The sequence below is a fragment of the Superficieibacter electus genome, assembly GCF_002915575.1.
Lineage (GTDB): Bacteria > Pseudomonadota > Gammaproteobacteria > Enterobacterales > Enterobacteriaceae > Superficieibacter > Superficieibacter electus.
The window spans coordinates 287,957-340,264 of sequence record NZ_PQGD01000002.1 but is presented as its reverse complement, the minus strand read 5'-3'; the positions used below and the strand labels follow the sequence as shown (position 1 = coordinate 340,264).

Annotated in this window: 79 protein-coding genes and 2 pseudogenes (2 of these 81 only partly in view); 63 read left to right on the top strand and 18 right to left on the bottom strand. The window is 50.2% G+C overall.

Annotation, left to right across the window (positions count from 1 at the left end; genetic code table 11):
* Window positions 1-16 carry the final stretch of an NADP-dependent isocitrate dehydrogenase gene (gene icd / locus CHU32_RS03825; protein ID WP_103677841.1) on the top strand. The gene continues 1,235 nt to the left of window position 1, outside the view, so 16 of the gene's 1,251 nt are visible here — the last part of the coding sequence; the start codon falls outside the window, past its left edge; the stop codon is at window positions 14-16.
* Window positions 17-126: 110 nt separating this feature from the next.
* On the opposite strand, the gene CHU32_RS03820 is transcribed toward icd, so the two are convergent.
* The 9 genes from CHU32_RS03820 to CHU32_RS03785 all read right to left on the bottom strand — a co-directional run bounded on the left by CHU32_RS03820 (window position 127) and on the right by CHU32_RS03785 (window position 6,601).
* Window positions 127-1,260, bottom strand: a complete 1,134-nt coding sequence (locus CHU32_RS03820; protein ID WP_103677840.1) for a phage integrase Arm DNA-binding domain-containing protein — start codon at window positions 1,258-1,260, stop codon at window positions 127-129.
* Window positions 1,235-1,486 (bottom strand): excisionase, encoded by a 252-nt coding sequence (locus CHU32_RS03815; RefSeq protein WP_103677839.1) that lies wholly within the window; start codon window positions 1,484-1,486, stop codon window positions 1,235-1,237. Before CHU32_RS03815 ends, CHU32_RS03820 begins: the two co-directional genes overlap by 26 nt.
* 62 nt (window positions 1,487-1,548) lie before the next feature.
* Window positions 1,549-1,770, bottom strand: coding sequence for a hypothetical protein (locus CHU32_RS28000; protein WP_133159277.1), 222 nt, complete (start codon window positions 1,768-1,770; stop codon window positions 1,549-1,551).
* Window positions 1,767-2,183: a hypothetical protein gene (locus tag CHU32_RS03810; protein WP_103677838.1), complete on the bottom strand. Its 417-nt coding sequence runs from the start codon at window positions 2,181-2,183 to the stop codon at window positions 1,767-1,769. The genes CHU32_RS28000 and CHU32_RS03810 overlap by 4 nt, the downstream gene beginning before the upstream one ends.
* Before the next feature lie 30 nt (window positions 2,184-2,213).
* Complete coding sequence (locus CHU32_RS03805; protein WP_245880177.1) at window positions 2,214-2,717, bottom strand: siphovirus Gp157 family protein; 504 nt, start codon at window positions 2,715-2,717, stop codon at window positions 2,214-2,216.
* Window positions 2,714-4,999, bottom strand: a complete 2,286-nt coding sequence (locus CHU32_RS03800) for an exonuclease family protein (protein WP_103677837.1) — start codon at window positions 4,997-4,999, stop codon at window positions 2,714-2,716. The genes CHU32_RS03805 and CHU32_RS03800 overlap by 4 nt, the downstream gene beginning before the upstream one ends.
* 50 nt (window positions 5,000-5,049) lie before the next feature.
* Window positions 5,050-5,382: a hypothetical protein gene (locus tag CHU32_RS03795; protein ID WP_103677836.1), complete on the bottom strand. Its 333-nt coding sequence runs from the start codon at window positions 5,380-5,382 to the stop codon at window positions 5,050-5,052.
* Between the two features lie 298 nt (window positions 5,383-5,680).
* On the bottom strand, window positions 5,681-5,911 hold the full coding sequence (locus CHU32_RS03790; protein WP_103677835.1) for a hypothetical protein: 231 nt from the start codon (window positions 5,909-5,911) through the stop codon (window positions 5,681-5,683).
* 282 nt (window positions 5,912-6,193) lie between these two features.
* Window positions 6,194-6,601, bottom strand: coding sequence for a helix-turn-helix domain-containing protein (locus CHU32_RS03785; RefSeq protein WP_103677834.1), 408 nt, complete (start codon window positions 6,599-6,601; stop codon window positions 6,194-6,196).
* An 82-nt stretch (window positions 6,602-6,683) separates the two neighbouring features.
* On the opposite strand from CHU32_RS03785, the gene CHU32_RS03780 reads away from it, so the two are divergent.
* The 20 genes from CHU32_RS03780 to CHU32_RS03685 all read left to right on the top strand — a co-directional run bounded on the left by CHU32_RS03780 (window position 6,684) and on the right by CHU32_RS03685 (window position 16,512).
* Entirely contained in the window at window positions 6,684-6,914 is a 231-nt protein-coding gene (locus tag CHU32_RS03780) for a Cro/CI family transcriptional regulator (protein WP_103677833.1), read from the top strand.
* On the top strand, window positions 6,892-7,368 hold the full coding sequence (locus CHU32_RS03775; protein WP_103677832.1) for a toxin YdaT domain-containing protein: 477 nt from the start codon (window positions 6,892-6,894) through the stop codon (window positions 7,366-7,368). The genes CHU32_RS03780 and CHU32_RS03775 overlap by 23 nt, the downstream gene beginning before the upstream one ends.
* Window positions 7,361-8,152, top strand: a complete 792-nt coding sequence (locus CHU32_RS28885) for a hypothetical protein (RefSeq protein ID WP_425444876.1) — start codon at window positions 7,361-7,363, stop codon at window positions 8,150-8,152. Before CHU32_RS03775 ends, CHU32_RS28885 begins: the two co-directional genes overlap by 8 nt.
* Before the next feature lie 5 nt (window positions 8,153-8,157).
* Window positions 8,158-8,982, top strand: coding sequence for a chromosome partitioning protein ParB (locus CHU32_RS03765; RefSeq protein ID WP_103677831.1), 825 nt, complete (start codon window positions 8,158-8,160; stop codon window positions 8,980-8,982).
* Window positions 8,979-9,194 carry a hypothetical protein gene (locus CHU32_RS03760; RefSeq protein ID WP_103677830.1) on the top strand — a complete coding sequence of 72 codons (216 nt, stop codon included), beginning with the start codon at window positions 8,979-8,981 and terminating at the stop codon, window positions 9,192-9,194. The genes CHU32_RS03765 and CHU32_RS03760 overlap by 4 nt, the downstream gene beginning before the upstream one ends.
* Window positions 9,191-9,511 (top strand): hypothetical protein, encoded by a 321-nt coding sequence (locus CHU32_RS03755; protein ID WP_103677829.1) that lies wholly within the window; start codon window positions 9,191-9,193, stop codon window positions 9,509-9,511. The genes CHU32_RS03760 and CHU32_RS03755 overlap by 4 nt, the downstream gene beginning before the upstream one ends.
* A complete protein-coding gene (locus tag CHU32_RS03750; protein WP_103677828.1) occupies window positions 9,508-9,930 on the top strand; it encodes a hypothetical protein in 423 nt (140 codons plus the stop codon). Before CHU32_RS03755 ends, CHU32_RS03750 begins: the two co-directional genes overlap by 4 nt.
* Window positions 9,927-10,124: a hypothetical protein gene (locus CHU32_RS03745; RefSeq protein ID WP_103677827.1), complete on the top strand. Its 198-nt coding sequence runs from the start codon at window positions 9,927-9,929 to the stop codon at window positions 10,122-10,124. The genes CHU32_RS03750 and CHU32_RS03745 overlap by 4 nt, the downstream gene beginning before the upstream one ends.
* Complete coding sequence (locus CHU32_RS03740) at window positions 10,121-10,354, top strand: hypothetical protein (RefSeq protein WP_103677826.1); 234 nt, start codon at window positions 10,121-10,123, stop codon at window positions 10,352-10,354. Before CHU32_RS03745 ends, CHU32_RS03740 begins: the two co-directional genes overlap by 4 nt.
* The gene (locus CHU32_RS03735; RefSeq protein ID WP_103677825.1) at window positions 10,351-10,551 is read left to right on the top strand and encodes a hypothetical protein; all 201 of its coding nucleotides are present in this window, start codon (window positions 10,351-10,353) and stop codon (window positions 10,549-10,551) included. The genes CHU32_RS03740 and CHU32_RS03735 overlap by 4 nt, the downstream gene beginning before the upstream one ends.
* Window positions 10,552-10,565: 14 nt before the next feature.
* Window positions 10,566-10,826 carry a hypothetical protein gene (locus tag CHU32_RS03730; protein ID WP_103677824.1) on the top strand — a complete coding sequence of 87 codons (261 nt, stop codon included), beginning with the start codon at window positions 10,566-10,568 and terminating at the stop codon, window positions 10,824-10,826.
* Complete coding sequence (locus CHU32_RS03725) at window positions 10,823-12,697, top strand: DNA cytosine methyltransferase (RefSeq protein ID WP_103677823.1); 1,875 nt, start codon at window positions 10,823-10,825, stop codon at window positions 12,695-12,697. Before CHU32_RS03730 ends, CHU32_RS03725 begins: the two co-directional genes overlap by 4 nt.
* Window positions 12,698-12,905: 208 nt before the next feature.
* Window positions 12,906-13,157: a lF-82 gene (locus tag CHU32_RS03720; protein WP_103677822.1), complete on the top strand. Its 252-nt coding sequence runs from the start codon at window positions 12,906-12,908 to the stop codon at window positions 13,155-13,157.
* Between the two features lie 462 nt (window positions 13,158-13,619).
* Complete coding sequence (locus tag CHU32_RS03715) at window positions 13,620-13,820, top strand: hypothetical protein (protein WP_103677821.1); 201 nt, start codon at window positions 13,620-13,622, stop codon at window positions 13,818-13,820.
* A gap of 62 nt (window positions 13,821-13,882) precedes the next feature.
* Complete coding sequence (locus tag CHU32_RS03710; protein WP_103677820.1) at window positions 13,883-14,476, top strand: DUF1367 family protein; 594 nt, start codon at window positions 13,883-13,885, stop codon at window positions 14,474-14,476.
* Complete coding sequence (locus CHU32_RS03705; protein WP_103677819.1) at window positions 14,473-14,673, top strand: hypothetical protein; 201 nt, start codon at window positions 14,473-14,475, stop codon at window positions 14,671-14,673. The genes CHU32_RS03710 and CHU32_RS03705 overlap by 4 nt, the downstream gene beginning before the upstream one ends.
* A 2-nt stretch (window positions 14,674-14,675) precedes the next feature.
* Entirely contained in the window at window positions 14,676-14,960 is a 285-nt protein-coding gene (locus tag CHU32_RS03700; protein WP_103677818.1) for a DUF1364 family protein, read from the top strand.
* Window positions 14,957-15,559: a hypothetical protein gene (locus tag CHU32_RS03695; protein ID WP_103750781.1), complete on the top strand. Its 603-nt coding sequence runs from the start codon at window positions 14,957-14,959 to the stop codon at window positions 15,557-15,559. Before CHU32_RS03700 ends, CHU32_RS03695 begins: the two co-directional genes overlap by 4 nt.
* A 312-nt stretch (window positions 15,560-15,871) precedes the next feature.
* Window positions 15,872-16,048, top strand: a complete 177-nt coding sequence (locus CHU32_RS03690) for a type II toxin-antitoxin system HicA family toxin (protein WP_103677857.1) — start codon at window positions 15,872-15,874, stop codon at window positions 16,046-16,048.
* A 47-nt stretch (window positions 16,049-16,095) separates the two neighbouring features.
* Window positions 16,096-16,512: a type II toxin-antitoxin system HicB family antitoxin gene (locus CHU32_RS03685; protein ID WP_103750780.1), complete on the top strand. Its 417-nt coding sequence runs from the start codon at window positions 16,096-16,098 to the stop codon at window positions 16,510-16,512.
* A gap of 121 nt (window positions 16,513-16,633) precedes the next feature.
* On the opposite strand, the gene CHU32_RS03680 is transcribed toward CHU32_RS03685, so the two are convergent.
* Window positions 16,634-17,044, bottom strand: a complete 411-nt coding sequence (locus CHU32_RS03680) for a hypothetical protein (protein ID WP_103677816.1) — start codon at window positions 17,042-17,044, stop codon at window positions 16,634-16,636.
* Between the two features lie 239 nt (window positions 17,045-17,283).
* On the opposite strand from CHU32_RS03680, the gene CHU32_RS03675 reads away from it, so the two are divergent.
* The 3 genes from CHU32_RS03675 to CHU32_RS03665 are packed head-to-tail and all read left to right on the top strand — an operon-like array spanning window position 17,284 to window position 18,240.
* The gene (locus CHU32_RS03675) at window positions 17,284-17,661 is read left to right on the top strand and encodes a hypothetical protein (RefSeq protein ID WP_133159276.1); all 378 of its coding nucleotides are present in this window, start codon (window positions 17,284-17,286) and stop codon (window positions 17,659-17,661) included.
* Window positions 17,651-18,028: a M15 family metallopeptidase gene (locus tag CHU32_RS03670; RefSeq protein ID WP_103677814.1), complete on the top strand. Its 378-nt coding sequence runs from the start codon at window positions 17,651-17,653 to the stop codon at window positions 18,026-18,028. Before CHU32_RS03675 ends, CHU32_RS03670 begins: the two co-directional genes overlap by 11 nt.
* A 20-nt stretch (window positions 18,029-18,048) precedes the next feature.
* Complete coding sequence (locus CHU32_RS03665) at window positions 18,049-18,240, top strand: hypothetical protein (RefSeq protein ID WP_103677813.1); 192 nt, start codon at window positions 18,049-18,051, stop codon at window positions 18,238-18,240.
* A gap of 40 nt (window positions 18,241-18,280) precedes the next feature.
* Here CHU32_RS03665 and CHU32_RS03660 read toward each other — a convergent pair whose 3' ends face one another.
* A complete protein-coding gene (locus CHU32_RS03660) occupies window positions 18,281-18,616 on the bottom strand; it encodes a hypothetical protein (protein WP_103677812.1) in 336 nt (111 codons plus the stop codon).
* Between the two features lie 192 nt (window positions 18,617-18,808).
* On the opposite strand from CHU32_RS03660, the gene CHU32_RS03655 reads away from it, so the two are divergent.
* The 36 genes and pseudogenes from CHU32_RS03655 to ymcF all read left to right on the top strand — a co-directional run bounded on the left by CHU32_RS03655 (window position 18,809) and on the right by ymcF (window position 45,995).
* On the top strand, window positions 18,809-19,603 hold the full coding sequence (locus CHU32_RS03655; RefSeq protein ID WP_103677811.1) for a ParB/Srx family N-terminal domain-containing protein: 795 nt from the start codon (window positions 18,809-18,811) through the stop codon (window positions 19,601-19,603).
* On the top strand, window positions 19,593-20,462 hold the full coding sequence (locus tag CHU32_RS03650; protein ID WP_103677810.1) for a GREB1-related protein: 870 nt from the start codon (window positions 19,593-19,595) through the stop codon (window positions 20,460-20,462). Before CHU32_RS03655 ends, CHU32_RS03650 begins: the two co-directional genes overlap by 11 nt.
* Window positions 20,459-20,698, top strand: a complete 240-nt coding sequence (locus CHU32_RS03645) for a hypothetical protein (protein ID WP_425444875.1) — start codon at window positions 20,459-20,461, stop codon at window positions 20,696-20,698. Before CHU32_RS03650 ends, CHU32_RS03645 begins: the two co-directional genes overlap by 4 nt.
* A 66-nt stretch (window positions 20,699-20,764) precedes the next feature.
* Window positions 20,765-21,427 (top strand): DUF4145 domain-containing protein, encoded by a 663-nt coding sequence (locus CHU32_RS28530; protein ID WP_103677809.1) that lies wholly within the window; start codon window positions 20,765-20,767, stop codon window positions 21,425-21,427.
* 57 nt (window positions 21,428-21,484) lie between these two features.
* Window positions 21,485-22,495 (top strand): terminase small subunit, encoded by a 1,011-nt coding sequence (locus tag CHU32_RS03635; RefSeq protein ID WP_103750779.1) that lies wholly within the window; start codon window positions 21,485-21,487, stop codon window positions 22,493-22,495.
* A complete protein-coding gene (terL, locus tag CHU32_RS03630) occupies window positions 22,492-24,129 on the top strand; it encodes a phage terminase large subunit (protein ID WP_103677807.1) in 1,638 nt (545 codons plus the stop codon). Before CHU32_RS03635 ends, terL begins: the two co-directional genes overlap by 4 nt.
* Window positions 24,129-24,527, top strand: coding sequence for a DUF1073 domain-containing protein (locus tag CHU32_RS28435; RefSeq protein ID WP_218113699.1), 399 nt, complete (start codon window positions 24,129-24,131; stop codon window positions 24,525-24,527). The genes terL and CHU32_RS28435 overlap by 1 nt, the downstream gene beginning before the upstream one ends.
* Before the next feature lie 12 nt (window positions 24,528-24,539).
* Window positions 24,540-25,661: a phage portal protein gene (locus tag CHU32_RS03625; protein ID WP_218113698.1), complete on the top strand. Its 1,122-nt coding sequence runs from the start codon at window positions 24,540-24,542 to the stop codon at window positions 25,659-25,661.
* A complete protein-coding gene (locus CHU32_RS03620; RefSeq protein WP_103677805.1) occupies window positions 25,576-26,448 on the top strand; it encodes a phage minor head protein in 873 nt (290 codons plus the stop codon). Before CHU32_RS03625 ends, CHU32_RS03620 begins: the two co-directional genes overlap by 86 nt.
* Complete coding sequence (locus tag CHU32_RS03615; RefSeq protein ID WP_176691693.1) at window positions 26,445-27,626, top strand: DUF2213 domain-containing protein; 1,182 nt, start codon at window positions 26,445-26,447, stop codon at window positions 27,624-27,626. The genes CHU32_RS03620 and CHU32_RS03615 overlap by 4 nt, the downstream gene beginning before the upstream one ends.
* A complete protein-coding gene (locus CHU32_RS03610; protein WP_103677803.1) occupies window positions 27,626-28,120 on the top strand; it encodes a structural cement protein Gp24 in 495 nt (164 codons plus the stop codon). The genes CHU32_RS03615 and CHU32_RS03610 overlap by 1 nt, the downstream gene beginning before the upstream one ends.
* Window positions 28,121-28,130: 10 nt before the next feature.
* On the top strand, window positions 28,131-29,246 hold the full coding sequence (locus tag CHU32_RS03605; RefSeq protein WP_103677802.1) for a major capsid family protein: 1,116 nt from the start codon (window positions 28,131-28,133) through the stop codon (window positions 29,244-29,246).
* 10 nt (window positions 29,247-29,256) lie between these two features.
* Window positions 29,257-29,637 carry a hypothetical protein gene (locus CHU32_RS03600; protein ID WP_103677801.1) on the top strand — a complete coding sequence of 127 codons (381 nt, stop codon included), beginning with the start codon at window positions 29,257-29,259 and terminating at the stop codon, window positions 29,635-29,637.
* Window positions 29,638-29,639: 2 nt separating this feature from the next.
* Window positions 29,640-30,095: a DUF4054 domain-containing protein gene (locus tag CHU32_RS03595; RefSeq protein WP_103750778.1), complete on the top strand. Its 456-nt coding sequence runs from the start codon at window positions 29,640-29,642 to the stop codon at window positions 30,093-30,095.
* A 29-nt stretch (window positions 30,096-30,124) separates the two neighbouring features.
* A complete protein-coding gene (locus tag CHU32_RS03590; RefSeq protein WP_103677799.1) occupies window positions 30,125-30,571 on the top strand; it encodes a hypothetical protein in 447 nt (148 codons plus the stop codon).
* The gene (locus CHU32_RS03585) at window positions 30,571-30,939 is read left to right on the top strand and encodes a phage collar protein (RefSeq protein ID WP_103677798.1); all 369 of its coding nucleotides are present in this window, start codon (window positions 30,571-30,573) and stop codon (window positions 30,937-30,939) included. The genes CHU32_RS03590 and CHU32_RS03585 overlap by 1 nt, the downstream gene beginning before the upstream one ends.
* Window positions 30,932-31,471 carry a phage gateway protein gene (locus tag CHU32_RS03580; RefSeq protein WP_103677797.1) on the top strand — a complete coding sequence of 180 codons (540 nt, stop codon included), beginning with the start codon at window positions 30,932-30,934 and terminating at the stop codon, window positions 31,469-31,471. The genes CHU32_RS03585 and CHU32_RS03580 overlap by 8 nt, the downstream gene beginning before the upstream one ends.
* 2 nt (window positions 31,472-31,473) lie before the next feature.
* Entirely contained in the window at window positions 31,474-33,024 is a 1,551-nt protein-coding gene (locus tag CHU32_RS03575; RefSeq protein WP_103677796.1) for a DUF3383 domain-containing protein, read from the top strand.
* A gap of 16 nt (window positions 33,025-33,040) precedes the next feature.
* Entirely contained in the window at window positions 33,041-33,484 is a 444-nt protein-coding gene (locus tag CHU32_RS03570) for a phage tail fiber protein (RefSeq protein ID WP_103677795.1), read from the top strand.
* The gene (locus CHU32_RS03565) at window positions 33,484-33,927 is read left to right on the top strand and encodes a hypothetical protein (protein ID WP_103677794.1); all 444 of its coding nucleotides are present in this window, start codon (window positions 33,484-33,486) and stop codon (window positions 33,925-33,927) included. Before CHU32_RS03570 ends, CHU32_RS03565 begins: the two co-directional genes overlap by 1 nt.
* Before the next feature lie 150 nt (window positions 33,928-34,077).
* A complete protein-coding gene (locus tag CHU32_RS03555; RefSeq protein WP_103677792.1) occupies window positions 34,078-35,820 on the top strand; it encodes a phage tail tape measure protein in 1,743 nt (580 codons plus the stop codon).
* Window positions 35,821-35,822: 2 nt separating this feature from the next.
* A complete protein-coding gene (locus tag CHU32_RS03550) occupies window positions 35,823-36,365 on the top strand; it encodes a phage baseplate protein (RefSeq protein WP_103677791.1) in 543 nt (180 codons plus the stop codon).
* Complete coding sequence (locus CHU32_RS29015; protein WP_103677790.1) at window positions 36,362-36,673, top strand: phage baseplate plug family protein; 312 nt, start codon at window positions 36,362-36,364, stop codon at window positions 36,671-36,673. The genes CHU32_RS03550 and CHU32_RS29015 overlap by 4 nt, the downstream gene beginning before the upstream one ends.
* Window positions 36,663-37,490: a baseplate hub protein gene (locus CHU32_RS03540; RefSeq protein WP_103677789.1), complete on the top strand. Its 828-nt coding sequence runs from the start codon at window positions 36,663-36,665 to the stop codon at window positions 37,488-37,490. The genes CHU32_RS29015 and CHU32_RS03540 overlap by 11 nt, the downstream gene beginning before the upstream one ends.
* The gene (locus tag CHU32_RS03535; RefSeq protein WP_103677788.1) at window positions 37,483-38,178 is read left to right on the top strand and encodes a Gp138 family membrane-puncturing spike protein; all 696 of its coding nucleotides are present in this window, start codon (window positions 37,483-37,485) and stop codon (window positions 38,176-38,178) included. The genes CHU32_RS03540 and CHU32_RS03535 overlap by 8 nt, the downstream gene beginning before the upstream one ends.
* Before the next feature lie 8 nt (window positions 38,179-38,186).
* Entirely contained in the window at window positions 38,187-38,531 is a 345-nt protein-coding gene (locus tag CHU32_RS03530) for a hypothetical protein (RefSeq protein WP_103677787.1), read from the top strand.
* A complete protein-coding gene (locus CHU32_RS03525) occupies window positions 38,524-39,720 on the top strand; it encodes a baseplate J/gp47 family protein (RefSeq protein ID WP_103677786.1) in 1,197 nt (398 codons plus the stop codon). Before CHU32_RS03530 ends, CHU32_RS03525 begins: the two co-directional genes overlap by 8 nt.
* Complete coding sequence (locus CHU32_RS03520; protein ID WP_103677785.1) at window positions 39,717-40,400, top strand: baseplate wedge 1 family protein; 684 nt, start codon at window positions 39,717-39,719, stop codon at window positions 40,398-40,400. Before CHU32_RS03525 ends, CHU32_RS03520 begins: the two co-directional genes overlap by 4 nt.
* Complete coding sequence (locus CHU32_RS03515) at window positions 40,397-41,653, top strand: hypothetical protein (protein ID WP_103677784.1); 1,257 nt, start codon at window positions 40,397-40,399, stop codon at window positions 41,651-41,653. Before CHU32_RS03520 ends, CHU32_RS03515 begins: the two co-directional genes overlap by 4 nt.
* Before the next feature lie 6 nt (window positions 41,654-41,659).
* Entirely contained in the window at window positions 41,660-41,872 is a 213-nt protein-coding gene (locus CHU32_RS27995) for a hypothetical protein (RefSeq protein WP_133159275.1), read from the top strand.
* 159 nt (window positions 41,873-42,031) lie between these two features.
* Window positions 42,032-43,057: a hypothetical protein gene (locus CHU32_RS03510; protein ID WP_103677783.1), complete on the top strand. Its 1,026-nt coding sequence runs from the start codon at window positions 42,032-42,034 to the stop codon at window positions 43,055-43,057.
* A 300-nt stretch (window positions 43,058-43,357) separates the two neighbouring features.
* Window positions 43,358-43,525, top strand: a pseudogene (locus tag CHU32_RS03505) (NADP-dependent isocitrate dehydrogenase); the annotation flags it as partial.
* Between the two features lie 203 nt (window positions 43,526-43,728).
* Window positions 43,729-44,410 (top strand): annotated as a pseudogene (locus CHU32_RS03500) (O-methyltransferase).
* Window positions 44,411-44,454: 44 nt separating this feature from the next.
* Window positions 44,455-44,937, top strand: coding sequence for a tetratricopeptide repeat protein (locus tag CHU32_RS03495; protein ID WP_103677781.1), 483 nt, complete (start codon window positions 44,455-44,457; stop codon window positions 44,935-44,937).
* Between the two features lie 214 nt (window positions 44,938-45,151).
* Window positions 45,152-45,478 carry a four-helix bundle copper-binding protein gene (locus tag CHU32_RS03490; RefSeq protein WP_103677780.1) on the top strand — a complete coding sequence of 109 codons (327 nt, stop codon included), beginning with the start codon at window positions 45,152-45,154 and terminating at the stop codon, window positions 45,476-45,478.
* Window positions 45,479-45,803: 325 nt separating this feature from the next.
* On the top strand, window positions 45,804-45,995 hold the full coding sequence (ymcF, locus tag CHU32_RS03485) for a cold shock small protein YmcF (protein ID WP_103677855.1): 192 nt from the start codon (window positions 45,804-45,806) through the stop codon (window positions 45,993-45,995).
* Between the two features lie 50 nt (window positions 45,996-46,045).
* On the opposite strand, the gene iraM is transcribed toward ymcF, so the two are convergent.
* Complete coding sequence (iraM, locus tag CHU32_RS03480; protein WP_103677779.1) at window positions 46,046-46,384, bottom strand: anti-adapter protein IraM; 339 nt, start codon at window positions 46,382-46,384, stop codon at window positions 46,046-46,048.
* 245 nt (window positions 46,385-46,629) lie between these two features.
* On the bottom strand, window positions 46,630-46,704 hold the full coding sequence (yoaJ, locus tag CHU32_RS28880; RefSeq protein WP_103677854.1) for a protein YoaJ: 75 nt from the start codon (window positions 46,702-46,704) through the stop codon (window positions 46,630-46,632).
* 306 nt (window positions 46,705-47,010) lie between these two features.
* Between yoaJ and CHU32_RS03470 the strand changes: the two genes are divergently transcribed.
* Window positions 47,011-47,244, top strand: a complete 234-nt coding sequence (locus CHU32_RS03470) for a putative hemolysin (protein ID WP_103677853.1) — start codon at window positions 47,011-47,013, stop codon at window positions 47,242-47,244.
* Here CHU32_RS03470 and CHU32_RS03465 read toward each other — a convergent pair.
* Complete coding sequence (locus CHU32_RS03465; RefSeq protein WP_103677778.1) at window positions 47,241-47,588, bottom strand: DUF488 domain-containing protein; 348 nt, start codon at window positions 47,586-47,588, stop codon at window positions 47,241-47,243. The two genes, CHU32_RS03470 and CHU32_RS03465, sit on opposite strands and share 4 nt — an antisense overlap.
* A 1-nt stretch (window position 47,589) precedes the next feature.
* Window positions 47,590-48,084, bottom strand: a complete 495-nt coding sequence (locus tag CHU32_RS03460) for a 2-thiouracil desulfurase family protein (protein ID WP_103677777.1) — start codon at window positions 48,082-48,084, stop codon at window positions 47,590-47,592.
* Between the two features lie 174 nt (window positions 48,085-48,258).
* Here CHU32_RS03460 and CHU32_RS03455 point away from each other — a divergent pair, with 174 nt between their 5' ends.
* The gene (locus CHU32_RS03455; RefSeq protein ID WP_103677776.1) at window positions 48,259-48,963 is read left to right on the top strand and encodes a CTP synthase C-terminal region-related (seleno)protein; all 705 of its coding nucleotides are present in this window, start codon (window positions 48,259-48,261) and stop codon (window positions 48,961-48,963) included.
* A gap of 1 nt (window position 48,964) precedes the next feature.
* On the opposite strand, the gene CHU32_RS03450 is transcribed toward CHU32_RS03455, so the two are convergent.
* Both CHU32_RS03450 and CHU32_RS03445 read right to left on the bottom strand, forming a co-directional pair.
* Window positions 48,965-50,146, bottom strand: a complete 1,182-nt coding sequence (locus CHU32_RS03450; RefSeq protein ID WP_103677775.1) for a CynX/NimT family MFS transporter — start codon at window positions 50,144-50,146, stop codon at window positions 48,965-48,967.
* Window positions 50,147-50,215: 69 nt separating this feature from the next.
* A complete protein-coding gene (locus CHU32_RS03445) occupies window positions 50,216-50,662 on the bottom strand; it encodes a DUF441 domain-containing protein (RefSeq protein ID WP_103677774.1) in 447 nt (148 codons plus the stop codon).
* Window positions 50,663-50,863: 201 nt separating this feature from the next.
* Between CHU32_RS03445 and CHU32_RS03440 the strand changes: the two genes are divergently transcribed.
* Complete coding sequence (locus CHU32_RS03440) at window positions 50,864-51,634, top strand: class I SAM-dependent methyltransferase (protein ID WP_103677773.1); 771 nt, start codon at window positions 50,864-50,866, stop codon at window positions 51,632-51,634.
* 32 nt (window positions 51,635-51,666) lie between these two features.
* Here CHU32_RS03440 and CHU32_RS03435 read toward each other — a convergent pair whose 3' ends face one another.
* Window positions 51,667-52,308, bottom strand: the end of a protein-coding gene (locus tag CHU32_RS03435) for a YeaH/YhbH family protein (RefSeq protein WP_103677772.1). Its footprint extends 642 nt past the window's final position; 642 of the gene's 1,284 nt are visible here — the last part of the coding sequence; its start codon lies beyond the right edge, outside the window; the stop codon is at window positions 51,667-51,669.

Sequence of the window (52,308 nt, the reverse complement as noted above, 5' to 3'; positions counted from 1 at the left end):
TATCGCCAATATGTAACGTGCTATCTAAAACAAAAAGCCAACATAGATGTAAAGTTTATGTTGGCTTTTTTATCCACTCATCCTTTCCCCAAAACTTCCCCAAAATCCTTCCCCAAAACTGAACACTTAAACGGCCACGACCGTCCAGTCTTTTCCCCTGTCATCATGGTATTTAGCTGTCTGCTGTGGGGACTTATGGCCGAGCAAGCTTTGAGTGTCGATACCCTGAGCTTTATACAGACGTTCTGCTAATGAGCGCTGCTCGTGAAATGTCGGAGCCTTTCCTACAGGCCATGTAAGGCTGGTGCGATTCCTTGCTTTTTTAAATGTTGTGGTTATCGAACTGGCTGAAACTCTGTCGCCCCTCGTCGCCTGTGATGTACTGTGACGAAAATGCACCAGGTATTTACTTACCACTGCATCGCGGCATTTCGACACGACTTCACGCAGAGATATATTAAGGGCTTCACAGCGTAGCGATAGCGGCAGCGCCACCTTGGCACCAGTCTTTTCATGCTCGACGTGGAGCATATCATCCCAGATGTCGGAGAACTTCATCCGGGAAATGTCCCCGATGCGTTGTCCGGTGACGACTGCCAGCAGCATCGCGCACTGAAGGTAGGGCGGGTGGTGTTCAGCCGCAGCGTAAATTTCTTTCCACTCTTCGAGGGAAAGGCGTTCACGCGTCACTCTGTTACGTGGCTGGCGAGTGGCCTGCGCCGGATTATAGCCCGGAGGAACATGGCCGGCATGCTGGGCTTCTTTGAACACATCGATCAGTGTTGTGCGCACTACCTGTGCCATGCGGCTGTGTCCCTGGGCTTTAACATCATCGACGATCTCTGCGATTTCCAGAGTAGAAACTTCCTTCAGATACATCATCCCGGAATGCTGTCGTAACAGCTCAACGGGTTTATTTTTTTGTTTCACTGAGTTCAATTTAATATCTCCTGACTCAAGACGTTCCTGTTGAATTGCAAGGTAGCGATCCAACCAGGTAGTTACGGTGATGAATTCTCGGGATTCGCGCATACGGGCAATTTTTTCATTAACACTAAGTATCTGACGCGTGCGCTGTTCCGCGATAATGTCATTCGCTTCACTCGCTACCTGCTTGGCCTCATCGGCATTAGTGCCGAGGCTGTGAAATTTTCCTGTTACCGGGTGTTTATATTGCCAGTACACACGCCCGGTGCGCTTATCAAGCTTTGAATAAAGATTGGGGATCGAAATTTTATGAGTTCGCGGTCTGGCTGCCATCTTCAATAATTCTTCTTAGTTTCGGGTTTGCGTTTGCAGCTATCCTGGGCTGAGCTAAGATTCCAATAAATCGGGACTCACGGTCTATCATCCATTCTCTGCCCACTTTCCTTGCTGGTGGTGCCATCATGTGGCCCCTTGCATATCTTTTTAATGTGCGAAGACTGGGGGCTAAGCTTCCAAATTCCTCTTCAGCCCATTTTTCTAAACTCACCATTCTGGCCATCTGTTGTGCCTCTGCGATTAGCAAAATATCGCTAACCTTTTATAAAAACTGATTTTCAATATTCACTTCGCAATGCGCCGTTGCCATGCCGTCACAGCGTCTTGTCGTGTCCAGATATCCCCCAGCAACAGCACCCGCTTGCCGCAGTTCCCGCGCTGACAATAAACCCGGTAATACCACACCTTACGCCCGTTCTCAGTGGCATAGCGCCCACGCAACACCGGACTGCCTCCGCATGAGCAATCAGGCAGGCCGTAATACTGGGTTTCCCTTTCTCTGGTCATGCCTTGGCCCTAGCGCTACGTGCGCAGCTATTACGCCATACTGCCACCACTCCTACGCCCTGAGCGGTATTTTGCATCATTGACAGTTCGGCGAGGAGAGTTGATGCACGCCGCCAGAACCCGCGTTCTTGCAGCCTTATTACTTCCTCTTCAACCTTTTTTATTTCCGCTTGCGTGTATTTTGCGGGCAGGGAATCATTATCAATAACTGGCGTATATCCAGGCGCTGAACTATAAAAGCTCACGTTATTTTTCCTTTCGCGAACGACTTTACCTTCTTTAATGAGCTTGCTCAAAAGCCCGCTGCAACTATTATAATCCTCACAATCAGATATTTCCGTGAGAACAGTAATAGTGGTGTGTGGGTTAAAAAATAAATAATTTGCGAGTGTGTCTTTACGTGATAGTGCCATAACATTCGCGGCCCACAAGGGCCGCTCTCCTTATCTTACCTGCAATGATTCCGGATTCGTTTCAAGATGAGCGCCTTTAATTTCTTTGCCGGACTCAATAGCTTCTTTAATTTTCTGTTTGTTCGGCGCGATAATAGTCGCTACATCAACATACTCATCTGGTATATCTTGTTCATTATCTATTACTACGGATACCGAACCTTTTCTTACCGTCAGGGTATTGCACTCGGTTTTAAAGTTTTTTAATTTTGCAGCCAATAAGCACTGAAGAATATAATTTTTTAAGTTCTTAGCTTGCGTCTCAAAAGATTTCTCGCGGCTGCTGAGTCGTTTTATTTCTTCTGCGACAGTATTGGCTTGCCCTTCAAGATTGCGAACCAGCGTCATGATCCCGTCGAATTTATCACCGAGCGCCAGTTCTTCCCCTTCAAATGTGTCCGCGATGTCTTCCGGTGAAAATTTCCCGGATTCGACGAGAGCATCTAATTTAGCCATGTTGGCAGCAATGCTAATCGCGGTATTTTTCTGGCTCATGCGGTTTGCTCCTGCTGTCCGTTCAGCGCTTTGATGCGATCATCTTTAATTTGATTGAGGCGGCGTAAACGGCCAGACAAGTATTTAGCGTGTTCCAAATCGCCTTTTTCTTCAGCAGCTTTACGGTGGACCTCCACCTCGCGAGCCAAAGTATCGTAGGCTTTTTTTGCTTCGTTTGACGTTACCGCGGATTCGATCGTCCCGGCGACACGCGTCATTTTTTCGTCCAGTTCTATCCGCAGTCGGGTTACATCCTCGGCTTTTTCGCTGGCGTTCTTAATGGCGAATTCTGTAGCATTTTCCTGTTTGTATTCGGCCTGGTCATATAGTCCCAGCCAAACGTCAGCAGAGAAGCCCAGCAGAGAGAGTGCTTTTTTGATAGCGTCAGTCAGGGATTTTTTCTGCGCTTCGCCGTCGCAGGTAATTCCGTGTTTAGTTTTATAGAGGTATTTAGTCGCGCCGTAGGCTTGAATGCGTTCCGCGATTCCGGCATACCAAAAGGCGATTTTAATACTGTGATTCTGCTCGGTGATTAGTGTTCCGTCACCGTCACGGAGCAGGCGGGTGCCAATAAATTTTTTATTTTCGTCGTAAATAGGCTCGCTGATCGGTGCGCCGGGGAGCATGCGATCTTCCAGCACTTCAAACCCCCAGCCAGTGCCGATAGGGCCAAAAATTTCAGTGCATCGCATGATCATGTACTCGGCGTTGATACTTGTTCCTTCAAAGCCAGCGCCAGCCAGGTCTTTTGTATAACGCGGATCTGTACGCATGACGCTGCGCCAGATCTTCATGTTATCACCTTTGTCTGCAAGGTCTTTTTCGAGGCTTGCGCCAATTCCCTGAAAATCAGTCGCTGGCTGCGGTGTGAAGGTTTGCGCCGTTTGTCCTGTTAAAGCTTCTACTGAAAACACACCGCCGCCCAGGTTTTTAACTGCCGGTTGCTTATCTTCGGTTCTAATCCACTTCGGATCTTCAGGGTCGCTGATACCCTCAACAAATTCACCCCGAGCGGCGGCTAATTTCCGGCTAACGTCATCAAACGAGTCTGGCGAACCCTGGGAGCTGTCTTGCTCGGTAACATGAGCAACATAGCTTCCTGTTTTGCGCGCCTGATATTCCTCCTGTGAAATTTCCACACAGCCAGCGGCGATCACTTCCTGTAGTTTGGGGAGCTTATTTGCACGACCAATTTTGCCACCGTCAGCAGTGCGATAGTAGAACGGCCCCAGACGCTCAGTAACCGTTTTCGGCGTTTCCTGAGGCTGGTCATCTGCCGGTGTGGCAGCTTCATTCTGCGGTTCCTGACGGGGGGTTTCCTCGTCGGTAACAGCAGGGTAATCTGGCAGTAGGGCGTGACCAGCGAAACGCTCGCGAACGTAGGCAAGGCGGGCTGCGTTGTCTTTAATCAGTTTCAGGTCTTTCATGCCGTCAAGCGTGAGCGCGTATAGTTCGCTCTCGGGGAAGCTATATATTCCAGGTATGCCCACCAATGTGTTGCGCCACGCGCGCCAGGCTTCATCACGCGAATCTTTAATAAATTTTGCATTCTTGACGTCCGACGCCCCGGCTTTGGCGGGTTCAGCGCCTGCCACCAGCAGTGCGACAACCAAATCGAAACGCTCGGGATCTCCGCTTCCCTTTTTCAGTTCAGCGGAATCAGTCACCGGGGCGCGATCCGCATCCTTCAGACTGTTTTGCCAGTTCGCCAGCTGAGCCTTAATTTCCGGCCATTTTTTTGTAGTGGGGCATTTTTCCACAACGAATTTTATTGCTTCAATAATCCGCTCGGGGTACATAGCCGCGATTGGAGGGGTTTTAATGATAGCTTCAACAATATGGCCGGGAAATGTGTTTGCCTCGTCCTGTGAAAGCTCAAGCGCATCCGGCAGCATATCGGACGTGATTTCAGTGGTCATATATTTGACTAGAACTGCAATCCTCATTACCGGCGACAGTTTATCGAATTCAACTAACCTGGTATTCGTTTCCGGTACAACCGGCATATTGTTTTCCGAGTCCCAGTCATAACCCTTGAGGATCTCTTCATCCCAAACATCAATAGCCCCACAAGGCAGACCCGGCGCGTTTTCATACACCACGAATTGAAATTGTTCATCGTCAGCCTCAGGGTACTGATCCAGAAATTTCATCACTGCCGTTGCGCGAGCGTGTCGGATATTGGCTGCATAAAATCTAAGGGTTGTTTTGCACGCACCGTTTTCTTCTACAATTGCGTCGCATGGAATGGCGTAAACTATAAATAACTGTTGCTCTGACATGTAATAACTCCTGCGCAAGTTATAGCGCCCCTAGGGGCGCGCGTTATTTCTTAATGAACTTTATTTTTTGACGCCTTTGATACGGCTTCAATTAACACACTTTTCAGGTCTGTTGACTGAACATCTTCGGCAATATCTATTTGATCAACTCTCAAAAAGGCGCGCTCAGCAAATAGCATTTTCAATGCGCACTGAAAGCAGTCGACCGCTTTCATCTCGCCAAGATGTGTGAACGGAATAACGCAGCTGGCATCTTTTTCACCAAGTGCTATATAGATGAAACCGAGCGATTCATCCTTAATTGAAATTTCAACCACATGATGACTTGCAACAATAATTACTGGTTCGACATCAATTTTTAAAGCAAAGTTTAATGATTTCATTTTAATTTCCTGAAAAAAGATTGTGGAATTCCCCGCTAATAATTAGCGCCGCTTTTAATAAAACTACTTAAATTTAATAAATATCAGGATTGCCTTTTTGGGCCAGCACGTAACAAATCTTTCTCACGGTAGCCCAAAAATAATTCAGTTTAATTGCCTGTTGCTGAGGCGGCTTGCGTTCAAAATCCTGCATTATGCCGCCTCCCGATCTGCAATCTGCGCTGCCATTTCGTACCGGGCAATAATGCCAGCCACGGCAGGGAGGAATTCGTCTAACAAATCGTCAAACTCTGCGCTTTCACGCCAGCGTCAAAACGCTGGCCGGAACAGCTACCCTCTGATTTTCACGCTCATTGAGAGAGAGCAGGGCATCAAGAATACCAGTCCGCACCTTGCCGCCTTTAATGCTTTCCCTGGTCATTTCTTCCACCAGCTCAACCTCACGGGTGTAGAGCTGTTCGCTGGCGTCCTGGCTATGCCGCAGACTGTCAGCAGCTTTTTGAATGCGAACTCCATTTTGAGCCATCATTTGTAATCCCTCATCCTGGCCTTAACGCGGCTAACGGAACGTTTTACTGAGTAACCACTGTGCTGTGATTGTTAGATAAGCATTGCCGTCATGTTCGTATGCCTCGGGCTGGCTACTTAGTTCCTTCCGGCACCGGGTAACTCGTGGTATTGCCTGGTGTTGTTCGGTTGGCGCTTTGCTTTCGATGGGATTAAGTTAAGTTAACTCAACACAAAAATCAAGCTTTATATGTTTAGAAAACTCAACAATATGGGCGAAATGAAGTAACTGCTTTTAAAACAGCTACTTAAGTTGATTTCTTTTGCGTGCTTTGAGAAGTTCTTCGAAAAGGTTGTTAAAATTGTCTACTCGCGCGCGAAGAGAATTAATATGCGCGGACTGTTCTGATTCAGGTAAAGCACGATAGAGCTTAAGTAACTCCTCCTCATCTTCAGAAAGGAGAAGTTTTTTTTCTTCAGGAATAGGCTCCCCAGGGGTTTGATCCTCATCTCCGAACAATAACCAGGTAGGGCTGCATTGCAAACCTTCGGCTAAGGAATGCAAATTCTTACCCTTGGGTTCTGTTTTATCACTCTCCCAAAGAGAAATTGAGGCATACGAAACCCCCGCAGCCTGAGCCAGGCCCCGCTGAGTCATCTTATTTTCTTTGCGGCGCTGAAGTATGCGCTGACCTATCGTAGATGTCGCCATGTTTAGTTATCTTAATTCTTCTTGACTTTAGTATCCTTAACAACGTATCTTGTTTAACATTCTCAACAAAAAGGTTGAAATAATGCTTAAACAGGATGCTATAGATTTTTTTGGAAATAAATCCAACCTTGCGCGAGCTGCTGGCGTTGAGCGCTCAGCGGTCTCTCAGTGGGGGGAAGTTATCCCTGAAGCAAGGGCCGCGCGCTTGCAAGCTGCCTCGCATGGCGCACTCGTATATGACCCTTTTGTCTACGACCAGCATAAACAGGCTCGCAAAGAGGATCTGAATCATGAAAATCAGTCCGTCAGTTGAAGCGGTCGCTGCCGAACTGGAAATGTGGGCGGCGGCGGTAGGGTGGAAAACCGTCGCTGGGCTGGTAGCTGGCGCATACCACGCGAACGGCGGTGGCGAGCTGCTCCCGCGTGCTGATAGCGCTTGTGGATTGCGTAACGCGATACAGCGCTTACAGCGTATTTATCGGGGCTGTGACGGTCCACGTTACTACCCACAGGCTGAAATCCTGAAATTTGTGGTTCTCTCAGTGTTACCAGCGGAAACGCGCGCGCGCTTGGAATCACCAGGTGATCCGGTGTTGCTGGCCGCACTGGCGGCGAAAGAGGGGATTGAGGCTGTGAACGCGGTAAACCTCGGCGCGGCACCACAAGCAGTTATTAAAGAGCTGGAGGAAGCGATCTCTGCGTTTACAGCGACTAAAAACGCAATTCAACGTAACTGGAATATGTGCGAAGTGGGGATGTATGGCTAATAGCTGGCTTCGTCTTTGGCATGACATGCCAAACGATCCGAAGTGGCGAACAATCGCCCGTATTTCTAAGCAGCCCGTAGCGCTGGTGCAGGCCGTTTATATTCACCTGTTAGTGAATGCGTCACAGAATGTCACGCGTGGTCACGTTGATGTCACGACCGAAGATATCGCAAGTGCGCTTGATGTGACGGAGGAAGAAATAGAGCAGATTTTCCTGGCTATGCAGGGGCGTGTTTTGGATGGAAATACGATATCAGGATGGGAGAAGCGGCAGGTTAAAAAAGAGGATGCAGGCAACACGTCAGGCTCGGCAAAGTCAGCAGCAGAGCGGAAGAGGGAGCAACGAGAGAGGGAAAGGCAAAGGCGAGCCGAAGAAGGCGGTCACGACGAGTCACGAGCGGTCACAATAGATAAAGATAAAGATAAAGATAAAGATCTAAATATAGATCCCCCCTTACCCCCCAGGGGTAATTCGGTTTCTGAAAAATTTAATCCGTTGTCGGTTGAAATACCGGACTGGCTCGATCCGAATTTGTGGGCCGAGTGGGTAGATTTCCGCAGACAATTAAAAAAACCGATTAAAACTCAGCGCGGAGCATCTGAGTCGATAAACCGCTTGGGCGAATACCGGGAACAGGGATTCACGCCTGAGCGCGTAATCCGCCACAGCATTGCAAACGAGTATCAGGGACTGTATGCGCCGCAAAATAACCAGCAGCGCGGCAGGGATGTAAATCAATTATCACAGCCGGACGAAAAAATCCCGGCTGGATTCAGAGGGTAGGGAGCATGGCAAATTCATTCAAACAAATGATCAAATCGGGGCTGATTAAACGCACCGATTCAGGGATGTTTATTTCCCCGAATGACATTCACGTAAAACCGGATTTTAACCGCCGTGACGACGACGATCGCACCCGGCGGGCAGACGACGAATTATTTAATTTTCTGCTGGCTGGCGGCACCGTCCCCCCACTGGAAACCGTCGCTCGTGACGACGGCGGTGTGTGGATCGTCGAGGGCCACCGCCGCTACCGGTGTTATCTGCGCTGCCGTGACGCCGGAAAACCGGTTGAGCGTATCCAGATAATCCCGTTCGTCGGTAATGACGTCGAGCGTATAGCGCGGATCATGACATCGAATAATCAGTTGTCGCTCACGCCAATTGAGCAGGCCGCTGTTGTTCGTGACCTGGCGGCATTCAACCTGACGGCGGCAGAAATCGCAAAACTGGTTCACAAATCAACTCCTACCGTCGAAAAACTCCTGACACTGAGTACGGCAGATCACGACGTACAGCAGGCGGTTAAATCCGGTGAGGTCTCCGTAGGCGTAGCCTTAGAACGCATGAAAGAGCACGGCGAGAAAGCTGGGGCGGTCATCGAGCAGGACAAAGCGGCCGCTGCTGCCGCTGGCCGGAAAAAAGTCACAAAAGCGTTTATTGCGCCGGAAATCAGCATCAAAAAAGCGCGGCGGCTGGTTGAGTTGTTGGCGCTGGCGGATATCAGCGACGAGGGCGTAATTGCTCTGAAGGGGCTGGCGCTTGCCGAGGTGCTGGAAATTATCGACGAACAGAAAAAAATCGCTGCGGATCGCAGCAGGGCGGCGGCATGAAAATTATTAAACTTGACCAAATAGGCCATGTAGAAAAACAAGGCCAATTTGGATGGGAGCCGTCCGTAATTTATGAGCCAATATATATAATGGCTGAGAATATCGAATCATTTTATTACGCCGGTAATACATATATGAAGATGCGCTCTGGTGGCGTCATTAAAGTTAAGGAGTCTGTAGATCAAATTTTAGCGTTGCTGGGGGCGGCATGAATTACAAAACTCAGTTCGACAATTGGTTTGCCCGTGAATATCCACGAGGTGACGAGGTAATGAAATTCGGCATGTGGCAGGCATTCGAATATGCGATGGAGTTATTCCTGCCCGGAATGAGCGAAATGGCCGCTGAGAACATAGCACTAAAAACAGCAGCTGAATTTGCAGTGGCTGACGATTTGTGGGTTGACCTGGGAGACGACACATATCGCTATCAGTATTGCGAGTGGTACGCCGACGATCTGAGGGCTGCTCTCAATACGCCAATTACAGATTTATTTTTTAACGGGAAAATTAATCAGGAGGATTTATGAGCGAAATAAAAATATACACAGCCACACCGGCAGATTTATCACCGCCGGTTGACTCGAAATCGTTTTGCGTTGACGTTGTTTTGGCCGCTGATTACCAGGCGCTGCGGGAACAGATGGTGGCACTGGCGGCTGAGAATTCGACAATCAAAGTCATGAACGATTGCCTGTCGGAAGAATTGCGTGGTTATGAGTCTGATGGAGAGTTTGAGGGGCCGAAGATGCATCTACTGTGGTGGAAAACAGAAACTCCAGCCACGGATCGCTTCATCGCAGAGCAGCAGGCTATCGGACTGGAGCGTTTTGCGGAAATGTATGCGCTTGAGGCGGCAAAAGAATCGGACTACTCAACATGGAAGAGTTTTGCGAGTAACGCAGCGTCTGGTTATGCCCAGCAACTGCGCAACGAGGTGAAGCTGTGAAAAAATATCCTAAATTAGGCGGTTTGTTGAAGAAAAACAAAAATACCTCTGCAAAATGCAAATGCGGTGCAGTTGCAAAATATAAAACCACTGTGCAGGTAAATATATTTCGTGGTGATGATGAAGTTTTTTGGACGTGTGAAGAGCATAAAGATAACTGCGGGTTTTTAATTAGTAGCAAGGTGAAGCCATGAGCAAGTACTTTCTGGTTAAGTGCATCAAAGATACAGAAGGGTACTGGACAGAGGGTGAAATGTACCAGGCCCGTAATGTTGCTGGAGGCTTTATACAGATTGGCGATGATGACGATCGTAGTTCAGAGAACTGGAGCGCCGCGCCGACGGAATATCGGGAAGACGATTCGATTGTTTATCAGATTGGTGGCATCGAAGGTGAAGCCGTTTTTGAGGAGTGTGCATCATGACTAACATCACCATTGGCACATTTTGTATTCATACCAGCAAATGGGAAAAACTCGGTTGTCGGGTCGTAGCTCACGACGACGGCGTAGTGGTCGTGAAAATGCTGGGTGGCGGATATCGCGGCGTATCAGAGAGTTCTCTGGAGCCGACAACTCAGCAAGCTGCTTTGAAGGCCAGCCGTGCGGCGCTGGGCAATTGAATCGGAGAAAAATAGTGAATGATATTTTGCTTGAATATGCCTACCGCCGGATTGGTGAACTGGAAAAATTGCTGCTGGTGGATGTGAAAGAAACAATATGGCCAGTCGAAGTCGGACTGGTGTATTCCCAAATTGAAAGCGCCGGTCAACTACCGGCACATCACCAAAATCGACTCAAACATCATATCAACCGTATGTGGCTGGAGAAAATGCCGGTACCGGCGATTGTAGCTGCTGCCCGTTCGCTGGCCATTGCCATGGAGAAATACGCGTGAGAGAAATCATTGTTGATAATTTTGCTGGCGGCGGTGGGGCGAGCACAGGGATAGAGCTGGCGATCGGGCGCAGCGTGGATATTGCGATTAACCATGACCCGAACGCTGTGGCCATGCACAGCACCAACCATCCTGACACCCTGCATTACTGCGAGAGCGTCTATGATATCGACCCGCGAACAGCGACTGCTGGCCGTCCAGTAGGGCTGGCGTGGTTCTCTCCGGATTGCCGCCACTTCTCGAAGGCAAAAGGCGCAAAGCCGGTTGAGAAGTCCATCAGAGGTCTGGCCTGGATCGTCATTCGCTGGGCACTGGCGGTGCGACCACGTGTGATGCTGCTGGAGAACGTCGAGGAGTTTCGCACCTGGGGACCGCTGCTGGCTACCGAGATGCGGCCTGATCCGGCGCGAGCCGGGGAAACGTTTGAAGCGTTTTGTGGGATGCTTTCAGGCGGTATACCTGCCGGACATCCAGCACTGGCGGAGTGCTGCGAGTTCCTGAGCATTGCCGCCGACGGCGAGCAAGCGCAGAAGCTGGTGAACGGGCTGGGTTATGCCGTTGACCACCGCGAATTGCGTGCGTGCGATTACGGTGCGCCAACAATCAGGAAGCGTTTCTTCATGGTAATGCGCTGTGATGGTGTGCCGGTGACCTGGCCGAAACCTACGCACGGTGATCCGAAAACACCAGCTGTCCTGAGCGGTAAGTTAAAACCGTGGCGTACTGCGGCGGAATGCATCGACTGGTCAATTCCTGCGCCGTCTATCTTCGATCGCAAAAAGCCGCTGGCGGAAAACACCCTTAAACGCATAGCGCGTGGCATTCAGCGATTTGTTATCGACAACGGATCGCCGTTTATCGTGAAGTGCAATCACACCACGATACGCGGCAAATACGACTGTTTCCGGGGGCAAGGGCTGAATGAACCAGTGCAGACCATTACCAAAAAACATGGCTTTGCGATCGCGGTACCGCATCTGACAAAATTCAGGTCTGGGGCCACAGGTCAGGAAATCACTGAACCGGCACCAACCGTAACCGCTGGAACGTCGGCGCGACCGGGCGGCAATGGTCATGCACTTGGTCTGGTTGAGGCACAGTTAGCACCATTCATCTGCCGACAGTTCGGGGCCAGTATCGGCCATCGGGCGGACGAGCCGAGCGCGACGATTACAGCTGGCGGCGGGGGTAAATCGCAACTGGTCACATCGACGCTGATCCAAATGGGCTATGGAGAGCGACCTGGGCAGCAGCCGCGCGTGTTGCAGCTTGAAAAGCCGCTGGGAACAGTAACTGCTGGCGGTGGAAAATTCGGGCTGGTTGCAGCGAATCTCGTTAAACACTTTGGTGGCAACTATTCCGGGCCCGGCGCAGCTATGGATGCGCCAGCACACACGGTCACCACCACAGATCATCACGGCCTCGTTACTTCTCATCTGGTGAAGCTGCGCGGCACCTGCCGGGACGGGCAGCGCACAGACGAGCCGATGCCGACTATCACCGCCGGCGGCCTGCATGTCGGCGAAGTGGAAACCATGCTTGCAGTAGAGCACTTCGATGAGCAGCGCGCGGATCAGGTGCTGGCATTCCTGAAAACTTATTGCGGCGAAGACTGTGATGGTCTGGTAACGATCTGCGGGGTGGTTTATCGCATCGTTGATATTGGTATGCGCATGCTGCAACCAGCTGAGCTGTACCGTGCCCAGGGGTTCCCTGAGTGGTACATCATCGACCAGGATTATCGCGGTGTGAAGTACGCAAAAGATAAACAGGTGGCCCGGTGCGGAAACGCTGTACCGCCTCCGTTCGCCGAAGCGCTGGTACAGGCGAACTTACCTGAGTTGTGTGCAGCGAAAAATAAGGCCGCGTAATTATGTAACAAGGTCGCCTGAGCTAAGTAAAAGCGGCCATAATGATTCAAGCGCCATAGTGCAATTTGATTCATTATTGAACGGGCATAGTGTTTTGTGGGGTAGTTACGACCCTGGACATGAACCAGTGAAAAAGTAATTCCTTACTCAATTGACACACCGAATAATCATTTATACTGTTTATATATACAGTTGTTATGGGGTTGTCATGGGCAAAGATCTTGGGTACACAGTGATTCATCGGGGTGTAATGATACCGCATGTTGAGCCAGGCCGCTGGACATTCATCCAGCGCGCGAAGGAGTACGGCGGCGGCTGGTGGTTCGGTCGGGTATACGACGATTGTTTTATGCTTGAGTTTGAGCGGCCTTCATCTTTAAGTGAGGGCATCCGGTACATTCTGTCTTATGAGCGTATGAATCAAATGCCCAGCTTTGACGATGATTTCAAACTGGACTAAAAAAAGCCCCGCATCAGCGGGGCTGTATTATTTCTCTTTTTCCAGCTTTTCGTTTAGTGTTTCAATTACCCACGTTTCGAGATTTTTTCCAGATTTTCTGGACCGCTGTAATATAGCCGCCGCACTGGGGTGTGGCCGTCCATGATATTGGCAGGAATAATTTTGCAGAAAATGCGTACTCGATCGTTAGTCAGGTTGCGCGACATGTGCGTAATGAGCTATCCAGTAAATATTCTGCTACGCCTCATGAGTCAACTATTAGGCGGTGGTTAACAGATATTTGTAAAAATAATAAATAATTTACCGTAAGCCTCTTGTTACTATCAATTGGGTAGTAAATTCATATTACTTGTGAATAATAGTGCTCGTTATTGGTACAATTTTTTTTATAGAGACTCCGAATTAATTAAATGATACTGTATGCCCGTACAGTGTTTTTGTCTCTGCTTTACAGGAGATGTTATGTTTCTCACAGATTATTTGGTACCCGGTTCAACAGGGCACACGGGAGCGATTTTAGTTACTGTCAATCGTGGCAAAATAACGGGTGGGTTTGTGCTGCGGCCTGATGAATTCGTTACCTCGCTAAGAGCGATTGACGAAGCCCGAAAGATGGCAGGTTTATCCTCCATCCCTTTAACTAAACCATCAACTGATTTATAATAATCACTCGCGAGCCTGAACAACTCGCTACTGAGTAACACTGTGCCAGCGGAGCGATACCAATGGCGCAAATTCAATTAATCAAAATAACCGCTGATTCTCTGGCTCCGGCTAACGCCGAGGCGCGGGAGTATCTGGCGCGTGTAAAAACTGGCGTCTGGTTGAATTGCGAAATTCGCCAGCAGCGCAATTACCTGTTTCACAAAAAATTATTCTCCCTCCTGCAACTGGGATTTGAGTACTGGACACCCTCCGGCGGCGCTATCACCAACGCCGAAAAATCCTATCTAAGTGGGTACGTCCGTTACCTGATTGCCCTGGCGGGCAGTCCTGAACTCATAGAGGAAACTGCGGATATATACGCTCAGCGCGTAGCATCTCGTCGCGTGAACGGCATCGCGCTTACTAAATCGTTCGAATCGTACCGGAAGTGGGCAACGATTGAAGCCGGATTCTACGACGAATTTATTCTCCCTGATGGCACCCGTCGCCGTGAAGCGCGTTCAATCTCGTTTGCGAAAATGAACGAGGACGAGTTTAACGAGCTGTATAAATCGGTACTGAATGTTCTGTGGAACCACATACTGTTTCGTTCGTTCCCGAATGAGGCTGAAGCCGATAACGCCGTATCTCAGTTGCTGGAGTATGCCGCGTGAAAAAAACATGGTTTCAACACTCCGAGTGTACGACAGAGCAGGCCGACGATCTCCAGCAGCAATATCGCGCACGCGGCGTAACGGTAGAGCGTAGTCTCAATCCCGATTTTATCACCTGGACGATTAGCGTTCGCCTGCCGGAAAGCGTCAAACCCCCACGGGTAGACCGTCGCTGGCAAAGCAGGGTGTGGGGGTAAATATGCGCGGAATTTATCGGAATAAAAAATGGCTGGCCGCCGTGGGGCAAATTGATCAGTGTGTTTTATGCGGTCGCTGGGGTACGCAGGTCGCTCACAGAAACGAAGGGAAGGGGACCGGTATTAAAGCCGACGACTGCGCCACAGCGGCCCTGTGTGTTGACTGCCACCACGAAATCGACAACGGTAAAAATCTGACGCGTGACGAGCGCCGGGAGCTGATGAATCGCGCCATCGTTTTAACCGTCATCAAAATCGCCCGTCTTGGGTTGGTGGCACCGAAATGACACCTCAAAAAAAACGGACGCGTAGAGCCGCCCTGGAACAAGCGGCCGCTGCACCTACTAAACGCTGGCTCGGTAAAGCAGTTCTCCTGACCGGTGTTCAGTCGGCCTGGATCAAATCGCTGTTAACTGTGTGGGGTGAGTGTGTCCGTGACGATACAGCACCAAAAAAAACCAGAACTCACACCTGCTGGCACGCGAACCGGTGTATGCGCTGGTCCAACACGGCGCTTGAGAAATTAACGGCAGCTCTGGACCAGGCACGCAGGGAGGGGTTTCACGGCCAGCAGGCGCTGAAACGCGCCCACGCTATTCTTTGGCCCGCACCTGCACGAAATTTAATTGACGAGGCGATCGCTGATGACGACGCTGAATTTATTGAGCAGTGTGTGCTGGCGACCTTTGACAGTAACGATCCGGTATACGTTATCGGTGTAAGCTATTATACGACCCGAAAAAAAATCTCAGATTTGACGCGGGATATTCAGCATATTGCCCCGTGGCTGACGCCGGACGAGGCGAGAAGGCGCGTGCGCTGGTGTGTGGAAATATTCAGAGCCAAAGTATATTTAACTGTCTATAAGAGCATGGAAGAGGAGTGAGATTAGCTATTAGTGCTAATCACAACAATAAGCGTTGAAAACAGGCCAAGAAAACGGATAATTCTTTTATGCTTGGCAGGGCTGCGCCATGATGACGTGATGTTAAGCGAACAACTTGAATATAACAAAAACCCCGCTGTTGCGGGGTTTTTGCTTTCCGACGATCCGACAGGGGGATTCGCGAACGTGCTACGGCACAGTCCCCCTGTCAGATCGCCGATCTCCTCTGCTCTAAAAAAAGTAAGCAAAAATGTTGACAAAGTAATCAAAAATGATTACTATAGTTCCATGTTGAACAGCAAGGAGGAGGCAGTGAGGCAAAGCGAGTTCAGGCGGTGGCTTGAATCTCAGGGAGTCCAGGTTTCAAACGGTACTAACCATCTGAAACTGAGGTACAAAGGGAAGCGAAGCGTAATGCCAAGGCATCCCGGGGATGAGATAAAAGAACCACTGCGAAAGGCCATACTTAAACAGTTAGGCCTAAATTAAAAAACCAGCCCTCCGGGGCTGGTTACTCGCAAGTCGCGCTGATTATTATGAGATATCCATTAAATTTAGCACCCGCCCCCGAGGGCGGTTATATGGTGTCATTCCCTGATATACCCGAAGCCTTAACGCAGGGGGATACACGGGAAGAGGCGCTCACTGCTGCGCTTGGCGCGCTGGTTACAGCGTTTGAGTTTTACTTCGAAGATAACGAGCAGATCCCGCTGCCGTCGGCGGTTTCTGATGGTGATGATTTTGTTGAAGTGCCTCTGAGTGTCGCCTCAAAAGTGTTATTGCTTAACGCTTTCATTGAGTCAAGGCTCACCCAGCTTGAGCTGGCAAGGCGCATCGGCAAGCCAAAACAGGAAATTACGCGACTGTTTGATCTGAAACACGCGACAAAAATCGACGCCGTTCAGTCGGCAGCTCAGGCTCTTGGTAGAGAGTTGACGCTCAATATCATGTAGCAACCCATAACGAAGCCCCGGCAACCGCCGGGGTTTTTTGCAAATCCCATCCGTAACTTCAATTCAGTGCATTGTTGTTAAATCCTCCAGGTGGGATTTGCAGAAGCCAATCAGTAAGCCATCACTTTTTCTTTAATAGTACCACTTCTGATTTCGTGATAGTGCCGTCCTCTTTCGTATAACAAATAACACCCAGATCAGCTGATGACTTCTCTTGCTCTACGCGGACGGTGATTTTATACCCCCCTTTTTTTAAGGATTTACTGGATGCAACTGATAAATCGAGGAGGGATGTATCTTTCTGCCTTGCAATACTCAGGCAGGCAGATTCCGCAGCATCCCACGGCCTTGGTTCCTCCTTCTTGGATTCTTCTGTACTGCACCGGGCTATGCCACCAAATATGGTCAGAAAGGCGACAAAACAAAATATTTTTCCCATTATGGGATCTTTTACTTTGCCGCCACCTTTTAAGAACGCTTGTTTTTCCTCTTCAGGCAAACTATTAAAGTCCTTTTTTTTCATAACATTCATACCGCCTCCAGTGAATGCTTTTTTCATTCATTGTATTGATATTAAAAGCGAAAAATCTTTATGCATGATAGAGCATGAGGTTGTTGCCTCATAGCACAACATATGATCTTATGAAAACCAGCGATGCGCTCCTTTTCATAAGCCTTTAGTTTCTCATTCGAATATGCGCCCGCTCATACACTCACGCACTCATCGTATACCCTGACATGTGAGCGTGGCGCGCCTTTACAGGTCAAAAGATGCCACATACCCCACCAACCTGGACAATGCTTGTCGAGTTTTACCAGTGCCACAAGCTACGGATCGACATCTTTTTCATCGTGTTAATTGCCGTTGTTGGGCGCGTTTTTTACTGCGGCGGCAAGCTGCGCGAAATTGTTGGCGACGTGATTATCGGGCCGTTGCTGGTTGCTCTGCTGGCCGAGCGGATGCCAAGTATATCGCTGGCTGCGCTGGGACTGGATGTCTCAGTCAGCCACTATGAGCTGGCGTTTATCGTCGGCATTGTTGGCGTACACGGCGTTAAAGAAGCGGCGTTCTACATACTCAAGACCCGATTCGGTATTGACGTCCGTGCCCGGAGGTTTGATAAGCAGCAGGAGAAGCATGGTGTTTAAATTTTCAGCACACAGCGAGCGCCATCTAAACGGCGTTAATCCCGACCTGGTAAAAGTGGTGCGCAGGGCGCTGGAGCTTTCGCCGATTGATTTTGGTATTACTGAAGGGTTGCGTACGTGGGAACGCCAGCAGGAGTTGGTCGCAGCCGGAAAAAGCCAGACCATGAACAGCCGCCATCTAACCGGCCATGCGGTTGATGTTTTCGCGTACCCTACATCCGCTGGTAGCTGGGAGTGGAAATACTATGAGCAAATATCGACAGCGTTTAAACAGGCGGCAGCAGAGCTACAAATCCCGGTAGAGTGGGGTGGCGACTGGCAAACGTTGAAAGACGGACCGCACTTCCAGCTACAACACGCACACTAACTCAATTAAATGGAGGGAGTATGAATAAAATTACTGTCACAGCGTTGTTACTAGCACTATCCGGCTGCACGCATACAACATATACAGAAGCAACGCGAGCTGATGGCTCGACAGTTAAACACATTGCGATCGCCCCAGGTACTAAAATTACAACGGCGGCTGGTGGATGTATTGATTCCACCAGCCGAGAAACGACATGTTCAACTAATTGATAAGCGGCAACGCAATGGTGCTCACGTTTAAAGTTGAGTCTTACTCAGCGTCGAGACGCCCCCGTGCTGCCTCATAACTTTCGTATTCATTTATGCAATCTGAGCAAAGCAGTGCATCGTAATAACCTTGGTTCTCATATGCTGTTTGAAGTTCATCGTCAGTCATAACCCTCCGACAATCATTATGATAACCACCAGGGTCTTCAACTCCATCACATGTCTGAGACATAAACGGTTCTAATACGCGCTTTTGAGGCCCTGATAAAGAGTTGTATCCGTTATCAATAGCATTACGGGCAATACCTGAAACCATTTGCTCTTCTTCTGCAAAAACATCATGGTCAAGCAAAGTTTGAAGCAAAGACTCGTTTGACATGCAACACCTCTACCTTACAAATGATTACATAGTAATCACTACCTAGCGCAAACGCTCAGTAGTGATTATTAGGAAGGTGGGCGACTGTTGCCAGCGGGAACTGGCAACAGTCATTCATACCCACAGAGTGCCGTGGATATAAACCGAGGCCCACTTGCTCGCGCAAGCCGGGCAATTATAGCTTGGGTAAACATGGCTACACCGACTCAGATCATTTTTAAATGCGTTAATGAAATTTTTGGCTATGAAAAAAACGCGAGAACTCACTCAAAGAGCCAGGTCGCTGAGATTGCAGCCAGTATTCAGGAGTTCGGCTGGACAAATCCGATCCTGGTAGATGAGTGCGGAGAGATCATCGCAGGGCACGGGCGCATAGCAGCGGCCGAATCGTTGGGAATGAATGAAGTGCCGGTGATCGTCCTGACTGGCCTAAACAGTGAGCAAAAGAAAGCGTATCGGCTGGCTGACAACAAAATCCCCCTGAATGCTGGTTGGGATGACGAACTGCTCAGTCAGGAATTATCAGAGTTGATTGATGCCGATTTTGACATTTGTCTCACAGGTTTCAGCCAGGTGGAAATTGACGATCTCCTGGTCGAGGTTGGTTCGGAATCCGAAGAGGGGGACGAACGATATACGTCGAAAATCGACTCCCCCGTATATGAGCCGTCGGAAGCTGTGCCGGAGGTATCCGCTCTTTACGACGATGAAAAGACGATGCAACTGGTGGAAAGCATTCGTTTGGCTGCACTGCCGGCAGACGTAGAAAAATTCCTGCTCGCTGCTGCGGAACGTCACACCGTTTTCAATTTCAACAAAATAGCTGATTACTACTCTCATGCCCCTGAAAACGTGCAGGCGCTATTTGAGGCGTCGGCACTGGTGATTATTGATTATCAGCAGGCCATCGAACACGGTTTCGTGAAAATGACACAGCGAATGCTTGAGATAGTCCACGGCGGGGAGGTAGAGAGCGATGCGCGATGATTTCTGCGCCTTTATTCTGACGCATGGCCGTCCGGATAATGTGCTGACCTACCGCACGCTACGACGAGCAGGCTATACCGGGAAAATATTCCTTATCATTGATGACGAGGATACGACCCGTCAGCGTTACTTTGAGCAGTTCGGCGATCAGGTGCTGGTTTTCTCGAAATCCGATATCGCAAGCCGATTCGACGAAGCTGATAATTTTGGGGATCGGCGTTCAATTTTCTACGCACGCAATGCATGTTTCGAACTGGCTGAACGGGTCGGGTGTCAGCACTTCATTCAGCTTGACGACGACTACCACGAATTTCAGTTTCGAGTAGGGCCAGACCTTGACGCGAGTTATTCACCGATACGCGCTCTCGATCTGGTCCTTGATGAAATGCTGACGTATTACCGCTCTATACCTGCGGTATCCATTGCGATGGCACAGGGTGGCGACTTCCTGGGTAGCGGCGGCGACGGGAATGCTGCGTGGTTAAAGCGTAAGGCTATGAACAGTTTTATCTGCTCTACCGACCGCCCGTTTCAATTTGTCGGCCGCATCAATGAGGATGTGAATACGTATACAAGCCTCGGGCGGCGCGGTGAATTATTCCTGACCATTGGTGCAGTACAGCTTGGACAAAAGCAAACACAAAAGAATGCTGGTGGTATGACGGAGCTTTACCTTGACTCCGGCACTTACGTTAAAAGTTTTTATTCGGTGATGTACGCGCCATCATGCGTAAAAATCGGCTTAATGGGCGCCAGTCATAAGCGACTGCATCATCAGGTCACTTGGAATAATGCTGCTGTTAAAATTGTCAGAGAGCATCACAAAAAATCACCACTGACCGAGAGTGGAAAAAGATGATCCTCCCGATTGATAAAATCCAGGCATACGCAGCACGCCGCCTGAACGAACAACAGATTGCCGATGTGCTCGATATCGATCTCAATGTGTTGAGAGCGACCCCTGAGCGCTTGGCTGAATATCGTGAGGCAATACGCAAGGGGAGAGCAAAAGGTGAGGCCGAGCTACGTGGCGCACTGTATAAACTTGCAAAAGGTGGGGATCGCTCTGCCTATTTTGAGTTAATGAGCAAATGAAACGTATGGGCCATTCCAAAAATAAAAATATGGTTATAATGGTAATAAATTCGCTCGGAGGAAAATATGTCTTGGACCTGCCCATACTGTAACCATAAAAATGTAGTAACTGAAAGGAATCGGACAACTAACAGAGGTCACCTTGATGACGATAATGTTAACGGCCCGCTCAATTTGATTTGGCGGTCTATAACATGTTTAAATGAGTCATGTAAGCAATTAACCCTAGAGGTTTTTTTACGAAAGGCTGATGGAGAATCTAAGCTGCTGAACCACTGGAAATTACTACCAGAGGGAAGTGTAAGGCCTTTTCCGAGTTATGTTCCTGCTCCAATTCTTGGTGATTACAAAGAAGCTGTTCTGATCAAAGACCTCTCTCCAAAAGCCTCAGCAACACTTGCAAGGCGGTGCCTGCAAGGGATGATTCGTGACGTATGGGGCGTTAAGCCTGCAAGGTTAGTCGATGAAATCAAGTCTATTGAAGATAAAATCGAAACAGGTATGTGGAAAGCAATTGATGCTGTCAGGAGTATTGGCAACATTGGTGCTCACATGGAAAACGATATCAACGTCATTGTGGATGTAGATCCTGATGAAGCTGAGTTGCTCATTGGATTGTTAGAGTTACTTATTCAGGAATGGTATGTCGAACGGCATGATAGAGAAGAGAGGGTAAAAGCAATCACCGCTTTGGCTGATGAAAAAAAAGCATTAAAAAAAGCTAAGTAAGCCGCCTACGGGCGGTTTTTTCATAGAAGGTCTGTAAAGTAATCAGAGATAAAAATAATGGCAAAACCGGACTGGAGGGAGATTCAGCGTCGGTTCCTGTCCGAATATGCCAAATCAGGTATATCACCGAAAGAATGGTGTGAAGCGCAGGGGCTGAACTACGCCACCGCCCGACGCTATATCAAAAAATCCACTGCGCAAAAAACTGCGCAAAAAAAAGCTGCGCAGAGCACAAAAAAAACTGCGCAAAAAAAAGAGCGTGAAAATAAAAAAAAATCCTCCGAAGAAAAAGTACAGGAAGAAAAAATTATTTTCTCTGAGGTGGTGGAAGACGGTTATGATTCCAGTAGTTTCGGTCTATCTCCGCAGCAGGCGCTTTTTGCTCAGTACGTGACGGCGGGGAAAACTCGGGTTGAGGCGTACAAACTTGCCGGATACAAATGCACCGGCAACAACGCTTACTTTGCAGCGAGCCAGGTATACAGAAATATACGGGTATCCCGATACGTCCGACATCTCCGCGATAAACTGGAAAAACGGCAGGCCGCAACGATTGACGACCTGATTCACCAGTACACCGCAATAGCAAACGCAGACCCAAACGAACTGGCGCAGCACAGGCGCGTTAACTGCCGTTACTGCTGGGGTGAGTACCACCTGTATCAGTGGCGTGATGTAGCAGAATTTGACCGCGCGTCAGCCTCTGCCGCCAAAGATGGTAAACAGCCGCCGGAGTATGGTGGCCTCGGGTTTGTGAATACCGCCGACCCTCACCCTGATTGCCCTAAATGCGGCGGGGAGGGCATCAGCGAGGTGTTTATTACCGATACGCGGGATCTGGAGGGTAACGCCCGTTGGCTGTATGCCGGAGTGAAAGAAACGAAATTCGGGATTGAGGTGCAGACTGCCAGCCAGGATGCCGCACGCCGTGAATTGTCCAGGCTGTTGACCGCGAGACACGGTGCAGGCAGTTTACCAACGGGCATGCAACCTGTTACAGGCTATACGCCTGAGGACTACCGCAAGGCGCAGGACTGGATCAACAGCGAGTTTGGAGATCTGGACTGATGGCTCTGATTGAATGGGACAGTCTTAGTTTTCCGCAGCGTGTAATACTGAAAAATAAATCAACGCGATCATTTCTCAACTATACACGGCTCTGGTTTGAGTTAATCCAGGGCGACCGGATGATGGTCAACTGGCACCACCGCATGATGTCGTCAAAAATTGACTCGATTATCAACGGTACGGCGGCACAACGAAATCTGATTATCAACACACCGCCAGGATCTACAAAGACAGAGTTTTTTTCTATTCATCTGCCGGCTTATATAAATGCGCTGATTCAGGAAAAAAAGTTGCAGCGCTTTCGTAACCTGAATATTTCCTTTTCTGATTCACTGGTAAAGCGTAACAGTCGCCGGACGCGCGATATTATCGCCAGTCCGGAATATCAGGAGTTATGGCCATGCCAGTTTGGCGTTAAGCAGGCTGATGAGTGGGAGATAATTAACTCACTGGGGCGCTCGGTAGGGCAAACCGTATCGCGAGCTGGTGGCGGCCAAATCACTGGGGGGCGTGGTGGTTATCCCGGTGCGGAATTTTCCGGGTATGTGCTGCTGGATGATTTTAATAAACCGCTGGATATGTTTTCTGAGACGAAACGTAAATCAGCGAATCAGCTTTTGGTTAACACTATTCGTTCCCGTCGCGGGGATCGCTCTAAAGACCATCCGACACCGATTATCTCTATTCAGCAGCGTTTACATGTTGATGACGCTACCGGGTTTATGTTGTCCGGCGGCATGGGCCTGGGCTTTGAACACGTCGTTATTCCCGCGATGATCAGCGAAGAGTATATCGACAGCTTGCCGGAACCCTGGCGAACGCAGTGCTGGAATACGGTAAAAGACACGGACAGTGTCACGGTCGCCGGGGTGCGCTACTGGTCTTACTGGCCAGAAATGGAATACGTCGGTGATTTGCTGGCGCTGTGGGAGCGCGATTCTTATACGTTCCTGAGCCAGTACCAGCAGAATCCGGCAGCGCTATCGGGCGGGCTGATTAACGGGCAGTGGTTCCGCACCTATGCCAAACTGCCGCGCCTGCTCTGGCGTGCCGTGTACGTCGATACGAACTCAGGCAAGATTAAAGATTTCAACGACTACACCGTGTTTACCCTGGCGGGAATGGGGGCTGACGGCAACATGTATGTAATCGACATGGAGCGCGGGAAGTGGGACCCGGAAGAGTTATTGCTGAAGGCTGAAGAGGTGTGGCTACGCTGGCAAGCGTCCGACACCCTCCAGCGTGCCCCGTTGCGCTATATGGCGATAGAGGATAAACAGGCCGGACAGGGGCTAATAACGACGCTCACAAAGCGCCAGGCAATCCCAATCAACGCTGTCCAGCGTGGTGAGGGTGAGAATAAACTCGTGCGGTGCCTGAACTGCGTCCCTCAACTGAAAACCGGGAAGGTATTTATTCCCGACACGCACGATGCGGACCGTAATCCGCTATTCCACACGTATTACAGCGACGGCATCACTATTGCCGGGACAACTCAGTGGGTTGTCGGTTTCGTCGCTGAGGCAGTGGCGTTTACCGCAGACGATACTCACGATCATGACGACATGCTGGATACTGCGATGGATGCGATCGATGACATGCTGATTAACCCGCAACGAGGATTTTTTGACTGATGATCTGGCCGTTCCGCAGGCAAAAGCCTGAACCCGAAAAGATTAAAATCGAGAACCCGCCCACACCAGGAGCGGGTTTTTTTTCGACTGACATTCCCCTTGGCGTCCCGGAGTTTGACCGCGCGGCGCTGATAGCCAGGAGCATTCAGACGCCTATGCCCAAGCTGAAAAAGGGGCAGGGCATGGACGCCGCCATCGGCAAGTGGGGCGGCACTGCTGCCAGCGTGCCGGATGCGCAGTTAGCGTGGTACGCCAGCCAGGGGTTTATCGGGTATCAACTGTGCGCCATCATCGCGCAGCACTGGCTAGTTGATAAAGCCTGCACGATGCCCGCGCGCGACGCGGTGCGTAACGGTTACGAAATCACCGTGAATGACGGCAGCAAGGCGCGGCCATAAATAATCACGGCGATGAAAACGCTCGATAAGCGCTACGGCTTAAACAGAAATTTACGCGAATTTATAAGAATGGGTCGGATTTTCGGCGTCCGTCACGCGCTGTTTCTGGTCGACTCCGACGATCCGAACTACTACGCCAAGCCGTTCAATATAGACGGCGTAAAACCCGGCAGTTATCGCGGGATTTCGCAAATTGATCCATATTGGGTGACGCCGGAACTGGATCGCTCCGCAACGGCAAACCCAGCCAGTCTGCATTTTTACGAACCAACCTGGTGGCGCTTGAACGGGATCGGGCGTGTTCACCGGTCGCATTTTTGCATTTTCCGCGCTAACGAAGTCCCGGACGCACTCAAGCCGACGTACAACTACGGCGGCGTGTCTATCCCGCAGAAAATTTTTGAGCGCGTTTACGCCGCTGAGCGCACCGCTAACGAAGGGCCGCAACTGGCGCTAACCAAACGTAGCACTGTGCTGGCACTCAACACTGCGGCGGCGATTACCGACCAGGCAGCGTTTGAGGAACGCATGGCGCTCTGGCAGTACTACCTGAATAACTACGGCGTAAAAATTATCGACCGGGGCGACACATACCAGCAGAACGATACCGCGCTGGGCGACGTGGATACCGTGACGATGACGCAATATCAACTCGTCGCCGGGGCGGCAAATGTGCCGTCAACAAAACTTCTCGGTACTTCACCGAAGGGCTTTAATTCCAGTGGCAGTTACGAGGAGGCGAACTATCACGAGGAACTGGAGAGTATCCAGGAAAACGACCTGACGCCTTTTGCTGAGCGTCACCACCAGTTAACCATGCGGTCTGATATCGCGCCCCGATTCGGGATTGCTCCGGTAGACACTGAAATCACCTGGCTGCCCGTGGCGTCACTGACGGCAACTGAGCAGGCTGACATTAACCTGAAAAAATCGCAGACCGATACGGCGCTGGCTCAGGCTGGTGCGGTTGACGGCGTGGACATACGCAACCGGCTGATTAAAGATCCGGACAGCGGTTACAGCGGACTGGAGGCATACGAGGATACTGATGGCGAAGAGGATCTCCCTGTCGAAGCGGCGGGAACAGTGGGCGCAGCAATTCAAGCCCCAGATAATCCGGGGAACACCGCTTAACTACAACGCTGCGTTATCTACCCGTATTGAGGCTGATTTGCTGAAACTGGTCAGGCAGATGACCCGTGAAACGCAGCGCGAGGTGCTGGCGCTATTCCGGTCAGATGTTGGCAGGCAGTTCTTTGGCATGGATGCCAGCGTATCCAGCCAGTCAAGAATTTTATTGAACGCGCTAACAAATACATTTATGAAAATTTTTAAAAGCCGAGCGAAGAGTATCACTGAAAAAATGTTGAGCGGAGCCGCAGCTACAAGCCGCTCCAGCCTCAGCCAAAGCATTGAGCAACTGACAGGAGGCGTGACTCTCAGTACTGATTTTTTTTCTGGCCCACTAAAAGAGAAGCTCAGCGCAGCGGTGACTCAGAGCGTAAACCTCATTGTGTCGATTCCCGAAAAATACCTGGGCAGCGTCAAAAATGCGGTGACATCCTCAATCAGCTCCGGGAATGGACTGGCCGATTTGGTGCCTTTTTTCGAAAGGCAAAACGGAATCACTGAACGACACGCCAGCAACATGGCTCTTGATCAAACGCGCAAGGTCTATAACACGATTAACGCAGGGCGCATGAGATCAGCCGGTATCCGTAAATTTGAATGGCTCCACTCTGCCGGTGGTCATCACCCCCGACCGTTTCATTTGCACAATCTTAACGGAAATATATTTGACCTGGATAACCCGCCAGTTATTGACCCAAAAACAGGGGAGCGCGGCCTCCCAGGTCAACTACCGAACTGCAAATGCCGGATGCGTCCGGTGATAGAACTCGACGACGGAACAACAACATGATGGGCCAGTCACAACGAATCTACGATCTCAATAAGTGGTTTGAAATCCCCAAAAACCCCATCTCAAAAGTTGGGGTTTTTCCTTATCTGGGATCGAGTATTGGCGCACCGGAGCCAGACACGGTTTACATGGTTTACCGTCCGGCGGAGGCGCTGGCGGACCCGGAGTGTCTGTCGTCATTCCGGCTGCTGCCGTTTATCAACGATCACGAAATGCTCGGCGAGGGCGAGACACCTGCCGAACAGTACGGTGTAGAGGGCGTTATCGGTGAAAACGTCGTTTTCGAGGGTGACGAAAATCAGGGGACTCTCTACGCAAATTTAAAAGTTTTTTCTCAGCACCTGGCAGATCTGATCGGCAGTGGCAAAAAAGAACTCTCATGCGGCTACCGCTGCGTGTATGTGCAACAGCCGGGGACGTGGAACGGTCAGCCCTATGACTACGTGCAGCTCAAAATCAGGGGCAACCACATCGCCCTGGTTGACGAGGGCCGGATGGGGCCGAGCGTCGCGGTACTCGACCACTTTAAATTTACAATCGACTCAGCAATGGAGTTAAAACAGATGGAACCAGGAAAAGAAACTACCGACGGCGAAGGCGCTGGCGAGGGGGATATGACGCTGGCGCAGTGCGCTGCGGCTATCAAGCAGATCATGCCGATTATCCAGCAGTTTCAGGCGGCACAGGGGGGCAACCAGCCCGAGCCGAAACCAACGCCTGATGCTGATGTACCGCCGAAGGAAGGGGAGGCAACACCGCCGGAAGAAAAAACGGGAGACGAGGACGTGCCGCCGGAAGAAAAAACTGCTGCTGCGCAGGATGCAGCAATTAAAAAACTCCGCGCCGAAGTGAAGGAAACGCGCAGCGCCCTGGACGGTTTTAAAAAAGACGGCATGAAAGTGCTGATGGGACAGATTGCCCGTCGCGATGCGCTGGCTGAGCAACTATCACATCACGTAGGGGCGTTCGATCACCGTGAAAAAACGCTCGACGAAGTGGCGAAATACGGCGTTGAAAAGCTCGGCATTAAATGCGCTGACGGCATGGAAGAAGCCGTTTTACAGGGCTATCTGCACGCCCGCCCGATTAATTTCGGCGGCGATATTGACACGACCTATCAGGCGACCAGTGACAGCGCTGATAGTGATGAGATTTCCGATTACCTGGGGGGTAAATAATGGCGTTCCCGTCAAAAGTTAACGATTCGCTGGCGTTCGGTATCCCCGGTGAGTTTTATGCCGATGGTCCGAGCAGGGCTGTTCCGGCGATGATCAACTCTGCTAATGCTGGCTACAACATGATCGGGCGCGCGTTTACGTACAACGCAGATGGCACGGTAACGGCTGGCGGCACGGGTGCGTTTGCAGGCATCCTCATCAATCCCAAATCTCAGCCGCTCTATGGTACGGCGCAGAATCCGCTGGAGGCATCCACGACCCTGCCAAACGGACTGAATGCCGAGTTCTGCACGATGGGAATTCTGATTGTGACGTTTACCACTGCCGTCACAATCGGCCAGAAAGTCGTTTTCGATACCCAGCACGGCATTCTGTACACCGTTGACGCTACGGCCACAGCCGCAGGCACGGGGAAAGCGTTTGTGCCAAATGCGTTCGTATCCCACTACAGCACCGCAGGCGCTGGCCCGGCGGTTATCACTATCACTAACTAACGGATAAAAAATGGCATCTCTAACCGTTTCAGAAATTCACTCGTATGTGGGGCCGCGCAACGTTCGCCCACTCCACCTCCAGAAGTGCGACAACTATCCTCGCGGCCTGTCTAAGTTGGGGATCTGCATGGACTCGCGCACGCTGCGCACAATGGCAGCCGCGATGGATTCCACCGTGCTACCCGGTATGACCACGACGGCGAGCAATGGCGTGCCGGTACAGGCGTTGCAAACCTGGCTACCCGGCTTTGTCGCAACTGTAACCAAACCGCGCAAAATTGACGATCTGATCGGCATCACGACAGTCGGGAGTTGGGAGGACGAGGAGATCATCCAGACCGTCATGGAACTGACGGGTAAAGCCGCCGTTTATGGCGACTATACCAGCGTCCCGCTCTCCTCCTGGAATCTGGCGTATGAGCGCCGCAGCGTGATCCGCTTTGAAGAGGGATTACAGGTTGGCTACCTTGAAGGCGCACGCGCAGCAAAGGTAAAAATCGACAGCGCTTCTACCAAGCGTAACGGCGCGGCGATTGCTCTGGAAATAAACCGTAATGACGTTGGTTTCTACGGCTACAACGACGGCACCAACCGTACCTACGGCCTGCTCAACGAGCCATCGGCCCCGGCCTACAAAACCCTGCCGGCTGGCGCATCCGGTAAAACGCAGTGGGCGTATAAAACTTTCCAGGAGATTACCGCAGACCTCCGCCTTATCGCTAACGCGCTGCTGGTCGACTCTAAATCGGTGGTCGACCCCACCGAGGACGAGTGTACGCTGACGCTGGCTAACGGCGCGGTGACGTTCCTCAGCGTTACGACGGATAGCGGGGTTAGCGTGAAAGACTGGCTGACCAAAAACTATCCGAAGTGGCGAATTAAAACCGCACCAGAGTTCGACCTGGCAAACGGTGGCGCGAATATTTTGCAGTTGCACGCCGAGGGTATTGCCGCTGATGAAGTGTCGACGGATGACAAAGGCGTGTGGTCACAACTCGTCCCGGCCAAATTTGTAACGATTGGCGCAAAGCAGGACGTTAAAGTCTACAACGAGGCATTCACCAACGCGATGGCTGGCGTCATGCTGAAACGCCCGTATGCCTGCGTGCGCGCAACCGGGAACTAAGGAGAAAAACATGTCAGAATATTATGTGTACTCAACGCTGACCGGATCACAGGCATACCATATTTACCGCAATGGCGGCGCGGATCTGCCGCTCGTTGACCGTGTAGTGATGGTCGCTGGCGGCGCAAACGTTGCAGACAAACATTTTGTGACCCCGAAGGGGGTCGTGACGCCTATTACAGCGGATGAACTGGAATTACTTGAGAAAAACCCGGTCTTTGCGGTGCACAAAGCTAATGGCTTTATCACGGTGGAAGAGAAAGCGATCCCTGTTGAAAAAGTGGTAAGCGATCTGGAGGCGCGAGACGAATCCGCGCCACTGACCGACAGCGACTTTATCGCAAAAGACCAGAAGCCGCCGAAGGTTGTCACCAATAAAAAGAGCGCGTGATCATGGCGGCGCTCACGTTTGACGCCGCGCTCTTTCGCAAACAAATCCCCGCTTACGCCGATCCTGAAAAATACCCGGACTCAGAAATTGAATCCTGGTGGGAACAGGCGGCGTGTTATATCAGCACCGAAAATTACGGCTGGCTCAACGGTGACAGCAGGGCGTTGGCTATCAATCTGATGGCCGCGCATCTGATGGCGCTAAGTGCCGCAGGATCTTCTGGCGCTGCGGCGAAAGTGGCGGGGGCTGGCGGGATTGTGACCGGGGCGACGATTGACAAAGTTTCTGTCACGCTGGCAGCGCCGCCAGCCGCTTCTGACGAGTTCGACTACTGGCTGACGCTGACGCCGACAGGTCAGCGCCTGTTGGCACTACTTCGCGGCAAAGCGGTTGGTGGGTTTTATGTTGGACTCTACCCCGAACTGTCGGCGTTCAGAAAAGTTGGCGGGGTTTTTTGATGGGAAAACTCATCAGGAATCCCGGCCCAATGGCTGAACGTTTGCGGGTTGCAATGGCGGAACTTCAGCGGAAAAAAGCTAAAGTGGGCTGGTTCGAGTCGGCAAAATATGAAGACGGTACGCCCGTTGCGTATGTTGCTGCCATTAACGAACTGGGCTCACACGCCCGCCCTTTCATGCGACCAACAATTCAGGAGCGACAAGGGGTATGGCGAGCGGTGGCGCGTACAGTGGCAAAAAAAGTGGTTAATGGCGATGCCAGCGTGGATCAGCTATTCGACTCAATCGGATTGCAAGCAGCCGGAGATATCGCAAAAACGATTACCGATATTACAACGCCTGCATTATCCCCGAGAACAATTGCCGCCAGGCGGGCAAAGCTGGCAAATGGAGGTGGCACAATTGGGAACCTGTCGAAGCCGTTAGTTGATACCGGATTGATGTTAAACACATTAACGCATGTAGTGGAGGAGTAATGATTCCAGGCGGCAATTTACTGAACATTGCATTAAATGTAATTGGTGCTCAGGAACTGGAGTATTACGCGTTCACCGGGAGACAGACGAACACCGCCGGATACGACGTGACATCTTACGCTGAAGCCGTGTCGGTGGTCGGTAGTTTTCAACCTGTCCCGCGCGCGCAGTATGCGAACCTCGGCCTGGATTACCAGAAAACCTACTGGAATTTTTACGTATCCGCTGACCTGCTGGATGTCTCCCGCGACGTGTCGGGCGATCAGTTGGTGTTTGACGGGCGGCGCTATCAGTGCGAGTCCGTAACGCCTTGGCGCGCTATTGACGGCTGGAACGCGGTGCTGTGTGCGGAGATCGGCGGTGCGTGAAAATGACCTCAACACCATGCTGCGTTGCGTGCTGCTGGACGGGCTTGCGGCGCGACAGCTTACTTCCGTAGCGGTAAAACGCAGTAATCAACCGACGGATCAGGGGCCGGATTCCGGCCCGTGCCTGTATTTTTTTGTCGTTAACCATCACCGTTACGGCTCGCCTCAGCGCTCCGACGAGTGGGACAAAGAAAAAGAGATGATGATCCATACTGAAAGCCAGTGGATTGAGACAACGTACCAGATTACTGGCTCAGTGTTGCAGAACCCGGCAGACCTGGAATCTCCGACCGCGAACGATCTGATTTTCCACGCCAGCGGGATATTGCAGAGCGATAACGCTATTTCGCAGTTGAGGAAAAGCGACGTTGGCATTTATCGCATTACAGAGAACAGGAACATATTTTTTAAAAACGATCGCGATCAGTATGAGGCCTCGCCGTCGTTTGATATCACGCTCACACACAAGGATATAACGGTCACTACAACGCCCGTTATTTCTTCCGTTGAGGCAAAAATCATCAGGGTATAAATATGGCAATCAGTTTTAAAAAGTACGTGGATATCACATCCGGCGTAGGCGCTGGCGCGTCGGTAAAAAATCGTGAGCTTATCGGGCGTATCTTTACTTCGTCGTCAAAACTCCCAATGGATGGGCTGCTGGAGGTGACCAGCGCTGACGACGCCGGAAATTATTTCGGTACAAACAGCGACGAATACGCGCGAGCAAAGTTTTATTTCTCCTGGATCAGCAAGCTGACGACCAGAGCCAAAAAACTTGGGTTTGCACGACATGCGCCAGAGGGATCAAAGGCGCAAATCATCGGACGCAACGCGAGTTTTTATTCAAAAAATCTCAGCTACTACACAGCGGTAACTAACGCCACGTTAAAAATGGCCGTTGGTTATGGGAACACCTCGTTGACTGCGGTCATGTCGCTCGATTTTTCTGCCGCTACCAGCCTGTCGGACGTGGCCGCAGAATTACAGGCAAAAATTCGGAGCACAGTAAAGCCGGAGGATATAGCCGTAGCTGACGGGCTGACGGTCGAGTGGTCAGCAACCGACCAAAAATTTATCATGACAATGGGCGAAGTTGGAAAACTGACTCAGTTACAGGTCAGGGAGGGCACGGATAACGTGCTGTGCTATATCGGCTGGGATGGTCCGGTTTATAACCTGGGGTCGGACCCCGAGACACCTGTAGATGCGGTAAAACGCTCTGCGGCGGCATCCAGCAATTTCGGCTCGTTCGTCTTTACTGCTCCACTGACTCCGGAGCAGTACAAAGATGTTGCTGAATGGAATTCGACGCAAAACGTGATGTACCAGTATCACGTTCCGTTTTTCGGCATCGAAAATTATACCGGAGACGATGAAAACCCAGGTTATTTTGAGGTCTACAACCTGTTATCAGGATATGCAGGTACAAGCGTATCACTGACTGCAGATGATGAATTCCATGAAATGATCCCAATGATTATTCTTGCGGCCACCGATTACAACCGCCGGAATTCCGCACAGAACTATATGTTCCAGCAATTCAGCGTAACGCCGACGGTGACGGATACATTGTTATCTGACGATCTGGATAGCTATCGAATCAATTATTACGGGCGCACGCAAACCGCCGGGCAGAATATTGATTTCTATCAGCGCGGTGTCCTTATGGGCGGGAATACCGCCCCGGTTGATATGAATACCTATGCCAACGAGCAGTGGCTAAAGGGGTTGTTGGAATCGCAGGTTATGACACTAATGCTGTCTATGCCTGCAATTTCCACGAATACCAGTGGCCGAAGCCAGCTTATTGCCATTCTCCAGGCGGGGATCGAAAAGGCCTTATATAACGGTGTATTTAGTGTAGGCAAAATCCTGAATACAACACAGCGGATGTATATCACCGAGGCAACGGGCGATGATCTGGCGTGGGCGCAGGTTCAGAATATCGGCTACTGGCTCGACTGCTGGTTTGAAGAATATACGACGACCGACGGACGAACAGAATACAAGGCTGTCTACCTGCTCATTTACAGCAAAGACGATGTTATCCGCAAGGTTGAAGGCACTCATACACTTATTTAATATCTGAGGAAATAAGATGGAAGATATTTCAGGCGTTGGCCTGCGCGTGACAGTAGTCGCATCAAACACATTCCCCAGCGGCATCACAATAACTCAGTTTGCTGATGATGCTGATCCGTTTGATATCCCGTCAATGCAAATTGCGGATAAGGCGATGGGGCTGAATGGTGATCTGATTACGTGGAGCAAGGCATCCCCATTGACACCTACGCTGAACGTGATCCCTGGTAGTGATGATGACAAAAATTTGCAGGTGCTGGCAGAGGCCAACCGCGTGGCGAAGGGAAAACGGTCCGCACTGGACATTATCACTATGACGGTGATTTATCCTGACGACAGCGGCGCAACGTACACCAACGGGAAATTAACCGATTCAATGCCCGGCAAAGGTGTTTCAAGCGCCGGGCGATTTAAAACCAACGCTTATATTTTTGCATTCGAAAACAGGACAACATTCTGATGGCCGAATTAATTCAACCCAAAGAATTTCAAGTTATTGACCAGGACGGCAATGAGCGCAACTACATCATCAGTAAATTCCCGGCCATAGAAGGCCGGGAGATTGTTTGTAAATATCCGCTCAGTGCCATGCCGAAAATGGGGGATTACGCAGTCAACGAAGAGACGATGCTTAAGTTGATGTCCTTTGTCGCCGTAGATATCAACGGCACGCCGCTGCGACTGACTACTCGCGCGCTGGTGAATAATCACTGCCCTGACTGGGAGGCGCTTGGGAAGATTGAGATGGCAATGATGGAATATAACGTCTCTTTTTTCGCGAAAGGAAGGAGCTTACTTTTCTCCGGCGGTTTAAAAGCGAAGCTCCTTCCGTGGATTACCAAAATGTCGACGGCTTTATCGGCGCAATTGTCGCAGAAGGGCGGGCCACGCTCCACGAACTAAGAACGGTCTATTCGCTGGAGGATGCTTTCCTGATGTGGGAAACAATTGCCATTCCTCGCTATAACGAATATCTCGCAATGCAACATTCACAACAAAAGAACCAGCGGTAACAAGCGGGCTGCAAGAGCGGCCTTCTTTTCTGGAGGAGTAATGTCAGTACTTGATACATTTTTGATACTCTTCGAATCCGATGCCTCAGACGTAAAGAAAGGCGCAGAAGAGGCGAATAAATCGGCTGAGGCGCTGGACAGCACGCTTGATAAAATTGGAGCGTCCACGGATGGATTAACAGAATCAATGGCCGAGTTTTCAAAAGTAGCACTGGGTTCATTGGCGGCATTTCTAAGTATTGGCGGTGCAATTGGGGGGGCCATCGAAAAGGCTGACGAAATTGACGCCCTGGCACGTTCTGCCGCGTCCTTGAATATGCCGATCGAAGACATTGATGCGTGGGGACAGGCCGCTGAACGCGCTGGAGGTGAGGCGGAAGGGATGCGCGATAGCCTCACGGACATGGCGGAAAAAATGGGCGAGGCTATGTCGGATGCAGAATCCGGGGCCGCTCAGGCATTTCAAAGACTTGGCATCTCTTTAAAAAATACTGATGGCTCAGTGAAAAATGCTGCACAGGGGATGCTAGATCTAGCGGATTCGATATCAACATTGTCCCGTGAGCAGGCGATCTTTCGGATAAAAGAGTTGGGAGTAACTGACAACCGAACCGTTGATATGATTCTAAAAGGCCGAAAGGCCATTGAAGATATGATCAAAACGCAAAAAGAATTTGGAGTTGTGACTAAGCAGGATGCAGAGGTTGCTCAGAAATTTAAGTTTGAACTCGACTCAACTAAATCAATGTTTAATAGCCTTGCAACACAGGCTAGCGTGAGCATAATGCCCGCACTGACGGGCTTCTTAAAACTCGTAGAAAAGACGGTTGAATTTTTTTACCAGCATAAAGATGCGGTGAGAATATTTTTTATTACTGGCGCTACCGCAATTGCTATGTACTACACCCCGGCAATGTGGGCTGCGGCAACAGCGACTCTGGCGGCTACCTGGCCCATTATTTTGATTGCAGCGGCGGTGGCGGCATTTGCGCTAATCCTGGATGATTTTAACAATTACCTTGAAGGAAATAATTCAATCATCGGCGAATTATCGAAGGAATATCCCAAGCTGGCTGATGCCCTAAAATTCGTCGGTGCGTGGTGCAAAATCGTCTGGGATCTGTGCGCACTTTTGGTTGAAGCCTTGTGGGATTTATTCACAAACCCACAGGCAGCTATCGACAATATGAAGAAAAATCTTTCGGAACTGTGGGTCTGGTTTGATAAATTTTTCGGCATCAGCAAATTGACGCAACAATTTGTTGACGGGTTTGAATCAATGAAAAAACAGGTGATCGGTATTTGGGATGAAGTCGTGGCGTACATCATGAAAGCCTGGAATAAAATTACGGGTATCCTGCCTGAAAAAGTTAAGGTTATGCTTGGCATGGATATGGATTCGGGAGGGGTGGGGACGTCTGCCCCTGCTGAGGCTGGCGGGGCTGTGGAACAGAAAAATAGTGGCACGCCAGCAGTGGCGAGCGGGACCAGCGCAAGTGCTCAGACATTTGGGATCGCTAGTTCTGACGAGTTACGAGATTTACAGAGCAGGGCGCAGCGTGAGATCACCGCAGCCAGTCAATCACCCCTGGCCAGCCAGACAACAAACAGCATCGTCAATCAGCCACAACAACTGAATAAAACCACTCAGTTCAGTATTGATAAAATTGAGGTAATCACGCAGGCAACCGACGCAGCCGGGATCGCGTCAGACATTGGCGACGGGTTAAGCGCCCACTTTGATCGAACTGCCAGTGAATTTGACGACGCAATCTGGGGGTAAAAATGCAAACTACGGCTGATGTCGTCGCCGTTCTGGACTCGTCATTTCGGCAGATATTCCCGGATGCCCGTCCCATAAAAGCGACGGTCAAAGAAGAAGCCAAAGCAATGCAGCATCCTGTAGAGAGCGGGGCTAGTGTTGTCGATCACCGGGTAATTTTGCCCGTTGAAATTAAACTCTCATTGATAATTCCAGGGGATGCGTATCGCGACGTATATCAGCAGATTCGTCAGTACTGGCTGCGTGGCGATTTGCTGACAGTGCAGACGCTGGCAGGAACGTATCAAAACATGATGATTTCCGGAATGCCGCACGACGAAAGCTCGGATCTGATCGACGCCCTGCCGATGGAAATTACGCTGGTTGAGCAGAAAATTGCCTCTACAAAATTCTCTGGCGGTGCGTCAAAGGGAGGAGCTAACGGAGATCCCTCAGTGCCGCGTGACAGTCCTACGACAGGCCGGGGGCAACAGCAAGGGACCACTCCGTCTACAGGACAACAGGGTAAGGCCGGTTCAACTATTTACGATATTATATTTTCATGATTACGATCCCACTTAATAACGAACCTAATCAATCATTATCTATTCTACTGGATGGAATAAATCACAAACTGACTATCAAAGAGGCTGGCGGATTAATGATGATTACTATCGAGCGAGATAGTAAAATAATAATCAGCAATACAAGACTATTGTCAGGGATTTTGATTATTCCGTACCAGTATTGTGAGGCCGGGAATTTTGTCTTTCTCACGGAGGATGATGACGTGCCATATTACACGCGTTTCGGCAGGCAAACTCTTGTTTACGTAACGGCTGACGAAATGGAGGCGTATCGTAATGGCGGCTGAAATTGATCCTCGGGTAGTTGTCGTAGGGATCGAGATTGGCGGACAAATCCAGCAGTTCAGCGATTTAGCAATATCGGCCAGCGGCACAAAATTCGCAAACCCGAATCAGAATGAATGTACCGTCAAAATTACGAACCTGAAAAAATCCACCCGCAATTATCTTATTACCGAAACGTCACCGTTTAATCAGAACAAAACCCCAAAGCGCCTGTATCTCTATGTTGGCCGTCAGTCAACCGGAACGCGGTTACTGTACATCGGGGATATAACCTCGGCAGTTCCATCTCAGCCGCCGGACATAGCGCTGACGGTCAAATCGAAAACAGCGCAGTCGCAAAAGGGCGTAATCATCGCGCAAAGTAATGGGAAACAAGAGCAGTTGAGCACCATCTCTCAGCAGGCCGCCGGGAGAATGGGTCTGAAGCTGAACTTTCAGGCCACAGATAAAAATATTGCAAACTACGCTTTTAGCGGCGCAGCGCTGAAACAAACGGAGCGGCTACAGGCGGCGGGTGATGTAGATGTTTTCGTTGATGATGATCAGTTGATCGTCAAAGACAGCGGCATCCCCTTGTCCGGTAGCGTGCGCGTTCTGGATAAAGACAGCGGGATGATCGGCATTCCCGAATTGACTGAGAAAGGAGTCAAAGTGAAATTTTTACTCGATCAACAAACCACGCTCGGTAGTGAACTGCGCATCACTAGCGAGATGAACCCGGCGGCGAACGGCAGTTACACCATCACAAAACTAAATTTCGACATCGCCTCCCACGACACACCGTTTTATTTCGTTGCGGAGGCAACTCGCAATGGCTGATATCGCAAAACCTTCACAAAACCCAGGCAACGACGGAACAATGGCCGGGATGCTGCGGGGTGTTTTCGGAAAGCTGATTCAGGGGCTGGACGACATGCTGCCAGCGCAAATCGTGTCATATGACAGAAAAGAAAACCGCGCCTGCGTGCAGCCAATGATCGCCATGGTAACGACGGAAAAAGAACGTATCACACGGGCACAACTGGTCAGTGTACCAGTACTGAATATCGGCGGTGGCAACTACATGTTGTCGTTCAATCTGAAACCCGGCGACTACGGCTGGATTAAAGCCAGCGATCGTGACATTTCCCTCTATCTACAAAATCTGGCTGAGGAACAGCCCAACACCCGGAGAATGCACAGTTTCGAGGATGGGCTGTTCATTCCAGATGTTATGACAAAGTACCAGATCGCCGACGAAGATGTTGAGCATGCGGTGTTGCAGACGCTGGACGGGAAAACCCGCCTCGCAATTTGGCCAGATAAAGTAAAAATCACCGCTATGAATGGGCTGGAAGTTGACGGGCCGCTGAAAGTAACCGGAGACACAATGCTGGAAAAACGGCTGGTCGTGAAGGGGCGCACACGGCTTGAGGGGGGCGCTGATATCGACAGCAGGCCTTATGAAAGCCACTGGCACGGCGGCGTTGATCGCGGACAAGGCAACACGAACGGACCGTATGCGTAGAGGCGGATATGAAAAGTATTGCGGTTAATGCAAAGAATGACATTTTTATCAACGCGGCGGGCAATCTTGCGGTTGCGAAAGATCTGACCGCCGCAATGCACAGTGCGCAGCAGGGCGCACAGGCGCAACTCGGTGAAATGATGTACGCCACTAACCTCGGTTTGCCAACGTTCGATGTGGTCTGGAACGGATCGCCGAATCCGGCAGTATATGAAGCACAATTGCGCCAGATGCTGCTTGACAGCCCCGGTGTACACGATGTGCTGTCCATCACTGTCACGACCATAGATAACGCCCTGCGTTATTCCGTGACGATCATTACCGATTACGGGGAGTTACTGCTGAATGGCTGAGTATAAATATATCAACTCAACCGGCGTTATCATGCCGGACACCGATAACGTGATCGACGAGGTGCGCGATGAGTACCGTGCGGTATTCGGCGATGATTTGATCACTGACGACTGGACTCCGCAGGGCGTTTTGATTAATGCCGAGGTAAAGGCGCGAACGACGGTTATTGAGAATAACGCAGCGCTGGCAAACCAGATCAACCCAAATCTGGCGGGGGGGATTTTTCTTGACGCGATCTGGATGCTGACTGGCGGCCAGCGGCGTGGGGCCACCCGTTCGCAAGTCGTCGGTATTTGTCGCGGTGTCGCCGCGGCCATCATTCCGGCAGGATCGCGTGCCCGGACAAAAAATGGGGACGAGTTCGCCACGGTCGAGCAGGTTGTTATTGGTGAACTGGGGACGGTCAGTGCGATATTCCAGTCCACCTCTGTGGGGCCAGTGCCCGTACCGATCGACAGCCTGACGCAAATAATTGACGCCGTGCTGGGCTGGGAGACGGTAACAAATGAAACTGTGGGTAGTCTGGGGCAGAACGTTCAATCTGACGTTTCGGCGCGTTCGATGCGGCGCAAGACCCTGGCGTTACAGGGGGTTTCGACAACAGAGGCTATCACGTCAGCTATTTATGATGTCCCGGGAGTAAAAAGCCTGTCATTCCGTGAAAATATTGCTGGTGAGGAGCGGGTTATTGATGGAGTGACGATGGCTCCTCACTCTGTCTATGTCTGCGTAGACGGTGGCACGGATGAAAATATCGCACAGGCGTTGCTGGCGAGCAAAAGCGCGGGGTGCGGGTATAACGGCAATACGACCGTCACGGTCGTTGACGCCGTATCAGGCCAGCCCTACGACGTTAAATTTTCTCGCCCTGAGGAGATTACTATCCTGATGCGTGTTTACGTATCATCCCGCGCTATGAGCACCGTACAAATCCAGGATGCGGTACGATTAGCTATCGTCGATTACGCACGAGGCGAGCAGGATGGAGAAGATGGATTTACCGTTGGCACTGACGTTTCGCCGTTCGAGGCGGCATCAGCGGTCAACCGGAACTACCCGGATATTTTTATAAAAAAATTGGAAATTGCCGACATTTCTAAAATGACGTTTTCAGTCGATACTTTGCCAATCGAAATCTGGCAAAAGGCTGTTGTTGCTGAATCAACGATCCAGGTAAATATTGTATGAGCGACACTATTCAGGAGTTTAATTTTTCAGTTGACCTCCTGCGCGCAATACTCTGGCAATATAACGACGCAGAAAATTTGCAGGGCATACTGCAACGCAAAAAAGACTGGTATATCACAAATCATGAAGCGTTCTGGCGCGAGTGGTATACCAACGTATTTAACATGGATACCGCAAATTCTTTCGGTCTCGGCGTATGGGCAATTATTCTCGGCATTCCGCTTGTTGTTACCTCTGACGCACCAAACCCAATAAAACCAACTTGGGGATTTGCAAGCACTCACAAGAATTTTAATAACGGGAATTTTCAGCATCACTTCGGGGATGAGATAACGCTGACGACAGAGCAAAAACGAATGGTGCTCAAACTCAGGTATTTTTATCTTGTCAGCCGTGGAACTATCCCGGAAATGAACCGGGTAATGAACTACGTATTTGGTCATAAGGGCGGTGGTTACGTTTTAGATAAATATGACATGAGCGCGGTTGCGGTAATATTTGATTTCAAACCTAACGAATCTATTCGTTTTGTGTTCGATAAATATAACGTTTTCCCGCTGCCCGCTGGCGTGGGTATGACATATGAATTCAGGAACTCAAACAGAAAAGTATGGGCGTTCGGCGACGAGCGAAACAATTTTCGGAAAGGCAATTTCAGACAAAAGAAGACGGCAGAATGACCTATATACAAAAACCCTTTTCAGTAAACGGCGACAAAGAAACCATTCCGCAGGATAAACAAGATTCAGGTGAAATCAGCTTTGACGAGGGTTACGGGCCTGATTATGAAAAAGACATTGACAACGACGACGAAGCGAAAGTCATTGAACGCAATAAATTAAACTGGCTCCTGTGTCTGGTTACAACTGAAATAAAAAAATATCAGGAAAATGGCGTTCCCGACTATATTACAAAGGCCGAGAACGGAGGGATCGATTTTGCGTATTCGGCGGCGGCGCTTGTCCGGTATAACGGTAAAGTCTATTTTTCACTGACTGACGCAAACACCAACACCCCGGACAGAAACACTTGGTGTCTGTTCGATCCATCAGCATACATGGGGACAAATGGCGGGGTTATTACCGGCGATCTAACCATTAACGGAAATCTCGACATTAACGGCGAGCGGCCGTACACGCCGTCAAACCCACAACCCAGCACGGCGGCTGGGTTGTCTATTGGTACAGTGCAAACCCTGCCAGCAGGTGTACCAGCCACGGCGAGCGTGACAGGTGAATCCCCTGAGCAGGTATTAAGCTTGGGTATCCCTGTTGGCGATCCAGGTAAGCCTGGCGATCCGGGTCCTGCCAATGTGCTGTCTGTCGGCACGGTGCAAACGCTGGCGGCAGGCGAGGCTGCAACCGCTGAGATAATAGGCACCACGCCAACCCAGGTGTTGAATCTGGGTATTCCCAGGGGAGAATCCGGGGGCGGTTCCGCTGTCAGTATTTTATCTGATGGGAAAACATACTCACCGAACGCCGACGGGGTCATTAAACTCGGTAGCGCCGCCGGAAAAAATATCGTGAAAGATACCGATCCCTTCACGTTGATGTTGGATAAAATTCCGGCATGGGTTCCTTCCGAGAGTAATAGCTCACTGAAACGAGAAAATTCCTCTGCAATCATTATTGACTGGGCGACATTTGCATTTACTGCAGGGTGTTCGTATTCAATAAGCAAGGATTCAATAAATGATCCACTGGCGGGTAAGGGGGTAAAAGCCAGTGCTTCTTGGTCCGTCACCTGCCTGTCGAATAGTTATGAATCAACTATTGCGCCTGGTTCATTTTTAATAGCACGCGAAAGTTGGAAGACGAAAAACAGCGTGTTTTTTCTATATCGGATATACGAAAGCTCAATTATTGGCGGGGCGCAATGGATGATAGGAACCGTTGATATGGCCCCCGCATTTAATATTGTCGTGGAGTGAGAATTAATGGAAAGATTTATAAAAACCCCCTTTGCATCGCTGGGGGATAAGAGCGACATACCTGATGCCCTGCAATCAACAGGCGATGTTTCAATGATGACCGGATACGGTTATGATTATGAACGCGATCAGCTTACTGATGAAAACGCGAAAAATATCGAACGCCAAAAAATGAACTGGCTGTTCTATATTATCACTAAGGCCATTAACGAATACTAGTCGTCTGGCGTACCAGAGTTTATAACTGAAGAGGTCAATGACGGCACGGCATTCCCGTACCAGAAATCCGCGATCGTCAGATTTGATAAAGGCGTTTATTATTCTCTGGTTGATGACAACACATCAACGCCCGCAGATAACACCAAATGGGCGCAACTGATGTACACGTCGGAGGATATTTTTGATGGGTATCTGAGGATCGACCAGTTATTGTCAGAAATAGCAGAGCAGGGCGCTGCGGCACAAAAGCAGGCGCGTGAAAACATTGGTATCAATGGCGATATTGCGTATCGTGATAAAGAGAATATTTTCAAAGAAAAAAACTCCTTTAACCAAATGACGCAGTTTAATGATGACACCACAGTAGCGGCTGGAAAAAAAATCATAGCACCGACTATTTGTCTGACATACAACGGAACGCAGGTGGGAACGCTCTCAGGTGATGCCGGAAAGGTTACAAACCTGATCAGCGATGCAAAGCTTCGGCTGGGCGGCGCAACTGTTCATGACTTAATGTATGCATCCGGTGGCCACGACTATGAAGTTTGGCACGCCGGGAATTATGATCCCGTGAGAACAGTTAATTATGTCGGGCCTGATAGCGATGGGAACGTCAATGTTCAGCCGATTAAATTCATGGGAGACGGAATTACTGTTATGGTTGCGCTGTTCGTGCCATACTATCTATTCACTGGCGTGTCGCCAGTCTCCGTCCATTTTGGAGCGCTATTGCCGGGATACCTGCTTTCACCAGCCAGTTTATATAAGCCGTGGAAGACCGCAGAAACTAATTTAATGTTTGACGAAAAATATATGCCGGGAATCTGGCGTATGTGCGCAACGACGACAAATAATAGTAACGACTCAGATGCACTCGGGGTAGGCATGGCGCAGCGAGTGTCAATCGGTAGCATCACTAAGTTTTCAAATATTTGCCAACCGTTTTACCCGAACGAAGATCGTGTCGACTTTTTTGGTGGCGACCATACTGACGAACGATTTGTTTGTGTGAGATGCGATATCGAGGGTGTCGGGGATGGTCTCATTTTTACGTCGTATGTTGACGACGAGGAAGAGTACAGCAGACAAATTTACCAAAACGCTATCGCTGGCATGTATGGCGTGATAGAACCTCAAAATGCACCGAGAAGGCCAAAAGAGACAGTCAGCTCTCAAGTGATGTGAAGATTAGCAAAGCATTAAAAAGTTGCGCGCGCATAAAGGAATAATCGGTAGCGATCTTGCCGACTATGACCTGCTTGGTAAAGCGGCAAGGTTCAATTCTGGAAAGCTCCTCGCAAAATTTTCTTTTGTGACTGCTCTATCAGTTTTTGCGTGACTGGGTGCACCCCAAAATCCTTTCCCCAAAACTAAAGGCAAGTAATTGTTATTGTTCTGGTATTAGAGAGCTGTTATGTGCAGCGTTTTATGTTATTTAATGAGAAAATATCTTTCAATTCAGTGTGTTAACATTTTTTTGAATATATACTGTTGCGTCACATGGAATGGTTCGAAGCGGCTGACCTGATTGTTAAAGGTACCGAAGGCGCAATTGCGGCTAAAACTGTGACCTATGACTTCGAGCGTCTGATGGAAGGCGCTAAGCTACTGAAATGTTCAGAGTTTGGCGACGCGATCATCAAGAATATGTAATTTCTGATGACGTAAAATCAAAGCGGGAGCCTGAGTGCTCCCGTTTTTTATTAAGTAGCGACTACAGATAAGGTGAAGATAATATTCATTTTAAATTGTAACGTAGATAACCATTAATTAGTGGGTTTGTACGTTTTCTAATGTGCAGTAATGTAGGGGATAAAAATGTTATATCCACTACCGTTTGCAGCGAGGGGGAATTGATGCGAGTACAGGATTACCCAATGTCAGATTCAGAAAAGTGGTCAGAAGTAGATGATTATTTTTCGCGGCAACTTACACTTTTAGATCCTGATTTTGACTGCGTTCTCACAACGAATGCAAAATCAGGATTACCGGCGCACGATGTTTCTGCAACACAAGGAAAGATGCTGGCATTATTTATCAGGATGCTTCAGGCTAAAAGTATCCTTGAAATAGGTACTCTGGGTGGCTATAGCACGCTATGGATGGCGCGGGAACTGGTGCCCGACGGTAAAATAACCACCCTCGAAGCAGATGAACACCATGCTAAAGTGGCGGCCACTAATCTGCAAAACGCGGGTGTTCTTGAACGGGTTGATCTTCGCGTCGGCGCTGCGCTGGATATCCTTCCTTCACTGCAAGGTCCGTTTGATTTCATTTTTATTGATGCGGATAAAAAAAATAATCCTCAGTACTTGCAGTGGGCGCTTAAATTGTCTCGCCCTGGTACGGTTATTATCGCCGATAATATAGTCAGGGGGGGGGGCCGTGCTGGATGCTGATAGCGATGATAACAGTGTAAAAGGCGTCCGCGAATTTTTTACATTGCTTCATGACAATCCACACGTTGATGCGACAGCCATTCAAACGGTCGGAGAAAAAGGCTGGGATGGTTTTGTGATGGCGGTGGTTAAAGCGTGATGAATTATCCCAATATTATTCTTAACTTATCGGATTAAACTTTTATGGATCACCGGCTACAGACAGCGATTGCGTTGCGAAAGAAGGGAGAGTACGAAAAAAGTCGCCAGCAACTAAAAACTTTACTCGGGGAACCAGCCCTGACTGCGCAGGCGCAACTTAATATTGCCTGGTCATACGATAATGAAGGACATGAGCGAGAGGCTGAGCACTGGTATATCTGCGCCCTTGAAACCGGGCTTGAGGGCGACGATGAATTTGAGGCAAAATTCGGGCTGGCATCAACAAGACGCTGCCTGGGGTCCTATGACCAGGCAAGAACGCTATTTGAAGACATCATCAGGCAATGGCCGCTGGCAACGGAGGTCTGGCCCTTTTATGCCTTGTGTCTGCATAATTTGGGAGAGCACGAACGCGCGGTCAGTATGTTGTTGACGTGTATTGCGCAGTCCCCGGATATCCGTACCCGTCCTTATGTGAAGGCGCTAGAGCAGTATGCGCAGAACCCGAACCAGCGATGGTCATGACCGGGCTTATCGCCAATAGGTTAATCCTCAATAGTTGAGGGTTGATCAATGCGGTAAGCTTAAAACAGCAAAATGCCGTCGTCATATTACAGATAATCTATTGCGGTACGGCTTGTGACTTCCTGAACTCAGTTACGTTCGCGTCCTGCCGCTTGCTATATCCCTTTCTTTGTCCAGACTTATGACTACTGTACTCATAAAAAAGAGGTGAGGTATGCATCAGGATGGCCTGAAATGTATAGAACTATGCTACAAGTGTGCGGCGATGTGTGATTTTTGTGCCGCTTCCTGCCTTAAGGAAGACAATCCCGCCAGGATGACGGATTGCATTCGCCTGGCGGTGCAGTGTGCGGGTATTTGTCGGCTCTCCGCGCAGTTTATGAGCCTGGATAGCGATTATTTTAAGCAGACCTGCCGGATCTGTGTCGATATTTGTAAAGCCTGCGCAGAGGAATGTGCCAAACATCAAAGCGATCACTGCCAGCGCTGCGCTAAAATATGTCGCAACTGTGCCAACGCCTGTCTGCGAATGGTGGCATAAATTTTAAAAAGTTACGTTCAACGCGGGGTTGCTGGAATGAAATCAATTCATAAACACCAGTTTCCCCGGTAAAAAAATTCCGGCATATTTTTTAAAATGAACTAGCAGGGCGACCATTGTGGTGCTGCGTTAAATAAACAAAATAAACCTTGTGTTACCCATCGAATCATGCGTAAATGGATTGTCGGTTTGATACACAGACAATACCTTGAGTAGTTTACTAAAGCAGTTCTCATCAAAGATATCCTCTCTTGAGTCTCCACCTGAAGCTTCGATACGCATCTGTATTCAAACCATGAATGCCATAAGGCGCTTGTGTAAGGAAATAATTTTGAAAATACAATTCAGATGCCCGGCGTGTCACGGGTCGCAGTACAGAACGTCACCCTACGATGTGACGGAAAAAAATCGCTTTGGTGCAAAATGCATTTTTTGTAAATCCGCCATGGTCGCGGGCGACGACCTATGTCACCTCGCGATAACGGATACACCGAAACTGGCGGAATACCGCCGTTGATGGTTGAACCGGACGTGCCTGGCGCGTGTCCGGTTAATGCCCGGGCCAGCTCAGTCTGATTTCGCTCCATAAGGACATAGCGTAAAAATACACGTCTTACGATGCTGACAATTAATAATTCCCGGTTCGTCATTACCAGGGCAGGTGATTCTGTTTTTAAACGTTTGCCATAGCGGGCCGGAATAGTGGAAGGTGTGGATAATCGCTATTGACGTTCTTCTGCCATTTACAATAACGCCAAACGGACTATGGCTAAGAATATTACCGGTACGTAGAAAGTAGTTTCCCTTATACCACACTATTAACTTCATGTTTTTTACTGCAGAGGCAATAGCAAAGCCGGTCCCGGTTGTCGGGCAAACAAGGGTTTGTTCTATTTCCCAATCCATTAGCAAAACGCTCCTTCGTCAATCGTTTATTTCTATCCTCTAAATTCTTCATTGTAAATATAGCAATGAAATCAGATTTGTCTAATAGGATTAATTAACTATGACAAAAAGAAGGTAGGATGCTTTTTCTTTGCGCTGGTTTACATAAATGCTTAAATTTTAAACATGCTGTTGAATGTACAGCCTCTGCTATATACCGCGGGCAGAAGCTGTTGCTGTTATTCAGCATAACAGTGCATCTCGTATTACCACCACCCCAGCTGAGTGCCAGCAACTGCCACAATCGCCACAATCAGCATAATAATCGTTGTTTTTTTCATCACATTATTCCTGTTTATCCATCGGTGCAGAAAGCACGACATGTTCGTTATGTCCGGGACAGCCTGTTATTGTTGCGGGCATAGTAAAGCATGGCTGGATGAAATTTGATATATTCGGCTTACGAGTCTGACGTTTTGCAAAAAAAGCCCCGTAGCGAGCAGCGGGGCAAACCTTATTGGTTATGGAATGATGTTCTCTGGTCATGAAGAGAACCGCTTCAGAATAAACGACTAAAACCTGTGGAAAATGAAGAAATCATGAAGATCGCCTTTATCAGTATGGGGGCGAGTGAAAAAGGAGAGGCAATGAAACGACTTTGTTTGTTTTTACCGCTGGCGCTGGTGGGTTGTGCCAGCGATCATAGCGAACCCCCTGCGACGGGGCTGGCGAATCCGGCGGCGGTGTGGTGTTTAGAGCAGGGAGGCACGCGCGTACCGGTACAAAGCCCACAGGGCGTGCGCACCGAATGCCGTCTCAGCGATGGTCAGACTATCGACGAATGGGAATTGTGGCGGCGCGACCATCCCTCAACCCATTAAGCCAGTTTTGCCAGCCAGTCCGCCAGAATCAGGGCATGGTTCTGGCGGGGGTTTTTGGCGGCGTATAGCAGGGTAAGATTGTCTTTCCCGGCCTGCGCGAGCAGGCGTAAACCGTCGTCGTGCAGAGCGCTTAACTCCTCGCGGTAGTGCTGGCAGAAGGTGGCAAAATCGATCGTTTCACTGTGCAGGGCTTTGCGCAGCTCAGCAGAGGGCGCAAGGTTTTTACACCATTCATCACAGTGAAGAGATTTCTTTTTTATCCCGCGAGGCCATAGCCTGTCGATCAGTACGCGGTAGCCATCATGTGCGACGGGATCGTCATAAACGCGTTTACACTGGATCATATTACCTCTCCGTTTTCTCCATCCATGCAATGAGCGCCGGGAACTGTCTTTCGGAAAATACGCTGATCCCATGCTCCCGCAGTAGTGCCGCAGCAACGCCCGAACCGGGTTTGCGGGTACCGCTGAAACTGCCGTCATAAATAAACTGACTGCCGCAGGTCGGGCTGCCGTCGGTTAACAGCGCCGCGCCACAATTCGTCTCAATGGCCGTTTGCAGTGCCAGCCAGGCGGCCAGCTGATAATGTGCGGTGACATCCTGCCCATCATGTTCAATAATCCGCGCGCGCAGATTCATGACCTCTGCGCCGTCGGCTGAGACAATTTCTGCTGGCGGGCGCGGGGTAGGTAACCCTGCCGCCAGTTCTGGACAGTGGACAACGATTCGTCCTGCGCGCTGCCAGCGCGCAACATGTAGCGAAAGATCGGCTTTTTCCTGGCCGTTATAACGAACGTTAAATCCCATCAAACAGGCGCTGACCAGTAACTTATTTTTCATTCCGCGTCCGGTAACGTTGCACAATGTCGTCAAGAGTAGTCTATCCCCGACGTTCAATACAGCCTGAGTATGATCCCGTGGCCTACTAATTAAGGTGTTGTCTTTGGAAGAAAATATCGCTAGTCTGAGGTTCCTTGTGTTGTCCATTTTCCGCTCAGACATAAGGTAATCCTCATGGAAATTGCTTCCTCCCCCGCGTTACGTATTGCACTTGTCGGCGACTACAATGCCGATGTCACCGCGCATCAGGCAATCCCGCTGGCTATTGATGACGCTGCTGCCGTGCTCGATACGGTGGCGCACTACCACTGGTTAGCCACTCGCGATATTAAAAGCGAAGACGATCTGCAGGGGTTTGACGCCATCTGGCTGGTGCCTGCCAGCCCTTACGAAAATATGGATGGCGCATTAATTGCTGTACGTCATGCCCGACAAAACGCGATTCCGTTTCTCGGAACCTGCGGCGGTTTTCAGCATGCCATTCTGGAATATGCGCGCAACGTGATGGGCTGGCAAGACGCCGCCCATGCGGAAATCGACAGCGAAGGCAGAATGATCATTACACCCTTAACCTGCTCGCTGGTAGAAAAAAGCGATACCATCGAACTACGCGCCAATACCCATATCGCCCGCGCGTATGGCAGAGAAAGCATTGAGGAAGGTTATCACTGTAATTATGGGGTGGCCGCTGATTTTGCCCGGGCGCTTGAAAATGAGCCTTTGCACGTTACCGGTTGGGATGAAGAGGGTGAGATCCGGGCAATTGAACTCGTGACCCACCCATTTTTTGTCGCGACGTTATTCCAGCATGAACGCCATGCGCTGGCGGGGCGACCTGCACCGCTGGTACAGGCATGGCTTTACGCCGCCAGCCATTAATTTAAGTGATTTCCCGGTCGCGTCCGGCACAGGCACCGAAGATCGCCATCACGACGGATAATACTGCGCAGGCCAGCAGCGGCAAATGCCAGTCGCCGCTGGCATCGTGGATTTTACCCATCAGCGGCGGACCGCAGGCGGCAAGAAGATAACCTACCGCCTGGGCCATGCCGGAAAGCGCGGCGGCCTGATGCGCCGAGCGGGCGCGAAGGCCAATAAACGTTAAGCCAAGGATCATTGTCGCCCCTGAGCCAAAGCCAAATAGCAGCGTCCACCACACCGCGCCCTGGGGAATAAACCAGAATCCCGCCGCGCTTACCGCGCACAGTAAGGCAACCAATGCCGCAATCGCGCGTTGGTCACGGAGCTTATATAAAATCAGCGGAATGGCCAGACCCGGTACCGCCGTCGCCAGTTGGAGCAGGCCGTGCAGCGATCCCGCCTGCGCTTCGCTATAGCCCTGTCCTGTCAGGATCGCGGGCAGCCAGCCGATGATCACATAATAAATTAGCGAGTTAATTCCCAGGAATAAAGTGACCTGCCAGGCCAGGGCCGAGCGCCAGATCCCCCGGCTGTGCTGCATTCGTGAAGAGGTTAACGATACTGGTTGCTGTTGACCGCGTTGCGCAAGCCAGAGCAAAAAGGCCAGTAGCGGAAATATCATCAGCATCAGCAGCGCGCCGCGCCAGCCGAAGCCGTTTAACGCCAGTGGTACCACCAGCGCCGACCCTAACGCTGCAGCGCCACCCATAGTCAGGGAATAGGCACCGGTCATTTTCGCCACGTGTTGTGAAAAATCACGCTTAATCAGGCCCGGCAGCAGAACGTTACCCAGCGCGATACCACAGCCAATAATGGCGGTGCCGGTAAACAAAAACAGTGCAGAAGGCAGGGAGCGAACAGCGATCCCGGCGCATATCAGCAGCATCGCGGCAGACAGGCTGCGTTCCATACCAAAACGACGCGCCACCCCTGCAGCCAGCGGTGAAATCAGACCAAACGCCAGCAGGGGAAGGGTCGTCAGCAGGCCGGTTTGCGCGGTGGTAAGGCCGTATTCCGCGCGGATGGCATCCAGCAGTGGTGCAGCGCCGGTAAAAGTAACGCGCAGGGTGGTGGCAATCATCAGGATGCCAGCAATTAACAAGACAGTATGTCGGCCTGAAGTGGAGGTTGCGGTGGTCATAAATTTCTCAATACGTCATATAAGGGCATAAAACGGTGCGTTTATGCCCGTTCAGTCAAAGGGTAAAAACTACTGCTTTCCTATCACCAGCGAGACCAGCCCGGCAGCAATCAACGGCCCCACTGGCACGCCGCGAAATAACGCCACGCCCAGCACCGTGCCGACCAGCAGCCCGGCCACCAGTTGAGGCTGGCTGCCCATCAGCGAGACACCGCGCCCGCCGAGCCAGGAAACAAACACGCCAACGGCGATGGCCACCAGCGACTTCCAGTTTACAAACGAGTGTAGCAGCGTTGACGGCGGCAGCGTGCCGCTGGCAATGGGAGCCATTACGCCGATGGTCAGAATAATAATCCCGATCGTCAGACCTTGTTTTTCGATCCACGGAAAAAAGGTACTCAGCGGCGTTACGCGGACAATAATAAGCACCAGAATAGAAACGGCGACGGTAGTGTTATGGCTAACAAACCCCAGCGCTGCCAGTCCAAGGAGGACGAGCAGTGTGACATCAAACATCGTAGTTTTCCTTGCCGAAAAATAATAAGCATGCTCATTTTACGCACATACACGTGAGTAAAAAGGCTTTTTTTCTCGGCCACTCCTACAGGCAGGGGTAATCGGCTACTTATCATTTCGGTAGAAATAAAAACCATTCTCATTTTAACCTGGTGCTGGTAAAGTTGTATTTATAATGCATCTTATGCTGGGGAGGGGGAAATGAGCATCAATGAAAAAGCAGGGCATACGTTTCTGGCCAGTCTCGGAAAAACCCGTTTACGTCCAGGCGGTATCGAGGCCACAGAGTGGTTATTCAGTCAGGCCCGGTTAACGCTGGAAAGCCAGGTGCTGGAAATCGCCTGCAATATGGCGACTACGGCAATCGAACTGGCGCAGCGCTTTGGCTGCCAGGTTATTGCCGTTGATATGGATAAAGACGCGCTGGCGAAGGCAAAAGCCAATGTTGTGGCGCACGGTCTTGAGCAGCATATTCAGGTTATGCCCGCTAACGCCAACAGCCTGCCTTTCGCCGATAACAGTTTTGACGTGGTTATTAACGAAGCCATGCTAACCATGTACGCCGATAAAGCGAAAGCGAAGCTGCTTGGCGAATATTATCGGGTGCTGAAACCTGGGGGCCGACTGTTAACCCACGATATTATGTTTACCGCCGGACGACTGGCTGAAGGCGAGCAGCATCAACTTCAGCAGGTAGTGAAATCGAACGTCAGCCCGATGACCAGGCAGGGCTGGCAGGAGATATTGCTGGCGTCGGGTTTTACTGAAGTGACGCAGCATAACGGTGAGATGTCGCTAATGTCGCCGCAGGGACTCATCCGCGATGAAGGCATCAAAGGCGCAGTCAGGATTGTGTTTAACGGCCTGCGCACCCGCCAGAACCGAACCCGTTTTCTGGGGATGTTTCGTTTTTTTCGATCGCAGCGCAGGCATCTCAACTACATTGCCTGTTGTTCAGTGAAAGGACATTAACCTTTTCCCCGCGCCGGGCGCGGGGAATCGTGTTAGTCGCCGGATGTTACGCTTTGCTTATGAAACAGCTCACGGAATACCGGGTAAATATCTTCCTGCTCACGAATGTGCTGAATAGCAAAATTATCAAACGAGGCCTGAAGATGTTCATACTCACGCCACAGGGTTTGATGCGCACGCCGGGTGATCTCGATATAGCTATAGTAACGCACCACCGGCAGGATTTTCTTCGCCAGGATCTCGTGACACAGCGGCGAGTCATCCGCCCAGTTATCGCCGTCCGACGCCTGTGCGGCGTAAATGTTCCATTGCGCCGGATCGTAACGTTCTTTCACCACCTCATCCATTAGCTTCAGAGCGCTGGACACAATGGTGCCCCCGGTCTCCTGGGAGTAGAAAAATTCATGCTCATCAACTTCTTTCGCCTGGGTATGATGGCGGATATAGACCACATCTACGTTCTTATAGGTTCTGCTCAGGAACAAATAGAGCAGGATATAAAACCGTTTTGCCATGTCCTTGGTGGCCTGATCCATTGAGCCTGACACGTCCATCAGGCAGAACATAACCGCCTGGCTGGACGGTTCCGGGCGTTTTTCATAATTCTTATAACGCAAATCGAAAGTATCAATAAACGGCACACGCTCGATTTTAGCCCGCAGTTCAGCGATCTC

Bases quoted from the DNA above. Each gene is read 5' to 3' on its own strand.
- CHU32_RS03510 (WP_103677783.1), top strand. From the start codon at position 42,032: ATGTACACGTCGGAGGATATTTTTGATGGGTATCTGAGGATCGACCAG.
- CHU32_RS03445 (WP_103677774.1), bottom strand. From the start codon at position 50,662: ATGTTTGATGTCACACTGCTCGTCCTCCTTGGACTGGCAGCGCTGGGG.
- CHU32_RS03520 (WP_103677785.1), top strand. From the start codon at position 39,717: ATGAGCGACACTATTCAGGAGTTTAATTTTTCAGTTGACCTCCTGCGC.
- CHU32_RS28530 (WP_103677809.1), top strand. From the start codon at position 20,765: ATGTCTTGGACCTGCCCATACTGTAACCATAAAAATGTAGTAACTGAA.
- CHU32_RS28435 (WP_218113699.1), top strand. From the start codon at position 24,129: ATGATCTGGCCGTTCCGCAGGCAAAAGCCTGAACCCGAAAAGATTAAA.
- CHU32_RS03670 (WP_103677814.1), top strand. From the start codon at position 17,651: ATGGTGTTTAAATTTTCAGCACACAGCGAGCGCCATCTAAACGGCGTT.
- CHU32_RS03540 (WP_103677789.1), top strand. From the start codon at position 36,663: ATGGCGGCTGAAATTGATCCTCGGGTAGTTGTCGTAGGGATCGAGATT.
- CHU32_RS03595 (WP_103750778.1), top strand. From the start codon at position 29,640: ATGGCGGCGCTCACGTTTGACGCCGCGCTCTTTCGCAAACAAATCCCC.
- CHU32_RS03735 (WP_103677825.1), top strand. From the start codon at position 10,351: ATGACTAACATCACCATTGGCACATTTTGTATTCATACCAGCAAATGG.
- CHU32_RS03765 (WP_103677831.1), top strand. From the start codon at position 8,158: ATGGCAAATTCATTCAAACAAATGATCAAATCGGGGCTGATTAAACGC.
- CHU32_RS03815 (WP_103677839.1), bottom strand. From the start codon at position 1,486: ATGGCCAGAATGGTGAGTTTAGAAAAATGGGCTGAAGAGGAATTTGGA.
- CHU32_RS03585 (WP_103677798.1), top strand. From the start codon at position 30,571: ATGATTCCAGGCGGCAATTTACTGAACATTGCATTAAATGTAATTGGT.
- CHU32_RS03675 (WP_133159276.1), top strand. From the start codon at position 17,284: ATGCCACATACCCCACCAACCTGGACAATGCTTGTCGAGTTTTACCAG.
- CHU32_RS03515 (WP_103677784.1), top strand. From the start codon at position 40,397: ATGACCTATATACAAAAACCCTTTTCAGTAAACGGCGACAAAGAAACC.
- CHU32_RS03645 (WP_425444875.1), top strand. From the start codon at position 20,459: ATGATCCTCCCGATTGATAAAATCCAGGCATACGCAGCACGCCGCCTG.
- CHU32_RS03720 (WP_103677822.1), top strand. From the start codon at position 12,906: ATGGGCAAAGATCTTGGGTACACAGTGATTCATCGGGGTGTAATGATA.
- CHU32_RS03620 (WP_103677805.1), top strand. From the start codon at position 25,576: ATGGCGAAGAGGATCTCCCTGTCGAAGCGGCGGGAACAGTGGGCGCAG.
- iraM (WP_103677779.1), bottom strand. From the start codon at position 46,384: ATGGATTGGGAAATAGAACAAACCCTTGTTTGCCCGACAACCGGGACC.
- CHU32_RS03790 (WP_103677835.1), bottom strand. From the start codon at position 5,911: ATGATGGCTCAAAATGGAGTTCGCATTCAAAAAGCTGCTGACAGTCTG.
- CHU32_RS03470 (WP_103677853.1), top strand. From the start codon at position 47,011: ATGAAACGACTTTGTTTGTTTTTACCGCTGGCGCTGGTGGGTTGTGCC.
- CHU32_RS03460 (WP_103677777.1), bottom strand. From the start codon at position 48,084: ATGAAAAATAAGTTACTGGTCAGCGCCTGTTTGATGGGATTTAACGTT.
- CHU32_RS03465 (WP_103677778.1), bottom strand. From the start codon at position 47,588: ATGATCCAGTGTAAACGCGTTTATGACGATCCCGTCGCACATGATGGC.
- CHU32_RS28000 (WP_133159277.1), bottom strand. From the start codon at position 1,770: ATGACCAGAGAAAGGGAAACCCAGTATTACGGCCTGCCTGATTGCTCA.
- CHU32_RS03455 (WP_103677776.1), top strand. From the start codon at position 48,259: ATGGAAATTGCTTCCTCCCCCGCGTTACGTATTGCACTTGTCGGCGAC.
- CHU32_RS03600 (WP_103677801.1), top strand. From the start codon at position 29,257: ATGTCAGAATATTATGTGTACTCAACGCTGACCGGATCACAGGCATAC.
- CHU32_RS03490 (WP_103677780.1), top strand. From the start codon at position 45,152: ATGCATCAGGATGGCCTGAAATGTATAGAACTATGCTACAAGTGTGCG.
- CHU32_RS03525 (WP_103677786.1), top strand. From the start codon at position 38,524: ATGGCTGAGTATAAATATATCAACTCAACCGGCGTTATCATGCCGGAC.
- CHU32_RS03755 (WP_103677829.1), top strand. From the start codon at position 9,191: ATGAATTACAAAACTCAGTTCGACAATTGGTTTGCCCGTGAATATCCA.
- CHU32_RS03570 (WP_103677795.1), top strand. From the start codon at position 33,041: ATGGAAGATATTTCAGGCGTTGGCCTGCGCGTGACAGTAGTCGCATCA.
- CHU32_RS28885 (WP_425444876.1), top strand. From the start codon at position 7,361: ATGGCTAATAGCTGGCTTCGTCTTTGGCATGACATGCCAAACGATCCG.
- CHU32_RS03555 (WP_103677792.1), top strand. From the start codon at position 34,078: ATGTCAGTACTTGATACATTTTTGATACTCTTCGAATCCGATGCCTCA.
- CHU32_RS03440 (WP_103677773.1), top strand. From the start codon at position 50,864: ATGAGCATCAATGAAAAAGCAGGGCATACGTTTCTGGCCAGTCTCGGA.
- CHU32_RS03775 (WP_103677832.1), top strand. From the start codon at position 6,892: ATGAAAATCAGTCCGTCAGTTGAAGCGGTCGCTGCCGAACTGGAAATG.
- CHU32_RS03530 (WP_103677787.1), top strand. From the start codon at position 38,187: ATGAAAAGTATTGCGGTTAATGCAAAGAATGACATTTTTATCAACGCG.
- CHU32_RS03715 (WP_103677821.1), top strand. From the start codon at position 13,620: ATGTTTCTCACAGATTATTTGGTACCCGGTTCAACAGGGCACACGGGA.
- CHU32_RS03820 (WP_103677840.1), bottom strand. From the start codon at position 1,260: ATGGCAGCCAGACCGCGAACTCATAAAATTTCGATCCCCAATCTTTAT.
- CHU32_RS03795 (WP_103677836.1), bottom strand. From the start codon at position 5,382: ATGAAATCATTAAACTTTGCTTTAAAAATTGATGTCGAACCAGTAATT.
- CHU32_RS03575 (WP_103677796.1), top strand. From the start codon at position 31,474: ATGGCAATCAGTTTTAAAAAGTACGTGGATATCACATCCGGCGTAGGC.
- CHU32_RS03660 (WP_103677812.1), bottom strand. From the start codon at position 18,616: ATGTCAAACGAGTCTTTGCTTCAAACTTTGCTTGACCATGATGTTTTT.
- CHU32_RS03635 (WP_103750779.1), top strand. From the start codon at position 21,485: ATGGCAAAACCGGACTGGAGGGAGATTCAGCGTCGGTTCCTGTCCGAA.
- CHU32_RS03805 (WP_245880177.1), bottom strand. From the start codon at position 2,717: ATGAGCCAGAAAAATACCGCGATTAGCATTGCTGCCAACATGGCTAAA.
- CHU32_RS29015 (WP_103677790.1), top strand. From the start codon at position 36,362: ATGATTACGATCCCACTTAATAACGAACCTAATCAATCATTATCTATT.
- CHU32_RS03785 (WP_103677834.1), bottom strand. From the start codon at position 6,601: ATGGCGACATCTACGATAGGTCAGCGCATACTTCAGCGCCGCAAAGAA.
- CHU32_RS03565 (WP_103677794.1), top strand. From the start codon at position 33,484: ATGGCCGAATTAATTCAACCCAAAGAATTTCAAGTTATTGACCAGGAC.
- CHU32_RS03750 (WP_103677828.1), top strand. From the start codon at position 9,508: ATGAGCGAAATAAAAATATACACAGCCACACCGGCAGATTTATCACCG.
- CHU32_RS03700 (WP_103677818.1), top strand. From the start codon at position 14,676: ATGCGCGGAATTTATCGGAATAAAAAATGGCTGGCCGCCGTGGGGCAA.
- CHU32_RS03740 (WP_103677826.1), top strand. From the start codon at position 10,121: ATGAGCAAGTACTTTCTGGTTAAGTGCATCAAAGATACAGAAGGGTAC.
- CHU32_RS03605 (WP_103677802.1), top strand. From the start codon at position 28,131: ATGGCATCTCTAACCGTTTCAGAAATTCACTCGTATGTGGGGCCGCGC.
- CHU32_RS03800 (WP_103677837.1), bottom strand. From the start codon at position 4,999: ATGTCAGAGCAACAGTTATTTATAGTTTACGCCATTCCATGCGACGCA.
- CHU32_RS03650 (WP_103677810.1), top strand. From the start codon at position 19,593: ATGCGCGATGATTTCTGCGCCTTTATTCTGACGCATGGCCGTCCGGAT.
- CHU32_RS03550 (WP_103677791.1), top strand. From the start codon at position 35,823: ATGCAAACTACGGCTGATGTCGTCGCCGTTCTGGACTCGTCATTTCGG.
- CHU32_RS03685 (WP_103750780.1), top strand. From the start codon at position 16,096: ATGAGATATCCATTAAATTTAGCACCCGCCCCCGAGGGCGGTTATATG.
- CHU32_RS03655 (WP_103677811.1), top strand. From the start codon at position 18,809: ATGGCTACACCGACTCAGATCATTTTTAAATGCGTTAATGAAATTTTT.
- CHU32_RS03710 (WP_103677820.1), top strand. From the start codon at position 13,883: ATGGCGCAAATTCAATTAATCAAAATAACCGCTGATTCTCTGGCTCCG.
- CHU32_RS27995 (WP_133159275.1), top strand. From the start codon at position 41,660: ATGGAAAGATTTATAAAAACCCCCTTTGCATCGCTGGGGGATAAGAGC.
- CHU32_RS03590 (WP_103677799.1), top strand. From the start codon at position 30,125: ATGGCTGAACGTTTGCGGGTTGCAATGGCGGAACTTCAGCGGAAAAAA.
- CHU32_RS03495 (WP_103677781.1), top strand. From the start codon at position 44,455: ATGGATCACCGGCTACAGACAGCGATTGCGTTGCGAAAGAAGGGAGAG.
- CHU32_RS03810 (WP_103677838.1), bottom strand. From the start codon at position 2,183: ATGGCACTATCACGTAAAGACACACTCGCAAATTATTTATTTTTTAAC.
- CHU32_RS03625 (WP_218113698.1), top strand. From the start codon at position 24,540: ATGAAAACGCTCGATAAGCGCTACGGCTTAAACAGAAATTTACGCGAA.
- CHU32_RS03535 (WP_103677788.1), top strand. From the start codon at position 37,483: ATGGCTGATATCGCAAAACCTTCACAAAACCCAGGCAACGACGGAACA.
- CHU32_RS03760 (WP_103677830.1), top strand. From the start codon at position 8,979: ATGAAAATTATTAAACTTGACCAAATAGGCCATGTAGAAAAACAAGGC.
- CHU32_RS03680 (WP_103677816.1), bottom strand. From the start codon at position 17,044: ATGAATGTTATGAAAAAAAAGGACTTTAATAGTTTGCCTGAAGAGGAA.
- CHU32_RS03450 (WP_103677775.1), bottom strand. From the start codon at position 50,146: ATGACCACCGCAACCTCCACTTCAGGCCGACATACTGTCTTGTTAATT.
- CHU32_RS03665 (WP_103677813.1), top strand. From the start codon at position 18,049: ATGAATAAAATTACTGTCACAGCGTTGTTACTAGCACTATCCGGCTGC.
- CHU32_RS03615 (WP_176691693.1), top strand. From the start codon at position 26,445: ATGATGGGCCAGTCACAACGAATCTACGATCTCAATAAGTGGTTTGAA.
- CHU32_RS03610 (WP_103677803.1), top strand. From the start codon at position 27,626: ATGGCGTTCCCGTCAAAAGTTAACGATTCGCTGGCGTTCGGTATCCCC.
- CHU32_RS03780 (WP_103677833.1), top strand. From the start codon at position 6,684: ATGCTTAAACAGGATGCTATAGATTTTTTTGGAAATAAATCCAACCTT.
- CHU32_RS03695 (WP_103750781.1), top strand. From the start codon at position 14,957: ATGACACCTCAAAAAAAACGGACGCGTAGAGCCGCCCTGGAACAAGCG.